The sequence below is a fragment of the Marinobacter salicampi genome (assembly GCF_011074795.1).
Taxonomy (GTDB): Bacteria; Pseudomonadota; Gammaproteobacteria; order Pseudomonadales; family Oleiphilaceae; genus Marinobacter; species Marinobacter salicampi.
In genome coordinates, this window is sequence record NZ_JAAMPF010000007.1 from 1 (window position 1) to 48,668 (window position 48,668).

Genomic DNA, 48,668 nt, shown 5'->3' on the forward strand with positions numbered 1-48,668 from the left:
CGAAGGAGATGCGCATTCTACAGACACCCACTCAGGTGTCAACGGGGATTTTGGAAAAAAACCCAAAACCTTCCAGATCGATTATTCGGTGATCAAAACCCGGGCAATCTTCTTCTTACCAGCCTGGACCACACAATCGTCGCCCTTGGTGAACACTCTATCCGCCGGAGCTTTGTCGCCATCAATGTAAACTGCCCCACGCCCGATCACATCTTTCGCAGCCGCACCGTTTTTCACCAGACCAGCCAGTCGCAACACTGATGCCATTGGCAATTGCTCCTGCCCCTCCAGGGGAACCTCCACTATCGGCACATTTTCTGGGATCTCGCCCAGCGCGACCCGATTACCAGCGGATTTGTGAGCGGAGCGCGCCGCTTCATCGTCATGAAAGCGCGCAATGATTTCTTCGGCCAGAATTTTCTTGAATTCCTGGGGATTGGCTCCACCCTCTACGGCAGCCCTATACTCCTGGACTTCCGCGAGAGGCCGGAAGCTAAGCAACTCAAAATAGCGCCACAACAATTGATCAGGCACAGACAGCAGTTTGGTGTACATTTCGCCAGGAGAATCATTGACACCTATATAGTTGCCCAAGGACTTCGACATTTTCTGGACCCCATCGAGGCCCTCCAATATAGGCATGGTAAGAATGATCTGAGGTTCCTGCCCATAGTGCTTTTGCAGGATCCTACCCATCAGGAGATTGAACTTCTGATCGGTACCGCCCAGTTCGATGTCCGCCTCCATGGCGACCGAGTCATAACCCTGAACCAGAGGATAGAGGAACTCATGGATAGCAATGGGCTGCTCGGCCCCGTAACGCTTGGTAAAATCATCCCGCTCCAGCATACGCGCAACCGTGTACTGACCCGCCAGCCTGATCATATCGGCGGCAGTCATTTTGCCCATCCACTCGGAGTTAAACATGACGCGAGTTCTTGCAGGGTCGAGAATCTTAAAGACCTGCTCTTTATAGGTCTGGGCGTTAGCTGCCACCTGCTCGTCGGTCAGAGGCGGGCGCGTGGCGCTCTTACCAGTTGGATCCCCGATCTTGCCGGTAAAGTCACCAATCAGGAACATTATGTCGTGACCCAGATCCTGGAGCTGACGCAATTTGTTGATCAGGACTGTATGACCAAGATGGAGATCCGGTGCGGTCGGGTCAAAGCCCGCCTTGACGCGAAGAGGCCTGCCCAGTTTGAGCTTAGTGATGAGCTCCTCTTCAGGAAGCAGCTCGTCTACCCCACGCTTGATGATGGCAAGCGCCTCGTCGATTGATGTCATAACAGCTAATTCCTTGATAACAGTTGCGGTAAAAGGTCGCGGTAGTTACAGAGCCCAACAAAATGACTCTGAGCGTTACTGCAAACGCTGCTACCATTCTTAATAACGACCGAATAGCCAGCAGCCAAGCGTAAGAGCAGCGCATTATAGCAAGGGTGACAGGAAAATCTGTGCCTGACACAGACGGCCGTCATCAGGTTGCCCCGGTATGACGCCCAAGTGCGTGCTTTTTATACTGCCGAGGTTGATCTATACTTGAACGCTGACCTTAATTGGGCTGTACAACCTACAGAAGTAACGACTAAAAACAGGTTAATCGCGTGCTTAAGACATTTCCAAAAACACATTTGGCGGCAGCATTTCTGACCGGAACGGTCATCGCTGTAAGTGCTGTCTTCAGCCCCAGCTCGGACGTGGAGGCCAATCGTCTGGTTGTCGCGTTGGATCTTGATTCTGGCGAAATCACCAAGACAACGAAAGAAGGCAACCGTACGCTTTCCGACGACGCCCTCTCTGCGGCGGCGATCATCTCTACACAAGACTCCTCTTCTTCAGAGCAAAGCGCTCCGGTTGCCACCAGTCAGCCAGTCTCTAACGATGCTCCTGTGGAACCTGCTGTTTTGACCGACTCAACATCGAGCGAGTCCGTCGAGCCCAGACTGAGCTGGACCGAGTTCAATATAAAAAACGGCGACAGCCTGTCGACTCTTTTCAAGAAAGCCGGCTTCTCTGATCGACTGATGCTTTCAGTGATCCACGGAAAAGGGAATGCCGACAAGCTTCAGCGACTCTATGCAGGCGAGTCGATTGCGTTTGCAACCGACGGCGAGGGCGAGCTCGCGGCCATCAGGCTTCAGCGTTCGCGTATGGAATCGCTAGAAATTGAGCGTACTGATTCCGGCTTTGTGGGTGAACAGGTAGTTCGTCAGCCTGAGATCAGAACAACATTCGCCGAGGCAGAAATCACCAGCTCTCTGTTTGGGGCAGGACAGGCTGCCGGCCTTACTGACAAGCTGACGATGGAGCTGGCCGGTATTTTTGGCTGGGATATCGACTTTGTCTTGGATATCCGTAAGGGCGACCGCTTCAGTGTGGTTTATGAAGAGCTGTTTCTGGACGGTGAGAAGATCGACAATGGCCGTATCCTGGCCGCCAATTTCAACAACCGAAGCCGGGAGCTGGCTGCGGTTCTCTATACAGACGAGAAAGGCAGTAGCGACTACTACACCCCAGACGGCCGAAGCATGCGCAAAGCGTTTCTTCGCACGCCGGTGGATTTTGCCCGCATATCGTCGAACTTCAACTTGAACCGTCGCCATCCGGTGCTGAACACTCTGCGAGCTCATAAAGGCACCGATTATGCTGCCCGTACCGGCACGCCGATCAAAGCTGCTGGCGATGGCAAGGTCATCCTGGCAGGCCGCAAAGGCGGCTACGGCAAGACAGTCGTTCTCCAGCACGGCAGCAGCATTACCACTCTTTATGCCCACATGAACAGCTATGCCAAGGGCGTTCGCTCCGGCACGTACGTCAAGCAGGGACAGGTTATCGGTTATGTCGGTGCTACCGGTCTTGCGACCGGCCCACATTTGCATTACGAGTTTCGAGTCAACGGCACCCATCGCAACCCTGTCACTGTCAAATTGCCGGATGCCGCCCCTATCCCGAAAGCGAAACTGGCTCATTTCAGATCAGCTACTGATCAGACTCTTGCCCAGCTCGATACCTACCGGGATCGGCGCCTGACCCTTGCAAGAGGCGATTAAGAGGTGGATGACGCCTCATTTGTCGGCCTGATGTCAGGCACCAGCATGGATGGCATTGACGCTGTGCTGGTGTCCTTCCCTGAAAACCGGATCCTACTTCACGCAACCTTTTGCCTGCCCTACCCCCACGAACTTCGAGAACGGTTAGAGCGCCTGAGCCAGAACCATGGCAGCCCTGATGACCTGGGCGAAATGGACCATCAGTTGGGCCAGCTTTTCGGCCAGGCCGCCTGCGAAGTTATCAAACGCGGCAAACTGTCGGCTCCTCCTTTGCGAGCCATTGGAAGTCACGGCCAGACAATACGGCACCAGCCCCATGGTCACTGCCCTTTCTCAATCCAGCTAGGTGACCCTAACCTTATTTCTGAGCTGACCGGTGTCACCACGATAGCGGACTTCCGGCGTCGGGATATGGCCGCTGGTGGCGAGGGAGCCCCTCTGGTGCCTGCTTTTCACCAGGCTTACTTCGGCAAAGAAGGCGAGGATCGCTACATCATCAATATAGGCGGTATTGCAAATATCAGCTGGCTACCCGGTCAGCATCCTGACCAGGCTTTCGGTTTTGATACCGGCCCGGGCAACGCCCTGCTGGATGCCTGGTGTCTCGACCAAACCGGGAGGCACTTTGATGAAGAGGGACGCTGGGCCAGGGGTGGCAAGGTCGACGAAGCATTACTGAATGACATGCTTACCGATGGCTACTTCAGGCAGAGCGCACCTAAAAGCACCGGTAAGGAGAAGTTCAATCTTGCCTGGATTAAGACGGTACTTAACCGTCATCCGGAAACGGCGCCTGTGGATGTCCAGCGAACCCTACTTGAGCTGACCGTGCGCACTCTGACTGATCAGCTGACTGCGCCTGCTTCCACCCTTTATGTGTGCGGAGGCGGAGTTAAAAACACGCTTCTGATGGAAACCCTGGCGTCCGCCAATCCCGAACGCACTCTGGTGGCCACCGATACCCTGGGTCTCGACCCCCAGTGGGTTGAGGCAACCGCTTTTGCATGGCTGGGCAAGCAGGCGATTGATGGCGCCTATGGCAATGTCCCCAAGGTCACCGGTGCCAAAGGCAGGCGAATACTCGGAGCTATCTACCAAGCCTGAGCGATCCGACAAAGTTCGTCGCTAGATTGTAAAGGAGGAGCCACAACCACAAGTGGAACTCGCATTCGGGTTCTGGACCATGAACTGGGAGCCCTGAAGACCCTCCTGATAGTCGATGGTTGCGCCCACCAGATACTGATAGCTCATGGGATCCACCAGCAATATGGCACCCCCTTTTTCGATGGCGGTATCATCCTCGTCCTGATTGTCGTCGAAGGAGAAACCATACTGGAAGCCCGAACATCCCCCTCCGGTGACAAACACCCTTAACTTAAGGGAGGGGTTCTCCTCCTCTTCCACCAGTTCCCGTACTTTTGCGACCGCGCTGTCACTGAAGAACAGCGGTGTCGGCATTTGTTCCTGTACTAGACTCAAGCTCGCCTCCAAAATATCACTGTTCGTTAATTGCCCAATTATCGTATTCCCGACCAAAACAATCAACTATTGTGGGCGCTCTTTTCCTGCGACTGGCTGTCCGCTCAGCAGACCGGTCTCTTCAGATAGCTCCGGTTCGCTTGCCAATGCCTCGTTTTGAGACAGTCCCTGGCCCAGCAGTCCAGCCGTTTCTTTCTGATGGACCAGGTTGCCGTTGACCTGGGCACCCATAGCCATCTCGATGAGGTTGTAGTAAACATTCCCATGTATGGCGGCTTTCGCCGCGAGCTCAAGGTGAGAACCTGAGTAGACGTTGCCATGGACTATACCGTTAATGATGACATGGGGCGCCATGATGTCACCCTCAATCTCGCCGGCTTCGGAAACCCGTAGGACAGCCTCGCTACCCTCCTCAGCAATGACTTTCCCCTGGACCTTCCCGTCCACATGGAGCCCGCCGGAAAAATAGACGTCTCCAGATATGGAGGTTTTACGGGACACCAGCGTATCGAAGTGCCCGGTAGGGCGACGCTGATTCTGCTTCTTGTTACCAAACATGCTTAATTCTCCCGCACTATGGGCCAGTCAAATGTACGTTCTGCCTTGGTGGCCTTGGCGCCCTGAGCCTGAGCCACAACCTGGACTTCAAGAGGCTCGAAGTCTTCAGGAAGCACCAGTTCACCTTCGACATCCTGGAAAAAGCGGAAGCGGAACTTCACGCCGAGATCATCAATGTCTTCTGACACATCCCGTAACGCAATCAGCTCGCGCTCTTCGTTTCGCATACCTACGACATTCACCGCGACAACACCTGAGATATAGCTATTGTTATTGCCCACCTGGGTCAGCACAAGTTTGAAATCATAGTGTCCGGGGGTGCGTTTTGAGATCAGCGTCAAACGGTCAACCTGCAGACCCTCGCTGGTTTCCGAAGGCGCCATGATGTTCTTGTAAAAGGTGAGGTCCGATTCGAGCTCTGACCTTCTCGTTTCCAGCGCCGTTATAGCGCGCCGGGCCTGATTCAGCGCCTGCTCGTCGATGCTCCGGCCACGCTCAAGATTGATTAGCCGCTGCTGGGTTTCGGTATGGGACTTCCTGAGTTCCGCTAGCTCCTGCTCAAGATAATCCCGGGTCTGGACCACATCACTAAAGCGGAAACCGTCCTCCGCCATACCCATCATGTATCCGATCACAGCGGAAATTACGGAGAAAACCAGCAGAATGAGTGTCCTGCGAAGACGATAACCTGGCCGATGCCGAATCACCACATACTGGTCTGTTTTCTTGTCGTCTGTCACAGACCCGGCCTATGGCAGCAAGGCTGGAAAATTGAGCGCCGTACTTTCGTCGAACCCGAACATAATGTTCATATTCTGTACTGCCTGGCCTGCGGCACCCTTTACCAGGTTATCGATTACTGATGTGACAATAACCATGGAGCTGTCTCCCTGACGGTGCAGCGCCATCCTACAGGTATTTGCTCCTTTTACACTGCGAGTTTCGGGGTGACTGCCAAACGGCATCACGTCAACAAAGGGCTCTGTCTGGAAGCGCTCTTCGTAGAGACGCTGCAAACGGTCGAAATCAGCCGGATCTTTCAGTTCAGCGTATAGCGTGGCCTCAATCCCCCGGATCATCGGCACCAGGTGAGGCACAAAGGTTACGCCCACTTCGCCCTGATCTTTAACCGCGCCCACCAGCCCCTGCCGGATTTCTGGCAAATGTCGGTGCCCGGACGCGCCATAAGCCTTGAAGCTCTCACCTATCTCGCCGTGGAGCGTGCCTACGCTGGCGCCCCGGCCTGCGCCACTGGCACCGGATTTGGCGTCGGCTATCAGCCGCCGTGTATCAACAAGTCCGGCCTCAAGAAGAGGCAGAAAACCCAGTTGCACCGCCGTGGGATAGCATCCTGGGTTGGCTACCAACTGGGCCTCACGAATGGCATCCCGGGCTATTTCAGGCAAGCCATAGACGGCTTTCTCGGCCCACTGGGGGCTCTCGTGGGGCATGCCATACCATGTTGCCCAGACATCAAGATCCTTGAGGCGAAAATCAGCTGACAAATCAACCACGCGGGTACCCCGGGCCATGAGCTCCGGCACCATACGCATGGCAACCCCATGGGGCGTCGCGAAAAATACCAGGTCACAGGCAGAGAGCGCATCGGCATCCGGCTCGCTGAAGGCTAGATCATAGTGGCCACGCAGGTTGGGGTACATATCAGACACAGCCAAGCCAGCTTCCGAGCGTGAGGTGATCGCCTGGACTCTGACGTCAGGATGCGCTGCCAGTATCCGCAGCAACTCGACGCCGGTATAACCGGTACCCCCTACGATGCCTACCTTTATCACTCGAAACTCCTGCTCTTGCGTTACGTTCTGAACCCCAGCCATTCGGCCGCCTATGCTCATTCAAAGACCTGCGTGCCGCCATAGTCTATCATGATACTGCAGTGACAGATTGCGGCCAGAACAACGACCATTACAATACCCTAAGTCTTTGAACCTTCAAGCCCAAAAGGCCCAGAAACCGATGTTCCATGCGCAACTTTAAACATAAATACACGGATGGTTTCATTCCCTTCTTCCGCAGGCGACTTGCGGACGTTGATGCATTGCCTCAGCTTGCATTGCTGGGTCTGCTTTCAGGCATCGTAACGGGGGCCGTGATTCTTGTGTTCCGCCTGGCAATTGAGTGGCCACTTACTTATTTTCTGCCAGGCTCCGGTTCGGAATCCTTTGAGCAGCTCGGCCTGATCACCCGGGGCGTACTGCCCTTTGCAGGCGCTGTGGCCCTTGGGCTACTGCTCCACCGGCTTGCGATTCAGGACCGCAAGGTGGGCATTGTGCATGTCATGGAACGCCTGAACTACCATCAGGGGTACATCAGCCTTCGCAGTGCCATCGTGCAGTTTATCGTGGGCGTGGGGACGGTTATCACCGGGCAGTCTGCAGGACGGGAGGGCCCGGCAGTCCACCTTGGGGCGTCTTTCTCAAGCCTGATGGGGCAATGGATGAGACTGCCCAACAACAGCATCCGCACGCTGGTGGCCTGTGGCAGCGCTGCGGCTATTTCAGCGTCGTTCAACACGCCCATCGCCGGCGTTATTTTTGCCATGGAAGTGGTGATGATGGAATACACCATCGCCGGGTTTACACCAATCATACTTTCATCTGTCAGTGCAGCAGTAATAACCCAGGCCGCCTATGGCCCGGCGCCTGCGTTCAGTGTGCCGCCGCTGACCATGAATTCACTGCTTGAGATCCCCTGGATACTGGCCATGGCGGTGGTCATTGGTGTGGCAGCGGCCGCCATGATCAGGCTGATGACCGCCAGCGGCCGCTTCCACCAACGGCCAGTGCTTTTGCGCCTGACCTGTGCCGGGCTTCTGATGGTCCCCTTCGCCATACTGATTCCCGAGGTCATGGGGATTGGCTACGACACCGTGGACCTGACCATTGGCGGGGAGCTGCCATTCTGGCTGCTGCTGGGCGCCGGCGTCGCCAAACTCATCATTACGGCGGTTACCATTGGCCTCGGCATGCCCAGCGGTGTCATTGGCCCGACGCTTTTTATCGGGGCAACCCTGGGCGGCGCCATGGGCCTTATTGGCTCGGCGTTCATGCCAGACACCGCTTCATCGGTAGGCTTTTATGCCATGCTGGGCATGGGCGCCATGATGGGTGCAGTCCTTCAGGCGCCCCTTGCAGCGCTCATGGCATTGATGGAACTGACCCGCAACCCCAACATCATTCTGCCCGGGATGCTGATTATTACTAGCGCGAGCCTGATCGCCAGCGAGGTGTTTGGTCAAAGGTCTATTTTCCTAACGATCCTGAAAAATCACGGCATGAGCTACCAGAATTCACCGATTACCCAGGCCCTTAGACGGGTGTCGGTGGGCGCCATCATGGACCGGAGCATCCTGCGCACCGAGCGCCACCTGTCCCGGGCACAGGCGACGGACATGCTCAGGTCAGAGCCAAAATGGCTGATTGTCGAGGGCAGCAGTGGCCCGACCGCGCTGCTGCCCTCAGTAGATCTGGCTCGCTTCCTGGAGAGCCTGGCGGAACAGGACCCAGAGGCCGAGGACAAAAAAAGTGACTTCGAAGAGGGTGAAAGTGAGACAGAGGAGACAATCGATCTGATGGAGATTCCGGCACATAGGCGGGACATTGCGCCGGTCCAGTATCAGGCCACGCTGGAAGAAGCCCTCGACGAATTCAATAATGGTCAAGCTGAAGCTCTGTACGTGCAAAGACACGTTGCCCCCATGATCCAGCGGATCTACGGTGTGGTGCTAAAGGCCGATATCGAAAACTACTACCAATATAAACGCGGCTAGGCCGACCAATGCCCGATACGGGCAGTGCAGAGGTTATCTATGCTTTGGGTTAAAGCGTTCCATATCATTGCCATGGTGTGCTGGTTTGCTGGGCTGTTCTATCTCCCCAGGCTCTTCGTGTATCACGCTGCGTGTGATGAGCAGCCCGGGCGGGACCGATTTAAGGTCATGGAGCGCAAGCTCTACCGGGGCATCACGACACCCTCGATGGTCGCGACTCTGATATTCGGATTCTGGCTGATCAGCTATAACCCGAGCGGGTATCTGAGCCAGGGCTGGCTACACGCCAAACTGTTTCTGGTACTGCTGCTTGTTGGTTACCATTTTTACTGCGGACACCTGGTCAAGGTATTTCAGCAGGACCAGAATCAACGCAGTCACGTATTCTACCGGTGGTTCAATGAAATGCCCGTTCTGGTGCTGGTAGCGGTGGTGGTACTCGCTTCCGTCAAACCTTTTTAATCCGATCCTCCGACCTGAAAGGGAGACCCTGCCATCAAATTACATCAACGCCCCCAGGTACTTATTCTTTCTGGCCTCGACCCTTCCGGGGGCGCCGGGATCCAGGCGGATATCCAGGCGGTCACCGCCCTGGGCTGCCATCCCCTGCCGGTTTTGACCTGCCTGACCGTGCAGGACACCCGCAACGTCTATGACAGCGTCGCCGTAGAATCTGATCTTATCCTGCGGCAATTAAAGTGCCTGGCCCAGGACACGCCTTTTCACGCCGTCAAGACCGGAGCGCTGGGTAATGCGTCAATTGTGGAGGCCCTGCTGGCATTTCTGGCAGACCATCCCGCCGTTCCCCTGATCGTCGACCCTGTCATCAAAGCCGCCGGTGGTGGCGATCTGGCGGATGAGGCTTTGATTGACCGAATGCGCAGGACCCTGTTTCAGCGTGCCGAGGTCATCACTCCCAATGGGGTGGAGCTGGCCCAGTTAAGCGGAGAGCAGGATCCGGCGAAAGCAGCCGACCAGCTCCTGTCCGAAGGGTGCGGCTCGGTTCTGGCCACTGGAGGCCATGGCCTGGGACAGTCGATCGTCAATGTGCTCTACCGTAGTGGGCAAGAACCCATGGAGTGGCGCCTGGACCGCATCGGAGGCGAGTATCATGGCACCGGCTGCACCCTGGCTGCAGCATTGGCCGCGGGTCGGGCACAGGGTCTGTCTCTGGAAGAGGCGATTGCCCAGGCACAGACATTTGTTTCCGGCGCCATCGGCAGCGCCCTGGCGGTAGGTCGGGGGCAGCCGGTACCCGACCGTCATTACAAGAGAAACATCTAGTGGCTGAACGGAACATCTCCCCCGGACTTTACGCCATTACCGACACCCGGCTGTTGCCAGGGGAGCGGCTGTTCACTGAAGTTGCTGCAGCCATACGGGGTGGCGCAGTCGTGATCCAGTACCGGGATAAAGTCAGCAGCCCTCGCGAGCGCCTGTACCAGGCCGGCAAACTTCAGGTGCTGTGCGCCGGCGCTGGCGTGCCGCTACTGATCAATGATGACCCCAAGCTTGCGTTGGAGGTAGGCGCTGCCGGTGTGCATCTTGGCCAGTCCGATTTCAGCCTGGAACGCGCTCGTGCCATGCTTGGTAGCGAGGCCATTATCGGTGCCACCTGCCACGGCAGCCTTAGCCTGGCCCGGCAGGCCGTTGAGGCTTCCGCCGATTACCTGGCCTTTGGCCGTTTCTTCGGCTCCCAAACCAAACCCGAGGCTGTTCCGGCTGAGCCTGGAGTGCTGGCCGAAGCGAAGCAACTGGACAGGCCATTGGTTGCCATCGGCGGCATCACTGCGGAGAATGGTGCCCAACTGATCCGGGCTGGGGCGGACTGCCTGGCGGTCATCGGGGGTCTGTTTGCCAGCCCCGACACTGAGCAGGCCGCCCGCGAACTGAGCCGGCTAATCAGCGCTCATCACCCTGCAGCCCCGGGGCGTTAGTACGCCCCCAAGCCGAACCTGCTTCTACATCCTACAGAGCCGACATAAGCGGAGCCCGAAACCATGACCCAATCCGAAACCCTTTTTGAACAGGCACAAAAGTACATTCCCGGCGGCGTCAACTCACCGGTGCGAGCATTCAAGGGCGTCGGCGGCACGCCGCTTTTCTTCAAGCATGCCAAGGGAGCCTATCTTTACGACGAGGACGATCGGCGCTACATCGATTACATAGGCTCCTGGGGACCGATGATCCTCGGCCACGGGGACAGACGCATCATTGACGCGCTCCATGCCCAGATCGACCTGGGGCTTGGCTACGGCGCGCCCACGTCTATCGAAACAGCCATGGCCAAGAAAGTGTGCGAATTGGTGCCCTCCATCGATCTTGTGCGCATGGTTAACTCCGGCACTGAAGCCACCATGAGCGCTATCCGCCTGGCCCGCGGCTATACCGGGCGGGACAAAATCGTCAAATTCGAAGGTTGCTACCATGGCCATGTCGACTCACTGCTGGTGAAGGCGGGCTCCGGCGCCCTGACCCTGGGCGTGCCCAACTCACCCGGCATCCCGGCAAGCCTGGCCGAACACACCCTGACCCTGCCTTTCAATGATATTGAAAGCGTGCGCCAGGCCTTTGCTTCGGTGGGCGACCAGGTGGCGGCGATCATTGTTGAGCCAGTGGCCGGCAATATGAACTGCATCCCCCCCGTACCAGGCTTCCTGGAAGGCTTGCGGGAAATCTGTGATGACTACGGCACGGTACTCATCTTCGACGAGGTCATGACCGGCTTTCGGGTCGCCCTCGGTGGTGCCCAGGGACACTATGGGGTTACTCCAGACCTCACGGCTCTGGGCAAGGTGATTGGCGGCGGCTTGCCAGTAGGCGCGTTCGGCGGCAAACGCAAAATCATGGAACACATCTCCCCGCTCGGTCCCGTGTATCAGGCGGGAACCCTGTCTGGCAACCCGTTGGCGATGACCGCTGGCCTGACCACCCTCAATGCCATTTCCGAGCCGGGATTCCACGACAGGCTTACTGCCAAGACCACGGCGGTGCGCAATGGCCTCAAGGCCGCTGCGGACAAGCACGGTATTCCGCTGGCGGTCCAGGGTGTTGGGGGTATGTTCGGCTTTTTCTTTACTGAAGAGGACAGCGTGACCAGTTTTGATCAGGTCATGGGCTGTAACGTTGAGCGCTTTAAAGCCTTCTTCCAGGGCATGCTCCGGGAAGGCGTCTATCTGGCCCCCTCCGCCTTTGAGGCGGGTTTCGTCTGTGCCGTACTATCGGACGAGGACGTGGAACATACCACCGAGGCGGCGGGCCGGGTCATGGCCCAGCTCTGATTCATGGCCTGGCGACCGGCAGCGTGGCGGTCGGCAAAGGGAGTTGAAAGCTGGCGCCGGGCCTGACCGGCGTCAGAACAGGTAGTCGAGACTGACCTGGTAACTCTGGTTATCATAGCTGTATTGCTTCAGGGAGCTTTCACTTTTCTGGTGCGAAACCTCCCCTATGATCGACCATGACCTTGAAAGGAGATACTCCGCGGTCGCCCCCAGCGAGTAACGATGGTCTGCCCGCCGGCCTGACTCCCGATCGGGACCGGATATGAGCCGGTACGGGTCAGGGTAGTCGCTGTAGCGGTAGGCCACCTCCGAACCGAGCGTCAGGACTCCGAAGCCGAGATACTCCAGAGTCAGGGCCAGGCCCTGGCGTCGCGGGGATACGCTGACAAACTGCTCGCCCACTGTCAGGTCTTCCCGGTCGTTAACTTCCAGCTCAAGCTCCGCAATTCCCCGCCAGGCATCCCAGCGCGAACTCAGACCGGCGCTGGCCTCATACCGCCAGCCTTCATAGGCTTCGTAGCCGTTAAAAGGGAAAACCCTCGAGACGGATGCATCCAGATCACAACGGACTGACTGACCGCTGCCAAAACATCCCAGGTCCCGATACCGACCCTCAAAGGATGTCTGGTGCTCCCTGGACTCGTCAGCAATGCGGAAGTAAGCCTGTTTGAGCGCCAGGCTTCGGGTATCGGAATCGCCTCGGGACACCCAGGCCACACTCACTTGAGCTGCATCGTTGGTGAAGTCGTCTTCGGAGTGGAAGTGGCGACGGTAATAGCTGCCCGAGGCCTCGACCGACCGGCTCCTGCTGTCGGAACCTGCCAATGACCAAAGGGGCCCCTGGCCGGCAAGGATAACTTCATTGAAACTGTCAGAAAGTTCGGTCCCCGCCGTATCCGGCAACAGGGCAAGGTTGCTCTCATAGCCAGCGCCAAGCGACGCAAACCCAAGCCAGGGCTGGCTCTCTTCAACGGTGGGTTCGAGTTGGCGCCGGGCCAGTGTCCGGAGCTTCTGCTGGGACGCGTCTTCGGCTACCTGGGCGAAGTAGTCCCGGGCCAGCTCTGGCTGACCATCCGCCTGGGCCACCAAGCCTAGATTATAGCGGGCCAGATCCTGATGACTGGTATCGAGCAGTTCATTGAAATGCTCTCGGGACAACTCATACAGCTGCATACGGTAGTAGAGCACACCGAGATTGTAATTCAGGGCAGAGTTCTCGAAACCTGAAGCATGGGCGCGCTCGAGCAGTTCCCGTGCCTGATCGAGATCGCCGCTTTCAAAAGCCGATACCCCCGCCCGGAACAGCGCTTGCGGGTCAGCATCGTCCACGGCCGGCAACGCATTTCCGATCGCCATTGACGGGACCAGACACGCGCCCAGCAACAGAATCAGTATCCCTCTAATGGACGAGCGGGCCAAAAAACACTCCTGCCAGACGTTCCTTCGACTGAAGGCAACCATGGAATAGGAAGTATAGCAGGGTCGGACTCTATCCAAACGGGGGAATCAGGAGATTCGGGCAGAAAATGCCATGCTGGCATAAATTGTCAGGGGAAGTCAGGGCTTGAAATTAAAACCAGGCTTTACGGGAAAAAGGGTCAGGGTCTTCCGTTTCCACCGCCGGGCCTGGGCAGGTCATCCGGCCGGCCACCGCCGCCCTGGTTTCCACGGCCCTGATTGGGAAGGTCGTCAGGCCGCCCGCCGACGTCCTGGTTGCCCCGACCGGGGTTGCCGACGTCGTCAGGGCGACCGCCGCCCTGGCCATCACGTCCTGGCCTGGGCAGATCGTCGGGGCGGCCACCGCCGCGCCCGATGTCAGGCTTTCCCCGCGGGATGCCAATAGCTTCGCCCGGCCTGCCCCTTGGGATTTCATCGCGCTTGTTTCTGGATTCCTCCGACATTTCGCGACCCAGGGCCCTGCCCTGCTCGCGAGCTTCCGTGGCCTGCTCACGGCTCGCCGCTCCAGCACCAGGCCCGGGTTCATCGGGAGGAAGCAGGGCTGATTCTGGTAACTGCAGCTCCTGCACAACTCGATCGGACAAATCCTCGTCATCAATTACCATCCGCATGGTGACATCGAGATCGTCGCGACTCTGGGCCGCTACCGAGGTAGCGGAGGCCAAAACCAGCACCAGAAGAACCCTGAGGCACCCCCGAATACCGTTACTGATCGTCGCTGATTCATTCACGAGGAAGGCTCCCCATCCTTAATTTCTATGCCAGGGATAGGCGCATGGAAAGTCTTGCGCTTGTCACCAGCGTCCAAATGAGCCACAAGTTCTCCTGCCTGTGGGTACGCGATGCGAAGAGGTAACGCGATGACGTTCTCACCTGGCTCCAGATCCACCTGCCAGCTTAGCTGCCGATGGCCGGGAAAGTTGGCCAGCTCCACATTGGCCGGAAGTTCGATGGTCAGATTCACATCATCAAGCCGCGAGCCCGAATTGAATGCCAGCCGTACGGTTTGCTCACGTCCCCAGGGTTCAACTTCCGCCACGGACTGCACCGGGCCCTCGGTTGCGGTCCGGGCCATTTCGGTCTCTGACTGAGTCAGGCCATCATTACCCGAGCCCAGGAATAACCCCAGGGCCAGAGACGCCGCAAGCGCACCGCCAACCACAGGAACCGCCCACCAGGATGAAGCAGAAACCGGGCGTTTACCGGTAGCCGCAGCCAATACCCGGGTCTCAAAGTCAATACTTGGTTCGGGAATGGTGTAGGCCTGCAGCTCGGCATTGATCTGACGTTCCCAATGCAGGCGCAGAGCACAAGCAGAGCACTGCTCGGTATGGTTCTCCAGAGCACGCAATTTCTCCGGCGCGAGTCCGGCAGCAACATACTGCTCAATAAAGTCCTGGGCCTGATGGCACGTCATCATTTTCATCACCTCAGTCATCCAAACGCAACCTGGCCAGAAAGGGTTCCAACTCTTCGCCAAGAGTTTGCTTCAGGCCGGCCCGACATCGGTGCAACCGCGACTTGACCGTTCCCACAGCCACATTCAGCACTTCAGCAATGTCTTCCTGGCGCCAGCCATCCACGTCGTGCATCAAAAGCAGCGTGCGCTGGTCCGGGGGCAGGCTTTGCAGGGCGTGGCCGACCGCCCGTCGCAACTGCTCCCGGCCCAACTGGCGATCCGGCTCGTTGGTGCTGTCCACCAGGCCATCCAGAAAGTTCTGGCCTACATCGTCCGCCATGATGCTGCTCACCGGTCGGTCCGCCCGACGCGCACGCTTTCGGGTGAGGTCGATAAAGTGCCGGTAAAGCACCCGGTTAAGCCAGGGCCCTGGCTGGTCCACTGCCAGCAAATCGTCGGCCTTGGGAAACAGCTTGGTCAATACATCCTGCACAAGGTCCTCGGCATCATCCCTTTGTCCGGTAAGTCGAAAGGCAAACCGGTACATGCCAGCCAGATGCGGCTGCACGCAGGCTTCGAATCGTTTCGCACGCGAAGGTTTAAAGGGAATCAGTGCCACAACGCAACCTGAGGTTCATGGTTAAAGCGCCTTATACCAGATAACCGCCCGTCTTGTCCCGATTCGCCCACAGGCAAAGCCAAAACAGTTCGGACCAACAATTTGAAACGTTCCATAGACATACAGTAACTGACAAAAAGGGAACGGTTTATGCGACCACTACGTTCTAATTTCAGACGCTGCCGATGACTCAACAGGTGACGTCGCAATCATTATAAATCCGGCCATAAGCAAGAGAGCCGGTAGACTTTTCCCGGAGGCTTTCCATGAAGTACGCATTAGTTAAAGGTTTGAGTGTAGCCGCGTTGGCAGCGGCGATTTCCGCCTGCGGTGGCAGTGGCAGCGACAGTGGTTCGACGGGCACCCTTTCTCTGGGGCTGACGGATGCTCCGGTAACCAGTTTGAGCCAGGCGAATCTGAACATTACATCGGTAGAGGTCAAGCCTTCAGAAGGTGAGAGCGTGACTATCGAACTGGCACAGCCACTGGACATCAATCTTCTGGACTTCCAGGGCGGCAAGGTTGCGCAGCTGTTCGAGGGTCAGGAATTTCCTGCCGGCCAGTATCAATGGATCAGGCTGCATTTGGGCGAAGATCCTTATGTCGTAGAAGCGTCAGATGTGAATGAGACACCCGTTTTTCTATTCCTGCCTTCCGGGCGGCAGACCGGCCTCAAGCTGAACGGTGGTTTCGTGATACCTGCAGGCGGTTCGGCAGATTTCACCATCGATTTCGATGTCAAGAAATCCATTTTCAATGCTGGCGCAAATGCTCCGGCGGGCCAAGATAAGTACATGCTGAAGCCCTCTCATAGGTTGATCAACAACGTGGAGGCTGGCTCTATTGTCGGCGATGTTGATGTGATCGGTATCACCGATCCCAAATCACCCTACAACTGTAACTACGACGGATCCGTCTATGTCTACGAGGGAAGCGACGTAACGCCTACTGATCTCGACCTTACGAATACTGAAGTGGAAGGCCCTGTGGTAGCGGTACCCGTAACCAACGAGGAACAAGCAAGCCTGTTCAGCTTCAAGGCCGCCTTCCTACCTGCAGGCGAATATACAATCGCTTACTCGTGCCAAACTGACGATAATGAGACCTCAGAGCCTCTAGAATTTATTGGCACTCAAAACGTCTCTCTTGCCATAACTGAAGACGATGCAGAGGCAACGGCTGAAATTATCCAGTAAAACCGGCCCAGATAAGATACAGCAACAGTCAAGCCCCCGTTCGCGGGGGCTTTTTATTTAAAGCTTCGCCGCCCGGGCCTCAGCCTGGTCAGCACCCGCCGTATTGCCATTCGCCCGCCTGATATCTGCCAGCAGCTGCCAGCCTGAGCGCTGGAGCCTGGTGTTATTACCAGCCAGGGACAGGCCCTTGAGGGTGAACTGCTCTGCAGGCTCCAGCCGGTTCATGGCCACATAGGCTTCAGACAGCTTGTAGTAGACCTCGGCTGACCGCGGTGATATTCGCTGGGCCCGCTCCAGCTGGCTCACGGCAGCCCTGGGGTTGTCCTGACGCAACAGGGTATCCGCTTGCTTCATGAGGCTGGCTGCGGCCGGTGACAGGGGTTCCCCCTGTTCCTGATAGCTCGGGGAGCCTGATTCCTCGCGCCCGTCCTCGTCTTCGACTTCCGGCACCGATTGCGGCGGTTGCTCTGACTTGCGGATGGGGGAATCCTTCGGGCGCACTTCGGGAGGGATCGGGGCGTCTTTCCGGCTCTCTGGTTTTTGCTCGGGAGGCACATAGATGTTGCCGTCAGGGCCGGTGGCGCAACCGGAAATGAACAGGGCCGCCGCGATGGTCCATGCCAGGTGAGCGTGTCTAGTTTTCATTGAAACAGTCCTTCAAACCAACCTCTTAATCGCTTCGTCATATTACCGGAACAGCTGATCCGATCTTTTGGCTCGCTGCCGGCAATAAAAGGCATGAAGCGTGCGTTTTCACAGTGCTCGTCCGTCAGGGCACCTTGTTCCGTGTTCACCCAGTGATACTGCACGCCATCGGGCACAACCGGCGAAAAGCCCCTCTGGGGTACCTGCGACATAAAACGCGACCACACCGGCAAAGCCCCACTGGCCCCCGTCAGGGTCGTGGTCGTATTATCATCGCGCCCGATCCAGGCCACCGCAAGCAGGTCGCCGCTGAAGCCGGCAAACCAGCTGTCGCGCCCATCATCCGTGGTTCCGGTTTTGCCCGCAAGGGCCAGGTCTGAAGGCAGAAATCGGTATGCGGAACGTCCGGTGCCCTCGCGCATGGTTTCCTGCATGGCATACTGGATCAGGTGCACGACGGCAGGATCGACCACCTGGTCCACCGCCAGGCTGTAACGGCTGAGAGAGACGCCCGCTGCGTCGGTCACCTCACGTATGGTGCGCAGGGGCATATTGAAGCCAGAGGTGGCCAGACCCTGATAAAGCGAGGCCACTTCCACCGGCGTCATGGCCACCGAGCCAAGCAACATGGACGGATAGCCCGATACCGGACTGGTAACCCCCAGTGTTTGCAGGGTTTCTGTCACTGCATCAATCCCCACATCCAGCCCGACTCTCACTGCTGCCAGATTGTACGAGCGCGCCAGGGCCCGGTGCAAAGGCACCTGACCGTGCTCTTCGCCATCGTAGTTCTTTGGCTCCCAGCGGCGGCCGTCATCAAACACCAGTGCGAAGCGGCGATCCTCCACAGGGGTCATCAGGGTATACCGATCCGGTTTGCCCAGTGCTGTTAGATAGGTGAAGGGCTTGATCAGAGAACCTATGGGTCTGCGGGCGTCCAGCGCGCGGTTGAAACCCGCAAACTGGGAATCCCGTCCACCCACCAGCGCAAGTACCTCGCCCGTGTCCCGGGACGAGACCACCATGGCGGATTCCAGCGGTGATGGGGTTTTGGCGGGCTCCAGTCCTTTCAGGGTTTCCGTGACCGAGTACTCCGCGGCATACTGGATGGCCGGGTCTAGGGTGGTGAAGATTCGAAGCCCTTCACTCTGCAGGTCTTCCTGCTTGTAATCCCGGGCCAGATGGCGCTGAACCAGATCAATATAGGCCGGGTAGCGGTTTTCCGTGTACGACGGCTTCTGGGTCACTTCCAGTGGTTGTGCCAGGGCCTGCCGTGCCTTTGACTCATCCACGGCGCCATGCTTTGCCAGTGTATTGATGACCAGGTTGCGCCGCGCCAGCGCCCGTTTGGGGTGACGCCGGGGATCATAGTAGCTTGGCCCCTTTACCAGCCCCACCAGCAGGGCGAACTGGTGCAGATCCAAGTCCTCTATGGATTCGCCGAAGTAGAACTGGCTGCCCAGACCAAAGCCGTGAATACTGCGGTTGCCTGCCTGCCCGAGATACACTTCGTTCAGGTAGGTTTCCAGTATTTCCGGCTTGTCGTAGTGGAGTTCCAGCAGCAGGGCCATCATGGCTTCGTTGCCCTTGCGCACCAGCGTCTGATCTCTGGAAAGAAACAGGTTTTTTACCAGTTGCTGGGTCAGGGTACTGCCGCCCTGGACCACCCGGCCCGCCTGCAGGTTCACCCAGAAGGCGCGGCCAATGGATAGTGGCGAGACCCCATGGTGGTCATAGAAATCCCGGTCCTCGGTCATCAGAAGGGTTTCAGCAAAGTGCTCGGGCAGGTCTTCCAGGCGGATCAGGACCCGGTCTTCCCGGTGGGCCGGGTAAATACCGCCGATCTGTGCCGGCTGCAAGCGGACAATGGGCGAGGCCGGTCCGCTCAGAACCCGCAGCCGGCTGACCTGGGCATTGGTGATGGTCACTTCCAGCCGTCGGCGTGGCTCCTCCCCGTCGGCAAACCGGAAACCCCGCGTGCTGATCACAAAACGGGGGCCGGACTGACTGAAGCTGCCAGGCCGAACCCCATCGCCTTTGCGGAACCCTGCCAGTCCCAGCTCCCGCTGGAGGTTGCTGGAGGTAACGCTGGCACCCTCATAGAGCTCCAGAGGGCGGGCGTAGACCCGCGAAGGCACCTCGAACCGCTTGCCCTCGAACCGTTTCGTGACCACCGCGTCCAGGTAGACCGCCCAGCCCGCCAAGACCACGAAGCCTAACAGGGCCACACGCCAGACAATCCGCCAGAACCAAGGGGCTCTGCGGGAGCCGGGGGCTTTGCTGGCGGGCTTGCGCGACGATTTTCTGGGACTGCTGGTTTTTTTCATGGCGCGGATTATAGCGAACCGGACCCGGGCTCGCGCAGCCCTTCTCTGTGTTATTTATGTAATGCGGTGGTTATGATAGGCCGCTGACGCATAAAGCAAATGACGAGGAGAGGCCTGTGAGTGACGCACAACCCGGAGATCTGATTCTAGCGCTGCAGGATCCTGCGCTTTACGACCACCCAGTATCGGAGTTCCAGGTACTCGAAACTCACATCTCCTGGGTCATACTTACCGGCCCCTTTGCGTACAAGATCAAGAAGCCCATGGACTTCGGGTTCCTCGATTTCTCAACACTGGAACACCGCCAGCGCTTCTGCGAAGAAGAGCTTCGTCTCAACAGCAGGCTGGCAGATAAATTGTACCTCGATGTGCTGCCCATCACCGGCAGCCCCGAGAGCCCGGTGATCGGCGGCGATGGCGAAGCCTTTGAGTACGCCATCCGCATGCGCCAGTTTGACCAGTCCGATCTGTTCGATGCCCGCCAGGAGCGGGGTCAGCTTGAGCCGGAGCTGCTGGTGACACTGGCGCGCCAGACCGCTGACTTTCATGACACGGTGCCTCGGGTACCGGAAGAAAAACCCCTGGGTACACCGGAGGCGGTCTACGCCGGCATGCAGGAAAATTTTGATCAGATCCGCCCGATGATCGATGACCCGGCGCTCCTTGAGCAGCTCGACCAGCTGGAGGGCTGGACCCAGTGCACCTTCGACCGACTTCGTGAGTTGGTCCAGAAACGGCGGGACGGCGGTTTCGTGAGGGAATGCCATGGTGACCTTCACCTGGCAAACATCACAGTCTACGACGGCGAGGTCACGGTTTTCGACTGCATCGAGTTCAGCGAACCCTTCCGCTGGATTGATGTCATGAACGACCTTGCCTTCCTCCTGATGGATCTCGAGTCGCGCCGGGAATACGCCCTGTCCAGCCTTGTCCTGAATACCTATCTCGAGTTCCGGGGCGATTTTGACGGGCTGGCGCTGCTGCCACTTTATAAAGCCTATCGGGCCCTCGTGCGGGCGAAAATCGCATTGTTCACCATGAACAACCCGTCCCTTGGCGAGGCCGAGAAGCAGGGCCTGATGCAGCGTTATCGCGACTATGCGTCGCTGGCTGAAACCTACAGCGAGATCCCAAGCCGTTTTCTGCTGGCCACGACCGGCCTTTCCGGTAGCGGTAAATCGGTGGTCAGCCGGGCCCTTGCACTGAATCTGGGCCTGATCCGCCTGCGCTCAGATGTCGAACGTAAGCGCCTGTTTGGCCTTGGCCCCCTCGATAAAAGCAAATCCGGCCTGAACACGAATATCTACACCCCGGAGGCTACCCGCCAGACCTATGACATGCTCGCAAGCCGGGCAGAACAGTTGCTGGCGACCGGACTTTCGGCAATCGTGGATGCAGCCTGCCTGAAGGTCAGCGAACGGGAGCAGCTCGAAGCTGTTGCCGAGAATCAGGGGGTACCCTTTGTGCTGATCGACTGCGAGGCACCGGATGCCCTACGCAGGAAATGGGTGAGCGCCCGCGCCAATGATGCGTCCGAAGCCGACACCAGCCTGCTGGATAAGCAAAAGACCTGGCTGGAACCCATAACCATGCGTGAGCGCAGCCATACGGTGCATGTCCATACCGAAGAAGACCGGGTCGCGGAAGCGCTGGCAGACAGGATTCGCCAGCACATCGGTTTGCCTTCGCGCTGATTGGACTAGACTCAGGGAAGCACATCGGGGCAAATCACAGATGGAAATAGCACCATGGAAAACATACGAACAATAAATGATCCGCTTTACCAGACCCTGAAGAACGAGAACGTTGATGCGTTCAATGCAGCCAAGGCCGGGATGGACAGTCTACCGAGCTTTTCCCACGGAGATTTCCGCGGCCTGGACCTACGCTCCATGGATGCCGACGGGCTGGACCTCAGCCACGCCTATTTCCGTGGTGCTGACATTCGCGGCATTGACTTCAGTGGTGCCAACCTCGAGGGCGCCAGCATCGCCGGCGCCAAAATCTCAGGCTGCCTGTTTCCGCGGGAGCTTCACGCTGATGAAATCATCATGTCCCTGAACCACGGCACCCGCATGCGCTACAACATGTACAAGTGAGCCTGGGCCAGCGGTGGTGCGCAAACTGGAAGATACCCGGCCTTGCACAGTGGCCTTTTAACTCTCTCGCCTGTGTGGCGGCATCACCACCCACTCGGGCTCCTCAAACTCACCGATCGGCGTAATCTCGCAGAAGGGCGCCGCACTGCGAATAATGCTGGCGACCTCCGGGTTGTGCTGCCCTTCCATCGCGTCACGGTCCGCCTTGCTGTCCCAGCTGGCTATAGCGATCAGTTCATTCGGGTCATCCATTTTCCGGTGCAGCTCTGTGCCCCGTGCACCAGGAGCCTGCTGGATGATCTCGCTGGCGCGGACCCAGGCATCCGCATATTCCTCAGCCGTATGTCCTTCCCGGATGCGGACCTTGAAAATATACTTCATCCTTCAACTCCTTTTGATTGGGATTTGGCATTGGTCAAAACCAGTGTCCGCAATGAACAGGCTCCAGGCAACCAGCGAATCCTGTCCCGAGTGGAAATACACCAACTGAGCAGAACTCCATGATCCGACACCAGAACCCAGAGCAGTCCGCACAGGAGCACCGTGAATGGCAACTGGTGGGTCCCACTCATGCACTGGGTGACAAACAGTGCCTGGAGTTCACATTGGGCACGACAACCGGTTTTGTGGTTCGCGCGAACGGTCGGCTCCGGGGGTTTGTCAACCGCTGCCCGCACCTTGGCATCGAGCTCAACTGGATGCCGGAGCGTTTCCTGGATTCCGGCGGCAGTTTCATCCAGTGCGCCACCCATGGTGCCCTTTTTACCCTGGACACCGGCGAATGCATCGCCGGTCCCTGTGCCGGCGGCGCCCTGACCCCGCTCGAAACCCGGGAGAACGACGGGCAGATAGAAGTCCGGTTCAGTCCAGAATAACCGGCAGGGGGCGCACCAGCGCGAGTGAGCCTGAGGGTCCGCCGGCCCGGAATAGATCTGCCTGCCAGGCCATCAGTTCAACCCCTGCCCTTGCTGCCTCCCGCAGCATTTTGCCGTACACCGGGTCAATATGGTCGGCCGGTCGCACTTCGGAAATTCCGGTATGGTTCACACAGAAAACCAACACCCCCCGATCACCGGCCGCCACCTGAACCATGAGCTCGCGCAGGTGTTTCTGGCCACGCGTGCTGACCGCATCCGGAAAGTAGCCAATGCCCGCCTCTCCCTCGCACAGAGTGACGTTCTTGACTTCCACCCAGGCGTCCGGCAATCGGTCATGACCGGAAAGAAAAAGGTCGATCCGACTTTTTTCAGTACCGTAATTTTTTTCAGGCTGGATGCTGGCATAACCCGCCAGTCCCGCAATGCGCTCCTGCTCGATCGCTGCCCGTACCTGATGGTTGGGTCGTGCCGTATTGACGCAGGCCAGGACGCCGGCACTGGTCTCCACCAGTTCCCAGGTGTAAGGCAGTTTACGCTTCGGATTATCGCTGAGGCTCAGCCAGACCCTTGCATCCGCCGGCTGGCACCCCAACATTGAACCGGTATTGGGGCAATGAGCGGTAACCTCGGTGCCGTCAGCCAGCTTTATGTCGGCCAGGAAGCGTTTATAACGTCGAATAAGGCGACCTTCGATCAGGTCCGGTGTTGCAAACATTCAAGACTCCTGACAGCTTATAGGCATAACGCTGCCATGATACGGAAAGCAGGATTTTGCGCCAGAACATAAACCTCTGACACAGGGCTGGCGCGGCTTCGGTATATCTGCTATTTTCCGCAAAATCTTAGCAGCTCCCGTATTCGTACGGACACGCCCGACTCCAAGGATGGCGTGTTCAGTTGAAGTACAAGCAAGAGGCCGGGTTCAATGGCAAAAACTGAACAGACACCACGTGAGCGTTTTACCAATTTCACGCCCTATGAAATGAAAAAGGGCGAGGAATACATGAGTGCGGATATGCTTGAGCACTTCCGCCAGCTGTTGCTGCAGTGGAAGCAGGAACTCATGGAAGAAGTCGACCGCACGATGCATCACATGCAGGAAGATGCAGCCAACTACGCGGACCCGAGCGATCGCGCTACCCAGGAAGAAGAGTTCAGCCTGGAACTCCGGACCCGTGACCGCGAACGGAAGCTGATCAAGAAAATTGACCAGACCATGGATCGCATCGACAAAGACGATTATGGGTTCTGCGATCAGTGCGGCGTCGAGATCGGCACCCGCCGGCTGGAAGCGCGCCCGACCGCCACTCTGTGCATCGACTGCAAGACCCTGGCGGAAATCCGCGAGCGTCAAACCGGAATCTGATGACAAACCGGCTGCCTCACCGGCGGTCGGATTCCCGACTATTCGGGTCCCCAGGGGCCCCGGTTAGTATTACCCCTGCTCCTCTTGTTCACCCTTTTTGCTCTAGCCGTGTAACCCATCAGCAATGAGTACCGCCAACGCCGTCCTCTACCGGGGCAGATTTGCCCCATCGCCCACCGGGCCACTGCATTTCGGCTCACTGGTGGCGGCCCTGGCCAGCTATCTTGAAGCCCGATCCCACGATGGTGAGTGGCTGGTAAGAATGGAAGACCTTGACCCTCTCAGGGAGCCGGCTGGTGCTGCCGAGGCCATACTCGCCAGTCTTGACGCCCATGGCCTTCACAGCGACGAACCTGTTCGCTACCAGTCCCGCCGCAACGCGGCCTACAGTGAAACCGTCCGTTTTCTCCTCGACGAGGGGCTGGCCTATCGCTGCACCTGCTCACGCCGATTGCTGAAACAGAACCGGGGCTACCATGCCAGGGGCTGCCGTGAGGGGCACAGTCTCTGCGGGAACAAGCCCTTTGCCATCCGCTTCAAGATGCGAGACCAGGTAGCCTGCTGGCGAGACCAGTTGTTGGGCGACCAGCAACACCACATTCAGGCCGAGGTTGACGATCCGGTCATTGTTCGCAAAGAGGGCTTCTATGCCTATCAACTGGCCGTTGTTGTGGACGACATCGACCAGCGGATCAGTCATGTGGTGCGTGGCTCCGACCTGCTGGACCTGACCGCCCAACAGGCGCAGCTCTACGCCGCCCTGGACACGCCGCCGCCGGCCTGGCTTCACATTCCGGTGGTTCTGAACCCGGAGGGACAGAAGCTCAGCAAACAGACCCATGCCGCGGCACTGGATGACAACCTGGCTAGGGCTAACCTCTACCAGGCGCTGGTGGCGCTAGGCCAGCGACCTCCTCCCATGCTGAAATCTGCTGAAACCGACGTCATCCTTGAATGGGCCATAGCAAACTATGCCCGGGCCGGTTTGCCCCGAACGTCCCTGACCATGACTGACCAAAGATTCCGGGACTGAAGGCAGTCAGCCTCCCAGGCCGCTTAGCCGGCCCATTAAGCATGCGCACTTCAACAAGACCCCAGAGCCATCTTTTGGAAACTGACAGTGGGTGGCAGTCATGGTATAAACGTCGCACACGTTGTCCATCAGGAAGCCCCGTCAGATGTACATCTATCGCCTGGTCTTTCTACTGGTGCTGGCCATTTACATTTTTTCGCCTAACATCCTGGACTGGTGGATTGAACCGGGTAATGCCTGGTATTCGCCTTTCCTGATCTGGGGCGTGCTCATTGCCATGGGTTTCTGGCTGGAGTGGCGACGGGATCCCAATGAGTTTTAGCCTCACCACACTGCTGCTGGTCAGCCTGCTTTATCTGAGCCTCCTGTTCGCCCTTGCCCACTTTACCGAGCGCGGTCGGATTCCCCGGCACTGGGTTAGACATCCCCTGGTTTACGTACTGAGCCTTGGGGTCTACGCCGGTATCTGGGCAGTTTACGGTGCCGTGGGCATGGCCGCGGAGTCCGGTTTCGGCTTCCTGGCCTACTACCTGGGCATCAGCGGTGCGTTCCTGCTGGCGCCGGTTCTGCTGAACCCCATCATGCGCATTGGACGGGCCTACCAGCTCACATCGCTTGCGGATCTGTTTGCGTTCCGCTACCGGAGCCAATGGGCGGGCACGCTCGTGACCTTATGTACCGGTGCCTCCATCCTTGCACTTCTGAGCATGCAGATAAACGCGGTCACAACCTCCGTCAGCCTGCTCTCTCCGGGCGCCTCGCCGCAGCTGATCAGTGTTCTGTTCAGCCTGATCGTCGTGCTTTTCGCGATACTCTTCGGCACACGCCGGAACCAGGATTCACAAAGCCACCAGGGTCTGGTAGTTGCCATTGCGTTTGACTCGGTGATCAAGCTTGGCTCACTGATGCTGCTGGGTTTTATCATCCTGGTGACGGTGTTTGGCGGTCTTGGCGGACTGGACCAATGGCTGGAGAATCAGGCGTCCAGTGTACGGGCCCTGGAGCTCAGCATTAATGATGGCAGCTGGCGCGCCCTGATGCTGATGTCCTTTGCGGGCGCCCTTGTGCTGCCCCACATGTACCATATGACCTTCGCCGAGAACCCAAGCCCCAGGGCACTGGCCCGTGCCAGCTGGGGGCTGCCTCTCTATCTTCTTCTGCTGGGCCTGCCGGTTCCCGTCATCCTTTGGGGAGGTCTGGAGTTGGGCGCCATAACGCCACCAGGGTTCTATGCCCTGGGCACCGCCATGGCCCTGGATAGCCCTGCGCTCACGCTCCTTATGTATATCGCCGGCATGTCGGCCGCCAGCGGACTGATGATTGTCAGCACGCTGGCGATCGCTGGCATGGTGCTCAACCACGTGGTTTTGCCGCTGCGACCGCCACGGGACCAGGGTGACATCTATAAATGGCTGCGCTGGGTGAAACGCCTGCTGATCGCCGTAACGATCCTGGCAGCCCTGGCCTTTCACGAGACCATGGGCAAGAACCTTGATCTTTCTATTCTTGGTGCGCTGGCCCTGAGTGGGGTTTTGCAGTTGTTACCTGGCGCCCTGGGCGTCATCTACTGGCCCGAGGGCAACTGGCGCGGCCTGATTGCAGGCCTGCTTGCGGGCATGGCTGTGTGGGTACTGACCATGGTGCTGCCGTTTTCCCATACCCTGGATATTATGCTGTTGCTTGGGCTGCCGCTGACTCCGACGCCGGATAACTGGTATATCTTCACCTTTACCAGCCTGGCCCTGAACGTCACTGTTTTCGCGATGGTATCGGTACTCACCACCACTTCCCAGGAAGAAGCCAGTGCGGCCCAGTCATGCTCGCTCGGAGCACTGTCCCGACCCCAGCGCCGGGAGCTTTTGGCCGCCTCGTCCGATGATTTCACCCAGCAGCTCTCGGCGCCCCTGGGCGAGCGGGTGGCGCAACGGGAAGTTGGACGGGCGCTGGCGCAACTAAAGTTGCCAGCTCTGGAATACCGGCCCTACCAGCTGCGGCGGCTTCGGGATCAGGTAGAGGCCAACCTTTCCGGCTTGCTGGGCCCGGCTGTGGCCAGGGACATCGTCAAGCATCGCCTGGGGTTCAAGCCTATGGCTAACAGCCGTACCGCGCAGGATATCCAGTACGTGGAACGCGCGCTTGGGGATTATCAGAGCCAGCTGACCGGACTTGCGGGCGAGCTCGACAACCTGCGTCGCCACTACCGCCAGACCCTGCAGAACCTGCCCATTCCCGCCTGCTCCCTCGGTGACGATGGTGAGATCCTGATGTGGAACAACGCCATGGAGCAGCTGACAGAAATAGCGGCAGACGATGTCGTCGGCGCCCGCCTGCAGGCACTGCCCGAACACTGGCAACTCATGCTCGAAGACTTCATCAGCGGCAACGAAATGCACCGCTACAAACACCGGCTGGATCTGCGTGGTCGACCCCACTGGCTGAACCTGCACAAGTCCACACTCAGCGGTCCAGACCACAACGAGGGCGGCAACGTCATTCTGGTGGAAGACCAGACCGAAACCCGACTGCTGGAAGACGAGCTTATGCACAGTGAACGGCTGGCGTCTGTTGGCCGCCTTGCCGCCGGTGTGGCCCATGAAGTAGGCAATCCGGTGACCGGCATCTCCTCCCTTGCCCAGAACCTCAAACTGGAAACAGACGACAAAGATATTCTGGCGACTGCTGATCAGATCCAGCAGCAGACCCGACGCATCAGCGCCATACTGCAATCGCTTATGAACTTTGCAAGAAGTGGCAACCACGCCCAGGCGAACCGGTATGAGCCGGCCGTGATCCGTCGTTGTGTGGACGAGTCAATCAACCTGTTATCACTGAGCAACACCGGGCGCGGCATTCACTACCGCAACGACTGCCCCGCGGATCTTATTGTCCTGGGGGACGAACAGCGCCTGGTGCAGGTGTTTGTGAATCTGCTGGCCAATGCCCGGGATGCGTCACCCGAAAACGGCCAGATAAGCATCAGTGGAAACCGTGAGGGTTACTCCGCTATCATCGAGGTCACCGACGAGGGCTCGGGCATACCCGCCGACCAGCTCGACCATATTTTCGAACCATTCTATACCACCAAAGGCCCCAACCAGGGCACCGGCCTGGGGCTTTCGCTGGTGTACAGCATTGTTGAAGAGCACTACGGCAACATCCAGGTGGAAAGCCCGGCCATCCCCGATACCAGCCGGGGTACCTGTGTCCGCTTGAAGCTACCCGCGTACGAACCCGGCATCGATGAACCCGGCGCCGCTCCGAACGAAAGGTCCTGAAATAACTATGCGTCGCATTCTGATCGTAGAAGATGAAGAGATCATCCGCTCCGCCTTGCGAAAGCTGCTTCAACACGCAGGTTATGAGGTTTCAGATGCAGGCTCGGTCGACGACGCCGAGCAGCGGTTTGACCTGCAGCAGTTCGACCTGATCATTTCCGATCTGCGGCTTCCCGGCGCGCCGGGCACCGAGCTAATAACCCGGGCGCCTCGCACACCGGTGCTCATCATGACCAGCTACGCCAGTCTTCGCTCTGCGGTGGACTCCATGAAAATGGGCGCGGTGGAATACATTGCCAAGCCCTTCGACCACGACGAGATGCTGGCCGCGGTTGAAACCATACTGAATCAGGCCGGAACACCGGCGGAGCCCGGCTCTGTCGTGGGCATCAACGAGCACGACCAGCGCGAAAGCGATCCTTCGCGGGTCATGTTCGGTGACTGCTCTGCCATGCAGAAAGTCTTCACCCTGATCCGCAAGGTGGCCCCGACCGAAACCACGGTTCTGGTCCAGGGCGAATCGGGCACCGGTAAAGAGCTTGCTGCCCAGGCCCTGCACAAGCTCAGCCCCCGGGCAAGCAGGCCTCTCATTTCGGTCAACTGCGCTGCGATTCCCGAAAGTCTCATCGAATCCGAACTCTTCGGCCATGAAAAAGGCGCCTTTACCGGAGCTGTGTCGGCACGCACGGGCCTGATCGAAGCAGCCGATGGCGGTAGTCTGTTTCTTGATGAGATCGGAGAGCTTCCGGCAGAAGCCCAGGCACGACTCCTGCGGGTCTTGCAGGAAGGGGAAATCCGTAAGGTAGGTTCGACCCAGAGCCGCAAGGTCAGCGTCCGGATGATTGCAGCAACTCACCGGGATCTGAAGGCCATGACGCGCACCGGGGAATTCAGGGAAGACCTGTTTTATCGCCTGAATGTCATGCAGATCCGGATCCCGCCGCTACGTGAGCGTGAGAGCGATATTCTTGTACTGGCACGACATTTCATTTCACGTCAGGGTGAACGCATGAAAAAACCGGGGCTCAAGCTCAGCCCCGAGGCCATGCGCAGTATGGAAAAACATCGTTGGCCCGGAAACGTAAGGGAACTGGAAAACGCCATTGAACGGGCGACCATACTCTGTGACGACGACCTTATTACCCCATCGTTACTCGACCTCGACAGCACCGGGGGTGAGATTGTGATCCCCGAATCCCTCGTGGAAGGAGACCCGGTCTCGAGTCGAGAGGCTGACGGGTCCAATGACCTCTCCCTGGAGGACTATTTTCAACACTTCGTGCTTGAGAACCAGGATCGCATGAGCGAAACCGAGCTGGCACAGAAACTCGGCATCAGCCGCAAGTCGCTCTGGGAACGGCGCCAGCGCCTGGGTATCCCGCGAAAAAAAATATCGAACAACTGAAATGTTACCCCAACAAATGAACCGCGCCTCATATGTTACCTGGTGTTACCTCAAGGAACACATTTCCCTGAGAAGTGAGACCTGGGTAACACTTTGGCGAACTCCAGAACCCTGCCCTCAGGTTAAATATAATTAAACCTCTGTTAATAAAGGGTTTTTAAAAACTGGCACAGGCAGTGCAGTCTATAGGGGGCACGACAACAAAAACAATGTGACAAAGCAGCGCTTAAACAAAAACAAAAAGCTGCAGGAAAACGTTCAGCAACAAAAACAAAAACAGAGCGAGAGCGAACTGAGTGTTTTGGGTACTGAGCTTTTTAGGGGTGCCTTGGCTTGTATGAGTTGTAGATGTAGAGAAGAATCGTCCTCCAGACGCCACTATATCCGCTTAGATCTCATACCTGGTCATTACCACTCTCTGTATTCAAAGCGTTCCGCTTGCCTAACTAGCTTCTTGACGGAAGCATAATAAGGGGTAAAACCCCAGTAAGAACAAAAACAACGCAGATCGTCTACTCTTGGAGGCGGGGCCGTGAAAGCGGGTCCGCCTTTTGATTTATTGGCTCCGGCATTTACGAAAATCGGTGCTATCTGCCCAGCTTTTATGCTCCCACCTTCTTCAAAGCGCCACTAACGTGGGCAAATCGCCCCCAAACCGTTAAACTCTCGGCTTTGCTCATCGCAGATACGGATTCAATGCTTAAAAAACTAATAACATTCATGTCAGGTAACGGCAAAAAGAAGCCTCGCGTCTATTCGAGACAGGTGATCCCTCGTGATCAGCATACGGTTTCACGATCCATCATCAGTGAACAGGCGAAGAAGGTGCTGAACCGACTCAATAATGCCGGCTTCGAGGCCTATCTGGTGGGTGGTGGCGTTCGGGATATCATGCTGGGCCAGAAGCCCAAAGATTTCGATATTGCCACCGATGCGACCCCCGAAGAGGTTCACGAGTTGTTCCGGAACTCCCGATTGATCGGGCGGCGGTTTCGCATTGTCCACGTGCTGTTCGGACGCGAAGTCATTGAAGTGACCACTTTCCGTGGCAATGCGTCTGATCCAGACGACGACCAGGATGATGACCGCAAGACCAGTGAACACGGGCTGCTGCTGCGGGACAACGTCTACGGCAATATGGAAGAAGACGCCCTTCGTCGTGATTTCACTGTTAACGCCCTGTATTACTGTATTAAAGACTTCAGTGTTATCGATTTCGCAAACGGTATTGAGGACCTCCGGAACCGGCAATTGCGGTTGATCGGCGATCCCGAGACCCGGTATCGGGAAGATCCCGTTCGAATGCTGCGAGCGGTGCGGTTTGCTGCCAAGCTGGATTTCGAGATCGAGCCGGCCACTGAAGCGCCGATTCTTACTCTCGCGCCTCTGCTTTCCCATATCCCTTCAGCACGCCTGTTTGAAGAGGTGCTGAAACTGTTTTCCGCCGGCTACGGCGCCGCCAGCTTCGAACGCCTGACCCATTACGGTCTGCTGGAGCCCCTGTTTCCGGAAACCGCCCGCGCCATCGCTGCCGGTGAGCCTGATGCACTGATTCGCCAGGCACTGGACAACACGGACAGGCGTATTCACCAGGGCAAGTCCGTCACCCCCTACTTCCTTTACGCTGCCATGCTCTGGCCGGCATTGCAGGTAGAGTGGCGCAGGCGCCAGGATGAGGGCGAACCCATACAGCCGGCACTTCATGGCGCCATTGGAAAAGTCATTGGTCGCCAGGTTCAGGCTACAGCAATCCCTAAACGCTTTTCTGGCCCCATGAAAGAGATCTGGGAACTGCAGATGCGGTTGCCCCGTCGCCAGGGTAAGCGGGCTTTCGTAACCCTTGAGCATCCCCGCTTTCGGGCGGCCTATGATTTCCTTCTGGTCCGCGAGGATGCCGGAGAAATTGAGCCCGGCCTGGGGCAGTGGTGGACTGAGTTCCAGGAAGCCGATGACAGGGGCAGGGAAAAGATGCTGACCGAACTGGACAGTGACGGCCCGCGCAAACGCAAGCGCAGACGCAAGCCGGCCAGTAATGGCTGAATCGGTAGCCGCGTACGTTGGCCTCGGCAGCAATCTGGCGGATCCTCTTCGCCAGCTTGCCCTGGCCCTGGCCGCCCTGTCCGCTCTGCCCGATACCACCCTGCAGGCCCAGTCCCCGTTTTACCGCAGTCGCCCTGTTGGCCCCCAGGACCAGCCCGACTTTATCAACGGGGCCGTCGAGCTTCGCACCGAACTGCCCCCCCTTGAACTGCTGGATCACCTACAGTCCATTGAGGCACGGCACGGTCGCGAAAGGACCCGCCACTGGGGGCCACGGACACTGGATCTCGACCTACTACTGTACGGGCAGGAAGTAATCGACCACCCACGTCTGACGACTCCCCATCGGGAGCTCCCCAATCGGGATTTCGCGCTACAGCCATTGCTTGACCTGAACCCTGCCCTGCACCTGCCGGATGGCCGGGCCCTGACGGATCTACGTCTACAGTGCCCGGACAATGGCCTTGAGCGTCTTGACCCTGAACCGGCAAAACCTTTCAGCCGACGTCTGGAGTGACATCCGGGCTATTGGCGATGCTCCTGGCCTTGCCTCCAGGTTGGGCCGGGATTAACCTTAGGGCCTGAGCATGGGTCAGCGTTCCCGTGCCCCAGCCCATCGACGCAAAAGGCATTCATGCTATGGCTGTAACCATCAATACCCTGCGCGACTTCAAAAGCAAGGGCGAAGCCTTTTCCGCCCTGACTGCTTACGACGCTACCTTCTCACACGTGGTCAGTGAAGCTGGCGTCGATGTGATCCTCATTGGCGACTCACTGGGTATGGTCCTGCAGGGCCACGACAGCACCCTGCCAGTCACCATGGAACATATGTGCTACCACGTTCGTGCAGTTGCCAAAGGCAACCAGGGCGCACTGATCATGGCTGACATGCCATTCATGAGTTATGGCACTACCGGCCAGGCTCTGGACAATGCAGCCGAACTGATGCGCGCCGGCGCCCATATGGTCAAGCTGGAAGGCACCGACTGGATGTCAGACACCATCAAGGCATTGAGTGACCGCGGCATTCCTGTTTGCGCCCATCTGGGTCTTACGCCCCAGTTTGTCAACAAATTCGGTGGCTATAAGGTCCAGGGCCGGGATGAGAAGCAGGCTGACCAGATGGTCGACCATGCCTGTCAGCTGGAAGCCGCAGGCGCCGACGTTATCCTGCTTGAGTGCGTACCGGCACCTCTGGCGACGCGGATTACACAGACCGTTGCTGCGCCTGTCATCGGCATAGGTGCTGGTTCAGATACTGATGGTCAGGTACTGGTGCTGCACGACATGCTGGGCATTACCCCGGGTCGCAAGCCGCGCTTTGTGAAGAACTTTCTGGCTGAAGCAGACTCCGTCCAGGGTGCTATTGCGGCCTACGTGGATGCTGTCAAGAAACGCACATTTCCCAGTGAAGAGCACACCTTTAAAGCATGAGAACCGTCCATACACTGAAAGAGCTCCGGGCAATCCTGAACGGCTACCGGAACCAGGGCAAGCGCATCGGCCTGGTGCCCACCATGGGCAACCTTCACGAAGGCCATCTGGCCTTGGTGGAGAAGGCGCTTCAGGCGGCCGATGTGGTGGTAACCAGCGTGTTCGTCAACCCCATGCAATTCGGGGCCAATGAAGATCTGGATACCTACCCCCGCACGCTGACGGAGGATCAGGACAAGCTCCGGGCAGCCGGCAACACGCTGATCTTCGCTCCGGCGGCCAGCGAGGTATACCCCCATGGGCTTGCCTGCCACACCCGCATTACTGTTCCTGAGGTGAGTGAGGGCCATTGTGGCGCTACCCGGCCTGGTCATTTTGAAGGAGTGGCCACGGTGGTTACCATGCTGTTCAACATGGTTCAGCCAGATGTGGCGGTTTTCGGGGAAAAGGATTATCAGCAACTTGCGGTTATTCGCAAACTGGTCAGCGACCTGCTGATTCCGGTAGAGGTAATCGGCGCACCGACGGTTCGGGATGATGACGGCGTTGCAAAGAGCTCCCGCAACAGCTTCCTTTCCGAAGAGGACCGCCGCCGAGCCCCGGCAATTTTCACACTTCTTAATTTGACCGCCGAGCAGCTGGCCACGGGTGAGACCGATTATGCCCGGCTCGAGCGCGAGGCCAGGGAGACTTTGACGAAAGAGGGCTTCCGCCCCGACTACTTCACCATCGTGAACAGCTACACCCTCAAACCCGCTCGCACGGACGAGACCGAACTCACCATCCTGGCGGCCGCTTTCATCGGCCCCACCCGGCTGATTGACAACCTGTCGGTCAGCCGGGCATCCCACTGACGAACCAGACATGGAAGGAACCAACATTGACACAGGCCCGCAGCAAGTCACTTACCGAACGTCCGGAATGGAAAGCACTGGTCGATCACCAGGGCGCCATGGCGAATACTCACATGCGCGACCTGTTCCAGGAGGACCCCGAGCGTTTCAAACGTTACTTTGTGGAGGCTTCGGGCCTGGCGCTGGATTACTCCAAAAATCTCGTTGTGGACGAAACCATTGAGCGCCTGATGGCCCTGGCCCGCAGCTGCGGGTTGCCCGAACGGATTGAGGCCATGTTCCGCGGCGAAAAGGTCAATGTCAGTGAGAATCGGCCTGCGCTGCATACGGCCCTGCGCAATATGAACGACGAGCCGGTGATGGTGGACGGTAAGGACATAATGCCCGAAGTCCGGGACACGCTGGCCCGCATGGAAGAGTTCGTCTGGCGCATACGCAGCACCCAGTGGCGCGGGTTCACCAACAAGCCCTTTACCGATGTGGTGAGCATTGGCATCGGCGGCTCCTTCCTAGGACCCAAGCTGGTTTCAGCTTCGCTCAAACCCTACTGGCACGGCCGCCTCAACTGCCACTATGTAGCCAATATCGATGGCAGCCACATCACCGAAGTGCTGCGACACATCAATCCCGAAACCACCCTCTTCCTGATCCAGTCGAAATCGTTCAAGACCCAGGAAACCCTGGAGAATACCAAGGTTGCCCGTGAGTGGTTCCTTCATAACGGTGGCTCGGAAGAACGCATCAGCAAGCACTTCGTAGGTGTCACCGCCAACAAGCCGGAAGCGGTGAAGTTTGGCATTGCGGAAGAGAACATTTTCCCCATGTGGGACTGGGTGGGTGGACGGTACTCACTCTGGTCCGCTATCGGGCTGCCCACGGCCCTGACCATTGGCATGGATAATTTCCGGGCCCTGCTTTCTGGTGCCCAGGCAATGGACAAGCACTTCCGGTCCGCACCACTGGAACAGAATCTGCCCGTCATAATGGCCCTGCTGGGGGTCTGGTATGGCAACTTCTGGGGTGCCGATGCCCACGCCATCCTGCCCTACGACCACTATCTGCGAGGGCTACCCGCCCATCTTCAACAGGTCGACATGGAAAGTAACGGCAAGTGTGTCACCCAGCACGGCGACCCGGTTGCCTACCAGACCGGGCCCATAATCTGGGGCGGTGCCGGCGCTAACGGCCAACATGCCTACCACCAGTTGCTACACCAGGGCACCAAGCTGTCACCGGCGGATTTTATTATTCCGCTGCATACCCACAACCCGGTGGGCAACCACCACGCCATCCTGTTCGCCAACTGCCTGAGCCAGACCCAGGCCCTGATGCAGGGCAAGACCGAGGCTGAGGCCCGTGCCGAACTGGCGGATCAGGGCCTATCGGCGGAGGCCGTTGAAACCCTGGCCCGGCACAAGGTCATCCCGGGCAACAAGCCCAGCAATACGTTGTTCTTCGAGCGCGCCACCCCACGCACCGTCGGAGCACTGATCGCCCTGTACGAGCACAAGACCTATGCCCAGGGCGTCATCTGGGACGTGGATTCGTTTGACCAGTGGGGCGTGGAGCTAGGGAAACAGCTGGGCAAAGACATTCTCGACCGGCTCCTGGACGGTGAACGGAAGAGCGAAACCACCGACAGCTCAACTGAAGGTCTTATCCGCATCTTCCGCAATCGACACATGAACGGCCTCTGACCAGATGGCCGGTTTTCATTCCTGTGGCGGGCGAGGTGAAATCTGCCTGCCCTGCCATCGGAATGGCACCGGCCACAGTCGCTGATCCCGCGTGTACTCCTGCCAGAGCCTGGCATAGCTTTTACCGGCCACAGGGTGTTTCTGATCAGGGGCGACCTCAGACAGCGGAAGCAGCACAAAGGCATTGCGCAGTATTTCGCCACGGGGGAGTTCAACCCCGTCAAAGGTTCCTACCAGGCTGTCGACGGTCAGGATATCGAGATCAAGGGTACGGGCACTGAACCTGGGCGCACCCGGATGTCTGCCGTTGTCCGCCTCCCACTGTTTGAGCAGCACTGATAGCTCAGCCACAGGCAAGGCACTTTGAATACCCACCACCAGATTGAGGAAAGGCTCGCCGTCAAAGCCGACCGCTTCACTTTCATAAACCGACGACATGACGAGTTCGCCGAACTCGTTTGCCAGGGCATCAAGGGCCGCGGTTATATGCTGCTCGCGATAAACATTGCTTCCCAGGCTGAGAAACACCGAGGCTTCGGTCATGGCTTACGACCCCGTTCGATACTCACCCCTACACTTCTTGCCTGCGGGACAGCGCCGGGCTTTCGAATCACCAGACGTAGCCAGACCACACCGAATCGCTCCTGTAGCTGCTCGGCGAGGCTTTCGGCCGCGGTCTCGAGCAACCGGGGCTGAAAGCCCGCAAAGAAAGCGCTTACGCATTCGCACACCGTGCCGTAATCCAGCGCTTTGGTGATGTCGTCCTGCCGTGCCGGAGCCCGGTTATCCCAGGCCAGCTCAAGATCCACCAGCAGTTGCTGACAGATTTCACGCTCCCACTCATAAACTCCGACGACAGCTTCGACAGCCAGGCCTTCGATCAATACGGTATCCGTCACTATGGTCATCTCCAGGGCCATCCGACCCAGGGCACGGACAACCGACTGATGGCTGATTGATTGCGATCCGTTGACCCTATAACGTTGGTATCAGTTGTTCACCCGCCCGGACCCAGTCTCGCCGGGCGATTTTCGCATACAACACCGGTTCACGTCTGCGCCCAAGGATGCCATGAACGACGCCCTGCTGCTGGTCCTGCTTTGTGCCCTTGCCTACTTGGGTGGCTCGGTCCTGTTCGCGCTGCCGGTATGCCGTATCTGGCGCCTTCCCGACCCGCGCGCCCAGGGTTCGGGCAACCCGGGTGCCACGAATGTCTACCGCACCGGAGGCTGGACGCCGGCGCTCATAACACTCGCACTGGATGCCAGCAAAGGCTGGCTGCCGGTGTGGCTGGCATCCCAGATGGATCTGTCGGTCTACGCCCAGGCCATGGTGGCGGTGAGCGCTGTGACCGGACATATGGTGCCTGTGTTTTATCGCTTTCAGGGCGGCAAGGGCGTGGCCACCGCATTGGGTGCAGGGCTGGCGTTGGCGCCTGTCACGACAGCCTTGTTATGTGCAGTCTGGGGGCTGGTGCTCTGGCGCTGGCGCATGTCGGCACTGGCCTCGGTGACAGCCATGTTAGCGGGCCCGCTTATCAGTGCCTTGATCGAGCCTGAAACCCTGCCACTGTTCGGCCTGCTCGCCATTCTGATTGTGGTCCGCCACCGGGCCAATCTGATTCGTCTGGCCCAGGGCCGCGAGAACCGTTTCTGAAGGGGGCTTAACCCTTTAATCCACCAGACCTTAGGCGCCTTAATCCACCAGACCTTCGGCCCTGGGCTCGCCAATCGGCGGCAGCTTATCCATTGGCCAGCGCGGTACTGCCAGGATGCGGTCGCCGTCCCGCTGGCCCGCTTTGAGCCGCTGGCAACCGGCATAGGCGATCATGGCGCCATTGTCGGTACAGAACTCCGGCCGGGCATAGAACACCCCGGCCCTGAGCTTAGCTGCCATAGCGTCAAGCGCTGACCGTAGGCGGCGGTTGGCGCTGACGCCCCCTGCCACCACAAGACGTTGGCTGCCGGTTTGCTCAAGGGCACGCCGGCACTTGATGACCAGGGTATCCACCGCTGCTGATTCGAACGCCAGGGCGATATCGGCACGGGTCTGATCATCGAGGCCGCCGCTCTGCTTCGCCTGGTTAACCGTGTTGAGGGTATAGGTCTTGAGACCACTGAAGCTGAAGTCCAGCCCGGGCCGGTCCGTCATCGGGCGGGGAAAGCGATAGCGCCCGGGCGTGCCTTTTTCTGCCAAGGCCGCGACCCGGGGACCGCCGGGATAGTCGAGCCCCAGCATCTTGGCGGTCTTGTCGAACGCCTCACCGGCGGCATCATCAACAGACTCGCCCAGAAGGCTGTATTCCCCGATCCCTTTCACCAGCACCAGCTGGGTATGGCCCCCGGAGACAAGTAGAGCCACAAACGGAAAGGCTGGCGGCTCAGGTTCCAGCATAGGTGCCAGAAGATGACCTTCCATGTGGTGTACGCCCAGAACCGGTATGCCCAGAGCGAAGCCAAGGGCGTGAGCCACCGAGCCACCCACCATAAGGGCGCCCACTAACCCAGGGCCTGCGGTGTAGGCTATGCCCTCAATGTCGGCCCGGGTTTTGCCCGCCGACAACAGTATGTCGTCACACAGGGGTAGCAGCTTTCTGACGTGGTCCCGGGACGCCAGTTCAGGCACCACACCGCCATAATCGGCATGCATGTCGACCTGGCTGAACAGGGCATGGGCCAACAGGCCCTGTTCGCTGTGGTATAGCGCCACACCAGTTTCATCACAAGAGGTTTCGATTCCGAGAATCAGCATATAAAACTACCGTTGGGTTACGGTTGGGTTTCCACTCTGGTCCGGCGCCGGATTTTAGCAGAACCGGCACAATCTCCGCAGATTAATCTGGAAGACGTTGACCCGGACCAAACCAAGGCGCTATCATTGCCGGCCTTAAATAGGCACTGGTCGAGTTTTGTTCAACGCCGCCAGGCCCAGAGTCGAAGAGAATGCAGCGTGCGCCCGGCAACAAGAGCCTTGCAGCCCTGTAAAACGGTCGCTTTAGTACTGACCCGCTCTTCCAAACTAGAATCGATTCTACCAGGTAGGTGATTTCCGAATGCCAGAAGTTAAAGTGAAAGAGAATGAACCGTTTGACGTAGCCCTGCGTCGCTTCAAGCGCTCCTGCGAAAAAGCAGGCGTTCTGTCCGAAGTCCGTCGCCGTGAGCATTACGAGAAGCCCACTGCAGTGCGCAAGCGTAAAGCTGCAGCAGCCGTCAAGCGCCATCTCAAGAAGCTTCAACGGGAACAGCGCAAGTTCGAGCGTCTGTACTAAGTCGCCACTTGCTGAATGTAGTTTTTTTCGCTTCGCTTCGCCTAACGAAGCGCTTGTGAACCCAAAATGCCGCCGGGGCCTGGCTTCGGCGGCATTTTTGGCTTTGGCGGTTTTACCGGCATGGTACTGGCGTACTCTCTCTAAAGGGAGATCTCATGAGCGGACTGATCCCTCAACGTTTTGTTGAAGACCTTCTGGATCGGGTGGATCTGGCAGAGCTGATCGGATCCCGCATTACGCTGAAAAAAGCCGGCGGAAACTACAAAGCACGCTGCCCCTTCCACGATGAAAAAACGCCGTCGTTCAATGTGCGCCCGGACAAAGGTTTTTACCACTGCTTCGGCTGTGGTGCCCACGGTGACGCCATCAGTTTCGTGCGGGAATACGACGGCCTTGGCTTTACCGACGCGGTGGAAGAGCTAGCAAGACGTACCGGCCTTGAGGTGCCCTATGACGAAGGCGCCAAGCAGGAGATGCAGCAGGCACGCACGCTGACCGATGCGCTGGACTTCGCCACCGGCTTCTATCGTTCAGCATTGAAGCGCCCGGATGCTGCATTTGCCCGGGACTACCTGAACCAGCGGGGACTGGACGAGGGCATTTCTGAGCAGTACATGCTGGGCTACGCCCCCGGCATGGGTACAGCACTTTACGAGGCCGCGGGCGACGATCTCCGCGGCCCCTTGATTGAAACCGGCACTGTATCGGACCGGTACGGGCGGCCAAGGGACTTGTTTCGCAACCGGATCATGTTCCCGATCCGCAACTCCCGGGGCAAAACCATTGCTTTTGGCGGTCGTACCCTGGGGGACGACAAGGCCAAATACATTAACTCCCCCGAGTCTGATGTGTTCCATAAGAGCCGTGAGATTTACGGCTTGTACGAGGCAAAACAGGCCGTTCGCCAGCTCGACAAACTGCTGGTGGTAGAAGGCTACATGGACGTTATAGCCCTGGCACAGCACGGCATTCACTACGCTGTAGCAACGCTGGGTACGGCGACCAATCAAGACAGTCTGAGTGCGCTTCTACGACAGGTGCGGCACCTGGTGTTCTGTTTCGACGGTGACAACGCCGGCTTTCGGGCCGCAGACCGCGCGATGGAGAACGCCCTTGAGCTGCTGACTGACGGCCTGCATCTGCAGTTTCTGATGCTGCCGGACGGGGAAGACCCGGATACCCTGGTGCGCAAGGAAGGTGCTGATGCGTTTCAGCAACGGATTGATGGCGCCACGCCATTGTCGCGCTACCTGTTCAATCGGCAAAGTGAAGGTCTGGACCTGTCACTGCCGGAAAACCGGGGTGAACTGAGGGCCCGGGTCGAGCCTATGCTCAGTAAAATGCCACGCAGCACCCTCAGGGATGCCATGTGGCATGAAATGCTGCGCCTGTGTGGCAACCGACGTGAGTGGCAGGCCAGCCCGAGCGCGACCTCCGGTGGTCGCTTTCCCCGCAAGGGAGAGCGCCAGAACCGGCCTCCCGAGGCCCGGGTGGATGTTCGCCTGAGCAAGGATAGTCTGTTGTGCGTGGCGCTGCTGGAAGCACCGGAAATGGCATCAGAGCTGCTGCCATTGTGCCGGGATGATCGCCAGCTCCACCAGGCTCGGACCTTTGCAGAATGGATTCTGGCCCAGAACCTGGGCACCAAGAAGCATGTAATGAAGGCGCTGGCACTGGATCCCGAGGCCCATGGCCGTTTCTATCGCCTGTTCGACGGCATAGAACACCTACCCTCACGGCAACATGCCATGGCCGGCGCCCGGGAGATGCTGACGCCGAACAGGGAGGCGGCCCATAAACAAAGGCTAGCAGCGCTGCTAACAGAAAAGCGCAGCATCCGGGATCTTACCGATGCTGAGCGCAAGGAACTGCAGCAACTGAGTCGACAGAATCAGGACTAGGGGTTCCGAGGCTATCCGATGCAATCAAAGGCCTGCCTGCAAGAGTATGGGGGCACTTGAAAGTCTGCGGATTGACCACCATCTAACCATCTGGTGGCGGACCCATAACACGACAGCTATAATGGCTGTTTAACTTTTTTCTCTTTATTAGCGAGTCCACAGGGTGTCTATGTCAGGCAATTCGCAAAAATCACGTTTGAAAGACCTCATTGCCCGAGGCAAAGAACAAGGTTACCTGACTTACGCCGAGGTAAATGACCACCTCCCGGAAGACATAGCCGATCCGGACCAGGTGGAAGACATCATCCGGATGATCAACGACATGGGCATTCAGGTCACTGAAGTTGCGCCTGATGCCGACACACTGCTGATGACCGATGGCGACTCCACTGCTGACGAGGCCGCCGCGGCGGAAGCAGCAGCGGCTCTGGCTGCCGTTGAGTCTGATGCCGGGCGTACAACCGACCCGGTGCGCATGTATATGCGTGAGATGGGCACCGTCGAACTGCTGACCCGTGAAGGCGAGATCGTTATTGCCAAGCGGATCGAAGAAGGCGTGCGCGACGTGATGGCGGCAATCGCCCACTTTCCCGGCACTGCTGGCACGGTCATCCAGGCATACGAGCGCATCATCGAGAACGAAGGCCGCATCAGCGACATCGTAACCGGCTTTCTGGACCCGGATGATGCCGAGCCGTTCATGGGCGAAGAGGTTCCGGCAGATACCAGCGCCGACACCAGCTCTGACGATGACGACGATGGCGAAGAGGAAGAAACCGAAAGCGGCCCGGATCCCGAAGAGACCCGCCTGCGCTTCGAGCTGCTGAAGGAAAAACTGGACGCCGCCAATACTGCCCTGGAGAAGCATGGCCGTAGTCACAAGGCAACCCAGGAAGCCCTGAACGAACTGGGCCAGGTATTCGCGCCGTTCAAGCTTGGCAACAAGGCCTTTGATGAGCTGGTTAACGTTATCCGTTCCACCAACGAGCTGGTTCGTGAGAACGAACGTACCGTGATGCGCATCTGTGTCCGCGAAAGCAAGATGCCCCGCAAGGATTTCATCAAGTCCTTCCCCGGCAACGAGACCAATCTCGACTGGGCCCCCAAGATCGCCAAGAGCAAGAAACCCTATGCCGCGGCGATCAGTGAGCGGCTGGATGAAATCGTCCGGATGCAGAAGCGGATTGCTAACATCCAGACCGAAGTCGACCTGGACATTCCTGACATCAAGGAAATCAACCGTCGCGTCTCCATCGGCGAAGCCAAGGCCCGCCGGGCCAAGAAAGAGATGGTCGAGGCCAACCTGCGCCTGGTTATTTCCATCGCCAAGAAATACACCAACCGTGGCCTGCAGTTCCTGGACCTGATCCAGGAAGGCAACATCGGCCTTATGAAGGCCGTGGACAAGTTTGAATACCGTCGTGGCTACAAGTTTTCGACCTATGCCACCTGGTGGATACGCCAGGCCATCACCCGCTCCATTGCGGACCAGGCCAGGACCATCCGGATTCCGGTACACATGATCGAGACCATCAACAAGCTGAACCGCATCTCCCGTCAGATGCTTCAGGAGATGGGCCGCGAGCCGACCCCGGAAGAGCTGGGCGAGCGCATGGAAATGCCGGAAGACAAGATCCGCAAGGTGCTGAAGATCGCAAAAGAGCCGATCTCCATGGAAACACCCATAGGTGACGACGAAGACAGCCATCTTGGGGATTTCATTGAAGACATCCAGGCCCTGTCGCCGGTGGATTCCGCCACCGCCGAAGGTCTTCGTGAAGCCACGCGTTCTGTATTGGCCGGCCTCACGGCGAGGGAGTCGAAGGTGCTACGGATGCGGTTCGGCATCGAGATGAACACCGACCACACCCTGGAAGAAGTCGGCAAGCAGTTCGACGTGACCCGCGAGCGGATCCGTCAGATCGAAGCCAAGGCCCTGCGCAAACTGCGCCACCCTTCCCGCTCCGATCACCTGCGCGGCTTTATCGACGATCAGGGTTAACCTACCGGTAGCGGGCGCCTGTACTCATGGGTATAATGGCGCCCGCTGCACTCCTGTACAGCGCTGTTTCGGGCCTATAGCTCAGTTGGTTAGAGCAGGGGACTCATAATCCCTTGGTCGCAAGTTCGAGTCTTGCTGGGCCCACCACTATCTCCCGCCGAACAACTTTCATGGTAGTTAAACCATAAATTGTCCGTTTTGGCCAAGTTATGGTTGACTAGTTAACCAAAAATGTCCGCTTTGAGTGTGTAGGGGCGCTGAGGTCGCAAAGCGAACATTCAGATTAGGGAAAATTTTAAGCTGCGATGGTGGCCGAATTCATGACCCTGCCCCTTGCATGCCAAGGCGTTATAGTAATCAGCTCAGCCCGACTATATGGTGCGCCGCTAGAGTGCCGAAACCCATGTTAGCGGCGCGGCCAGAATGGCCAGACGGCCAACACGCCGGAATTCGCCGAACGTCAGGTCCATGCCGCCTTCGAACAGGATGATGGCAACGCACGTTGACACCTCGAGGGCGGTTAATGGTCGAGCCATTTGGTATCCACGACCGTGGCCCATTTACTGAATATTCCCTTGAGCGGGCTTCCCAGGAAATCGAGATAGGCTTCGCAGCAGGCCTGCAAACGGTTTTCATCCGCAGCTAAGCGTTCAACTTCAACCCGGTCGTTCCAGGCCACATGAAGTCCCCAGTCGGGCTCGTCGACTTTGCAATCCGGCAGTCGGTAATGGAAGGTAGGCCGGGCCTTGATCAACGTGTCATTCGTTGCGGCGCGGACCCGCTCCTCATCCAGGAACATGAAAAGTGGCAACATGTCGAGCGCACGGTTGCGGGTTGGATTGTCGGCGAGAGAAATCGACGTCGGCACGCACTAACAGCCAGTCGTAAAGACACATAAATGCTTTGAGGCAAGCGGTGATCATTCTAGCCTCGTGGCTCGGTAATTCAGGATTGAATTGCATGCCGAAGGCATTAAAAATGCTTTGCGAGGTACCCTTTGCGCCGGTTTCACGTAGATAGCTGATCAGCGCTTCAACCTCAGACTTGCTTACGCGCTTCCAGCATCAGTGTTGTGCGCTGATCGCAAATGCCCTCGCGTCTAACGAAATCAGGAGCTATTTCACTGGGTGATTGCTTCGACGTTCGCCTAAACGGGTTTTTATTTTCCAGTAAGCGAATCCGAGCAAGCCGAATAGAAATAGCAAGAAAACCACATTAAAGATCGGGAACGGCTCGGATCTTGTGCTGGTTTTTTCTATGCTGACTAGATTGGGAAAGGCTGAAATCAGCCGGATACGCCAGCCATAGTATTGAATCAGGGCAAGCTGGTTGCTGTCTTTACTCAACTGCTGGGCCTTTGCCTGGACATCCGCCGAATCGAATTTAAAATACCAGGGAAATCCGAACCCGGTATCAGCATTGCGAAATACGCTTACATCAACAGAGTTATCGGGTTCGCCCGCGTTGATGAAGTACACATCACGGGTAGGACCATCAGCGACGTTATCTGAATTGATCACACCTTGAGCATCCATGCGCTTTACTTCCACCCCGTTAATCACGACCACAGCATGTTTAGGCAAGAAGTAATGTAACGTTGCTCCAATCCCCAGCAGTACCACCACCAGAAAACCTATCCCGATTGCTTTTAATTTCTTCATTAAAAAAGGCTCTTCACAGGCAAGCTCAGTCTCTGCTTACGCAGCATAAGACACTAACAATCGGCCCATCCTGGCGCCGATTGTTAGCAATCTAGGTTTCTCGGGAAACTTATTTGAAGCGAGAGGTAGCAGAACTGAACGCGCTGCTTACCGAATCCCAGGCGCTATCAACGCCAGCTTTAAGATCTTCCCAGGCATCGTCGCCAGCTTCACTCATTTCGTCGAGTTTCTTGCTAACGTCGTTTTTCATCGATTTCAGTTCATCGATCTGCTTGTAGTATTCCTGCTGGGCATCCGCTTCTTTGGTATCGGCTTTGGCTTTCAGCTTATCAATCTCCGCATTCCACTCGTCGAGCTTGGCCTGAAGTTTTTTTACGTATGTATCTTTCATGCTCATTATCTTAACCCTGTAAGCGCACACTCTAGTAGGTGCAGTGACTCTGCATCATCATCTATCCATGGCAAGCCACTGGCTGAATTGAATTTACTCCCGGCCCCCAGACTAATCAACGTTTATTACAGCTCAGCCAGAGGCACCTCGGAAACTACTCATCAGCCACCTTTTTGAGCCATTCCACGCCAAAGCGCACACCAAAACCCTGCAAGTCTGTCGGTATCTGCGCGAGCCCACCCGGATGAGTGCCGGAAGAGGCCATGTCTACGTGCACCCAACCGATTTCTTTGTCCACAAAACGGCCAAGCAACCGTGCTGCATAGATATGATCACCGGGGCCTTTGGTTCTGCATTGCAGGGTATCGGCCACTTTCGACTCGAGATCTTCATCGTAATCATCCTCGTAAGGGAAGGGCCAGACCCTTTCACCGCAACGTTCGCCCGCCTGGATTAGTGGCTCGACCCATTCCCGGCGATTGGTTACCACACCAGCCATCCTTTGCCCCAGTGCGGCTCCAACGGTGCCCGTGAGCGTTGCATAATCAACGATTACGCGCGGTTTTCCACGGGACACCAGCCCGAGAGTATCCGATAGAACCATTCGGCCTTCAGCATCGGTATTGATGAGCTCGATCGTAGTACCGTCCATGGCAGTAATAACATCGTTACATTTCACTGCGCGCGAACCGATATGGTTCTCCGCCAGTGCCAGCCAGCAATCCACCGGCTGATCAAAGTTCATACGAGTTACGGCGAGGAAAGCACCCAGCGCCACGGCACTGCCCTGCATATCGCCATGCATGCCCAGCATACTGCCGCCCACTTTCAGGTTGCTGCCACCGGTGTCGAAACAGATACCTTTACCGACCAGTGCGAGCGGTTTGCCCTCAGCCCCCGGCGGGCGGTATTGAAGATGCAGTATGCCTGCGTCCCTGACCGGGCTGGCCTCAACAACGGAAAGAAAGGCGCCGGCGCCCAGCTCCTCCAGTTTATCCCGGTCATAGAACTCCGATTTCCAGCCTTCCTGGCGGGCTAGGGATTCGGCGAAATCACGGTAAATGCCCGGAGTCAGGTAATTGCCCGGCAAATGGGTTAACCAGCGAGCCAGGTTATTGCCTTCAGCCGTTGCTTCAGCGTATCCAAAATCAGCGTTACCAAGGCCCCCGAAATAGCTCATGGCTTTGAGGCTATTTGGCTCGGAGGCTTTGCCCGTAATTTTCGGCAACTGGAAAAGCGCTGCATGGGCCGCTGCCAGGAGGGCCTCAGCCATCGCACCTGCGGCCACCTCATCATCAAGCAGGCAAAGGACGTTTATTTCCTCCACCCGGTCAGCAATCAGAGGCCCGATAGCCTTGCGCGCCAGAGTCAGTGCCTTGAATGTCTGAAGTTGATCCGCCACGAACACAACCGCCGCTCTCTCACCTCCGGGCATGGAGAGAACCACCGGGTTGGCCGTTTTCGGATGGGCTGAAAGACGCTCTCCCAGAGCGTCGGACCAGGGCGTATTATCGATCACTTTCCGATCCGCATCAGGCACAAGGAGGACCACGCCGGATCCGGGCTTGAAGTCCCAGGCAGCGGGAATCGGTTGGTCTTTCTGGATCGACAATGGCGATAATCCGGGGAATTCTGGCTTCATTTTTGAAGCTCCTTTGGGGGCTGAAAATATAGGTATAACTATAGTTGGTTTTCCGGTGCAGACAGGTCTATAAATCAGCTTTCATTACAAGAATTTTGCTGCATGTCGCAGCAGGAAAGGAGCTCTCTCAAGATATGAAGGCATTCACTAATCCGGTTGGTTCCGGCACCCTTTGGTTTCATAACCTTACTACCGCCGAAGGCACTCCCGTTGCCTACGACCCACAAGCGCGGGCTTTCGTGCCCATGCCTCCGTTCTGTGCGAATCGCGAGGTCATTGGCTGCAACTGGATCGCGCCTGAGGAAGGCGCCTTCTGCCGATCCTGTGCCATGACGGCACTGGCACCGGCCCCGGAAATTCCCAATGCCATTCCCAATTGGGCAGAAACAGAAGCAGCAAAGCGTTGGGTAATCGATAACCTGGGCCGCTGGCACTGGTTCAGGCCGGAAGATCCGGGAACCAGACCGGTTTTCCATATGCTCGCTGACGGTCACACGATTGCTGGCATGGGACATGGCGACGGCGTGGTCACCATCAGCGTTTCCGAGGCCGATCCCGTTGTCAGGGTCACTCGCAGGGAAGCCCTGGACGAGCCTTACCGAACCATGATCGGGCATATGCGCCATGAGATTGCTCACATGCTCTGGTGGCGGCTGAGTTTGCGTGAGGACTTTTTAACCGCTTTCCGCGAGATGTTTGGAGATGAACGTGCCGACTATCAGGCTGCCCTCAAGAAGCATTACGATCAGGGTCCGTCCCAGGACTGGGAGCTGTTTTACCTGACGTCATACGCCTCTGCGCATCCCCATGAGGATTTTGCAGAGACAGCGGCACACCTTCTGCATCTGACCGACATTACGGACAGCTTCGTAGCAACTGGCCTGACTTCGCCTGAAATGCCAAGCCACAACTGGGATCCGTACTCAGAGCCGGACACGGCCAAGTTGGTTCATGTAGCCGCGACGCTCGCCACACGAATCAATCATGTGAACCGCTCCATGGGCCTGGCAGATATCTATCCGTTCGTACTCTCGGAAGCCGCCCACCGTAAACTTGCCTTTGTACATGACTGGTTACGCCGCGGGGCCCAAGGGCTTTGAGTAGACGATAAGTGAAAGACCTTAGGTACAATCCACCTTCGAATTTAGTTTGCAAATGCAATAGTTGCACATATATTTCGAGCGAAGGCCGGGATCGTGATTAGCCAAGAAAAATGTCAACGTTTCCGATGCCTTATTGCAAATAAAAAGGAGTTATAACATGGCGATTACACCTGAATCAGAAATGTCGCCGGAAGTGCTGGCCTGGCGCGACCCGGAAATGCCCTCAGTCAAGGGCACCGAAAAGTCGAAAGACCCAAACAAGGGCTACATCGCCCTGCTCGGCTGGAGCGTTAACGCCATCAAGGCGGCACAGAACTTTGACCGTCGCTACATTGTCGTTGCGCCTGAGTGGGCCACGGATTTCTGTAAAGCGAACAACATCCCTTTCATAGCATGGGATTTTATTCGCCTTAATGATCGCTCCATGGAGATCGCCACAAGGCTGAAAGAAGAAGGCGTGGATGTTGCCATCCCGCTGTTTGAAGAAACCGTTGAGTGGTCCGGTGCGATTAACTCTGTGCTGATGGACAGCCCGCGCATGTACGGACAGTCCATTCTGTTCCGCGACAAGGCCTTGATGAAGCGCCGCGCCCAGCTTGGCGGCATCCGCGTGGGCATCTTCGAGGAAGCTCACGAAAAAGAAGACATCGTCCGCTTCATGAAGCGCGTCAACCAGACCCTGCTCAAACTCGACGGCGACCCGGATGACCCGATTCACGTCAAGGCATTCGACAAGGCGGGCTGCCTGGGCCACCGTATGATCCGTACGCTGGAAGAAATTGACCAGATACCGAACGAGGAATATCCACTGCTGATGGAA

The 48,668-nt window shown here is 57.7% G+C and carries 46 protein-coding genes, 1 tRNA gene and 2 pseudogenes; 28 read left to right on the top strand and 21 right to left on the bottom strand.

The window, feature by feature from the left end; translation table 11 throughout:
* Window positions 1-81 precede the first annotated feature (81 nt).
* Complete coding sequence (tyrS, locus tag G7W63_RS02445) at window positions 82-1,284, bottom strand: tyrosine--tRNA ligase (RefSeq protein ID WP_166252657.1); 1,203 nt, start codon at window positions 1,282-1,284, stop codon at window positions 82-84.
* A gap of 320 nt (window positions 1,285-1,604) precedes the next feature.
* Between tyrS and G7W63_RS02450 the strand changes: the two genes are divergently transcribed.
* Window positions 1,605-3,050, top strand: coding sequence for an OapA family protein (locus G7W63_RS02450; protein WP_166252660.1), 1,446 nt, complete (start codon window positions 1,605-1,607; stop codon window positions 3,048-3,050).
* Between the two features lie 3 nt (window positions 3,051-3,053).
* On the top strand, window positions 3,054-4,154 hold the full coding sequence (locus tag G7W63_RS02455; RefSeq protein ID WP_166252663.1) for an anhydro-N-acetylmuramic acid kinase: 1,101 nt from the start codon (window positions 3,054-3,056) through the stop codon (window positions 4,152-4,154).
* 21 nt (window positions 4,155-4,175) lie between these two features.
* Here G7W63_RS02455 and erpA read toward each other — a convergent pair whose 3' ends face one another.
* From erpA to argC, 4 genes are all read right to left on the bottom strand, one after another.
* Complete coding sequence (gene erpA, locus G7W63_RS02460; protein ID WP_242634286.1) at window positions 4,176-4,508, bottom strand: iron-sulfur cluster insertion protein ErpA; 333 nt, start codon at window positions 4,506-4,508, stop codon at window positions 4,176-4,178.
* Window positions 4,509-4,595: 87 nt separating this feature from the next.
* Window positions 4,596-5,087, bottom strand: coding sequence for a bactofilin family protein (locus tag G7W63_RS02465; protein WP_166252669.1), 492 nt, complete (start codon window positions 5,085-5,087; stop codon window positions 4,596-4,598).
* A 2-nt stretch (window positions 5,088-5,089) separates the two neighbouring features.
* On the bottom strand, window positions 5,090-5,827 hold the full coding sequence (locus G7W63_RS02470) for a DUF6776 family protein (RefSeq protein ID WP_166252672.1): 738 nt from the start codon (window positions 5,825-5,827) through the stop codon (window positions 5,090-5,092).
* Window positions 5,828-5,836: 9 nt separating this feature from the next.
* Window positions 5,837-6,880 carry an N-acetyl-gamma-glutamyl-phosphate reductase gene (gene argC, locus G7W63_RS02475; protein WP_166252675.1) on the bottom strand — a complete coding sequence of 348 codons (1,044 nt, stop codon included), beginning with the start codon at window positions 6,878-6,880 and terminating at the stop codon, window positions 5,837-5,839.
* Window positions 6,881-7,068: 188 nt separating this feature from the next.
* Between argC and G7W63_RS02480 the strand changes: the two genes are divergently transcribed.
* The 5 genes from G7W63_RS02480 (at window position 7,069) to hemL (ending at window position 12,155) form a co-directional block, all read left to right on the top strand.
* Complete coding sequence (locus G7W63_RS02480) at window positions 7,069-8,874, top strand: chloride channel protein (protein ID WP_166252678.1); 1,806 nt, start codon at window positions 7,069-7,071, stop codon at window positions 8,872-8,874.
* A gap of 39 nt (window positions 8,875-8,913) precedes the next feature.
* Window positions 8,914-9,336: a protoporphyrinogen oxidase HemJ gene (hemJ, locus tag G7W63_RS02485; RefSeq protein WP_166252681.1), complete on the top strand. Its 423-nt coding sequence runs from the start codon at window positions 8,914-8,916 to the stop codon at window positions 9,334-9,336.
* Between the two features lie 63 nt (window positions 9,337-9,399).
* Window positions 9,400-10,158 (top strand): bifunctional hydroxymethylpyrimidine kinase/phosphomethylpyrimidine kinase, encoded by a 759-nt coding sequence (gene thiD / locus G7W63_RS02490; RefSeq protein ID WP_166252787.1) that lies wholly within the window; start codon window positions 9,400-9,402, stop codon window positions 10,156-10,158.
* Window positions 10,158-10,811, top strand: a complete 654-nt coding sequence (gene thiE / locus G7W63_RS02495; RefSeq protein WP_207308862.1) for a thiamine phosphate synthase — start codon at window positions 10,158-10,160, stop codon at window positions 10,809-10,811. Before thiD ends, thiE begins: the two co-directional genes overlap by 1 nt.
* 63 nt (window positions 10,812-10,874) lie before the next feature.
* Window positions 10,875-12,155 carry a glutamate-1-semialdehyde 2,1-aminomutase gene (gene hemL, locus G7W63_RS02500; RefSeq protein WP_166252684.1) on the top strand — a complete coding sequence of 427 codons (1,281 nt, stop codon included), beginning with the start codon at window positions 10,875-10,877 and terminating at the stop codon, window positions 12,153-12,155.
* A 72-nt stretch (window positions 12,156-12,227) separates the two neighbouring features.
* On the opposite strand, the gene G7W63_RS02505 is transcribed toward hemL, so the two are convergent.
* From G7W63_RS02505 to G7W63_RS02520, 4 genes are all read right to left on the bottom strand, one after another.
* Window positions 12,228-13,574: a tetratricopeptide repeat protein gene (locus G7W63_RS02505; protein ID WP_166252687.1), complete on the bottom strand. Its 1,347-nt coding sequence runs from the start codon at window positions 13,572-13,574 to the stop codon at window positions 12,228-12,230.
* Window positions 13,575-13,753: 179 nt separating this feature from the next.
* A complete protein-coding gene (locus G7W63_RS02510) occupies window positions 13,754-14,344 on the bottom strand; it encodes a hypothetical protein (RefSeq protein ID WP_166252690.1) in 591 nt (196 codons plus the stop codon).
* The gene (locus G7W63_RS02515; RefSeq protein ID WP_166252693.1) at window positions 14,341-15,033 is read right to left on the bottom strand and encodes an anti-sigma factor family protein; all 693 of its coding nucleotides are present in this window, start codon (window positions 15,031-15,033) and stop codon (window positions 14,341-14,343) included. Before G7W63_RS02515 ends, G7W63_RS02510 begins: the two co-directional genes overlap by 4 nt.
* 10 nt (window positions 15,034-15,043) lie before the next feature.
* Window positions 15,044-15,580, bottom strand: coding sequence for an RNA polymerase sigma factor (locus tag G7W63_RS02520; protein WP_242634282.1), 537 nt, complete (start codon window positions 15,578-15,580; stop codon window positions 15,044-15,046).
* A gap of 317 nt (window positions 15,581-15,897) precedes the next feature.
* On the opposite strand from G7W63_RS02520, the gene G7W63_RS02525 reads away from it, so the two are divergent.
* The gene (locus G7W63_RS02525; RefSeq protein ID WP_166252699.1) at window positions 15,898-16,827 is read left to right on the top strand and encodes a DUF4382 domain-containing protein; all 930 of its coding nucleotides are present in this window, start codon (window positions 15,898-15,900) and stop codon (window positions 16,825-16,827) included.
* A 57-nt stretch (window positions 16,828-16,884) separates the two neighbouring features.
* Here the strand turns inward: G7W63_RS02525 and G7W63_RS02530 are convergent, their stop codons facing one another.
* Window positions 16,885-17,472 carry a tetratricopeptide repeat protein gene (locus tag G7W63_RS02530; protein WP_166252702.1) on the bottom strand — a complete coding sequence of 196 codons (588 nt, stop codon included), beginning with the start codon at window positions 17,470-17,472 and terminating at the stop codon, window positions 16,885-16,887.
* On the bottom strand, window positions 17,469-19,799 hold the full coding sequence (gene mrcB / locus G7W63_RS02535) for a penicillin-binding protein 1B (RefSeq protein WP_166252705.1): 2,331 nt from the start codon (window positions 19,797-19,799) through the stop codon (window positions 17,469-17,471). Before mrcB ends, G7W63_RS02530 begins: the two co-directional genes overlap by 4 nt.
* 116 nt (window positions 19,800-19,915) lie before the next feature.
* Here mrcB and G7W63_RS02540 point away from each other — a divergent pair, with 116 nt between their 5' ends.
* Both G7W63_RS02540 and G7W63_RS02545 read left to right on the top strand, forming a co-directional pair.
* Window positions 19,916-21,493, top strand: coding sequence for a bifunctional aminoglycoside phosphotransferase/ATP-binding protein (locus G7W63_RS02540; protein WP_166252708.1), 1,578 nt, complete (start codon window positions 19,916-19,918; stop codon window positions 21,491-21,493).
* 54 nt (window positions 21,494-21,547) lie between these two features.
* Window positions 21,548-21,898 carry a pentapeptide repeat-containing protein gene (locus tag G7W63_RS02545; RefSeq protein WP_166252711.1) on the top strand — a complete coding sequence of 117 codons (351 nt, stop codon included), beginning with the start codon at window positions 21,548-21,550 and terminating at the stop codon, window positions 21,896-21,898.
* Between the two features lie 57 nt (window positions 21,899-21,955).
* Here the strand turns inward: G7W63_RS02545 and G7W63_RS02550 are convergent, their stop codons facing one another.
* Window positions 21,956-22,279 (bottom strand): antibiotic biosynthesis monooxygenase family protein, encoded by a 324-nt coding sequence (locus G7W63_RS02550; protein ID WP_166252714.1) that lies wholly within the window; start codon window positions 22,277-22,279, stop codon window positions 21,956-21,958.
* A 119-nt stretch (window positions 22,280-22,398) separates the two neighbouring features.
* On the opposite strand from G7W63_RS02550, the gene G7W63_RS02555 reads away from it, so the two are divergent.
* The gene (locus G7W63_RS02555; RefSeq protein WP_166252717.1) at window positions 22,399-22,773 is read left to right on the top strand and encodes a Rieske (2Fe-2S) protein; all 375 of its coding nucleotides are present in this window, start codon (window positions 22,399-22,401) and stop codon (window positions 22,771-22,773) included.
* Here the strand turns inward: G7W63_RS02555 and sfsA are convergent.
* Window positions 22,760-23,491, bottom strand: coding sequence for a DNA/RNA nuclease SfsA (gene sfsA, locus G7W63_RS02560; RefSeq protein ID WP_166252720.1), 732 nt, complete (start codon window positions 23,489-23,491; stop codon window positions 22,760-22,762). The two genes, G7W63_RS02555 and sfsA, sit on opposite strands and share 14 nt — an antisense overlap.
* Window positions 23,492-23,701: 210 nt before the next feature.
* On the opposite strand from sfsA, the gene dksA reads away from it, so the two are divergent.
* From dksA to pgi, 10 genes are all read left to right on the top strand, one after another.
* Complete coding sequence (gene dksA, locus G7W63_RS02565; protein WP_166252723.1) at window positions 23,702-24,142, top strand: RNA polymerase-binding protein DksA; 441 nt, start codon at window positions 23,702-23,704, stop codon at window positions 24,140-24,142.
* 124 nt (window positions 24,143-24,266) lie between these two features.
* On the top strand, window positions 24,267-25,175 hold the full coding sequence (gene gluQRS, locus G7W63_RS02570) for a tRNA glutamyl-Q(34) synthetase GluQRS (RefSeq protein WP_166252726.1): 909 nt from the start codon (window positions 24,267-24,269) through the stop codon (window positions 25,173-25,175).
* Window positions 25,176-25,320: 145 nt separating this feature from the next.
* Complete coding sequence (locus tag G7W63_RS02575; protein ID WP_166252729.1) at window positions 25,321-25,497, top strand: hypothetical protein; 177 nt, start codon at window positions 25,321-25,323, stop codon at window positions 25,495-25,497.
* The gene (locus tag G7W63_RS02580; protein WP_166252732.1) at window positions 25,487-28,450 is read left to right on the top strand and encodes an ATP-binding protein; all 2,964 of its coding nucleotides are present in this window, start codon (window positions 25,487-25,489) and stop codon (window positions 28,448-28,450) included. The genes G7W63_RS02575 and G7W63_RS02580 overlap by 11 nt, the downstream gene beginning before the upstream one ends.
* Before the next feature lie 7 nt (window positions 28,451-28,457).
* Window positions 28,458-29,855, top strand: a complete 1,398-nt coding sequence (locus G7W63_RS02585) for a sigma-54-dependent transcriptional regulator (RefSeq protein ID WP_166252735.1) — start codon at window positions 28,458-28,460, stop codon at window positions 29,853-29,855.
* A 720-nt stretch (window positions 29,856-30,575) separates the two neighbouring features.
* A complete protein-coding gene (gene pcnB, locus G7W63_RS02590; RefSeq protein ID WP_207308866.1) occupies window positions 30,576-31,895 on the top strand; it encodes a polynucleotide adenylyltransferase PcnB in 1,320 nt (439 codons plus the stop codon).
* On the top strand, window positions 31,888-32,412 hold the full coding sequence (gene folK / locus G7W63_RS02595) for a 2-amino-4-hydroxy-6-hydroxymethyldihydropteridine diphosphokinase (protein ID WP_166252740.1): 525 nt from the start codon (window positions 31,888-31,890) through the stop codon (window positions 32,410-32,412). Before pcnB ends, folK (G7W63_RS02595) begins: the two co-directional genes overlap by 8 nt.
* Window positions 32,413-32,534: 122 nt before the next feature.
* Entirely contained in the window at window positions 32,535-33,329 is a 795-nt protein-coding gene (gene panB / locus G7W63_RS02600) for a 3-methyl-2-oxobutanoate hydroxymethyltransferase (protein ID WP_166252743.1), read from the top strand.
* Window positions 33,326-34,183, top strand: a complete 858-nt coding sequence (gene panC / locus G7W63_RS02605; RefSeq protein ID WP_166252746.1) for a pantoate--beta-alanine ligase — start codon at window positions 33,326-33,328, stop codon at window positions 34,181-34,183. The genes panB and panC overlap by 4 nt, the downstream gene beginning before the upstream one ends.
* A gap of 26 nt (window positions 34,184-34,209) precedes the next feature.
* Entirely contained in the window at window positions 34,210-35,880 is a 1,671-nt protein-coding gene (gene pgi / locus G7W63_RS02610; RefSeq protein ID WP_166252749.1) for a glucose-6-phosphate isomerase, read from the top strand.
* Between the two features lie 15 nt (window positions 35,881-35,895).
* Here the strand turns inward: pgi and folK (G7W63_RS02615) are convergent, their stop codons facing one another.
* Both folK (G7W63_RS02615) and folB read right to left on the bottom strand, forming a co-directional pair.
* Window positions 35,896-36,423, bottom strand: a complete 528-nt coding sequence (gene folK / locus G7W63_RS02615; RefSeq protein WP_166252752.1) for a 2-amino-4-hydroxy-6-hydroxymethyldihydropteridine diphosphokinase — start codon at window positions 36,421-36,423, stop codon at window positions 35,896-35,898.
* Window positions 36,420-36,788, bottom strand: coding sequence for a dihydroneopterin aldolase (gene folB, locus G7W63_RS02620; protein WP_166252755.1), 369 nt, complete (start codon window positions 36,786-36,788; stop codon window positions 36,420-36,422). Before folB ends, folK (G7W63_RS02615) begins: the two co-directional genes overlap by 4 nt.
* 163 nt (window positions 36,789-36,951) lie before the next feature.
* On the opposite strand from folB, the gene plsY reads away from it, so the two are divergent.
* Window positions 36,952-37,536 carry a glycerol-3-phosphate 1-O-acyltransferase PlsY gene (gene plsY / locus G7W63_RS02625; protein WP_166252758.1) on the top strand — a complete coding sequence of 195 codons (585 nt, stop codon included), beginning with the start codon at window positions 36,952-36,954 and terminating at the stop codon, window positions 37,534-37,536.
* A gap of 39 nt (window positions 37,537-37,575) precedes the next feature.
* Here the strand turns inward: plsY and tsaD are convergent, their stop codons facing one another.
* Window positions 37,576-38,631: a tRNA (adenosine(37)-N6)-threonylcarbamoyltransferase complex transferase subunit TsaD gene (gene tsaD, locus G7W63_RS02630; RefSeq protein WP_166252761.1), complete on the bottom strand. Its 1,056-nt coding sequence runs from the start codon at window positions 38,629-38,631 to the stop codon at window positions 37,576-37,578.
* 301 nt (window positions 38,632-38,932) lie between these two features.
* Here tsaD and rpsU point away from each other — a divergent pair, with 301 nt between their 5' ends.
* The 4 genes from rpsU (at window position 38,933) to G7W63_RS02650 (ending at window position 43,198) form a co-directional block, all read left to right on the top strand.
* Complete coding sequence (rpsU, locus tag G7W63_RS02635; protein ID WP_166252764.1) at window positions 38,933-39,148, top strand: 30S ribosomal protein S21; 216 nt, start codon at window positions 38,933-38,935, stop codon at window positions 39,146-39,148.
* Window positions 39,149-39,303: 155 nt separating this feature from the next.
* Window positions 39,304-41,049, top strand: coding sequence for a DNA primase (dnaG, locus tag G7W63_RS02640; protein WP_166252767.1), 1,746 nt, complete (start codon window positions 39,304-39,306; stop codon window positions 41,047-41,049).
* 169 nt (window positions 41,050-41,218) lie between these two features.
* The gene (rpoD, locus tag G7W63_RS02645; RefSeq protein ID WP_166252770.1) at window positions 41,219-43,051 is read left to right on the top strand and encodes an RNA polymerase sigma factor RpoD; all 1,833 of its coding nucleotides are present in this window, start codon (window positions 41,219-41,221) and stop codon (window positions 43,049-43,051) included.
* Between the two features lie 70 nt (window positions 43,052-43,121).
* Window positions 43,122-43,198 (top strand) — tRNA-Ile (locus G7W63_RS02650).
* 239 nt (window positions 43,199-43,437) lie between these two features.
* Here the strand turns inward: G7W63_RS02650 and G7W63_RS02655 are convergent.
* The 5 genes and pseudogenes from G7W63_RS02655 to G7W63_RS02675 all read right to left on the bottom strand — a co-directional run bounded on the left by G7W63_RS02655 (window position 43,438) and on the right by G7W63_RS02675 (window position 46,745).
* Window positions 43,438-43,587 carry a hypothetical protein gene (locus tag G7W63_RS02655; RefSeq protein ID WP_166252773.1) on the bottom strand — a complete coding sequence of 50 codons (150 nt, stop codon included), beginning with the start codon at window positions 43,585-43,587 and terminating at the stop codon, window positions 43,438-43,440.
* Window positions 43,572-44,079 (bottom strand): annotated as a pseudogene (locus tag G7W63_RS02660) (amidoligase family protein). Before G7W63_RS02660 ends, G7W63_RS02655 begins: the two are co-directional and overlap by 16 nt.
* A gap of 87 nt (window positions 44,080-44,166) precedes the next feature.
* Window positions 44,167-44,712 carry a DUF1523 family protein gene (locus G7W63_RS02665; RefSeq protein WP_166252776.1) on the bottom strand — a complete coding sequence of 182 codons (546 nt, stop codon included), beginning with the start codon at window positions 44,710-44,712 and terminating at the stop codon, window positions 44,167-44,169.
* A 109-nt stretch (window positions 44,713-44,821) separates the two neighbouring features.
* Entirely contained in the window at window positions 44,822-45,103 is a 282-nt protein-coding gene (locus tag G7W63_RS02670) for a sll1863 family stress response protein (protein WP_242634284.1), read from the bottom strand.
* A gap of 154 nt (window positions 45,104-45,257) precedes the next feature.
* Window positions 45,258-46,745: a M17 family metallopeptidase gene (locus tag G7W63_RS02675; RefSeq protein ID WP_166252781.1), complete on the bottom strand. Its 1,488-nt coding sequence runs from the start codon at window positions 46,743-46,745 to the stop codon at window positions 45,258-45,260.
* Window positions 46,746-46,879: 134 nt separating this feature from the next.
* On the opposite strand from G7W63_RS02675, the gene G7W63_RS02680 reads away from it, so the two are divergent.
* Entirely contained in the window at window positions 46,880-47,845 is a 966-nt protein-coding gene (locus G7W63_RS02680) for a zinc-binding metallopeptidase family protein (protein ID WP_166252784.1), read from the top strand.
* Between the two features lie 160 nt (window positions 47,846-48,005).
* Window positions 48,006-48,668: pseudogene (locus G7W63_RS02685) on the top strand (carboxylate--amine ligase); the annotation flags it as partial.

Bases quoted from the DNA above. Each gene is read 5' to 3' on its own strand.
- tyrS (WP_166252657.1), bottom strand. From the start codon at position 1,284: ATGACATCAATCGACGAGGCGCTTGCCATCATCAAGCGTGGGGTAGAC.
- erpA (WP_242634286.1), bottom strand. From the start codon at position 4,508: ATGCCGACACCGCTGTTCTTCAGTGACAGCGCGGTCGCAAAAGTACGG.
- G7W63_RS02465 (WP_166252669.1), bottom strand. From the start codon at position 5,087: ATGTTTGGTAACAAGAAGCAGAATCAGCGTCGCCCTACCGGGCACTTC.
- G7W63_RS02480 (WP_166252678.1), top strand. From the start codon at position 7,069: ATGCGCAACTTTAAACATAAATACACGGATGGTTTCATTCCCTTCTTC.
- hemJ (WP_166252681.1), top strand. From the start codon at position 8,914: ATGCTTTGGGTTAAAGCGTTCCATATCATTGCCATGGTGTGCTGGTTT.
- hemL (WP_166252684.1), top strand. From the start codon at position 10,875: ATGACCCAATCCGAAACCCTTTTTGAACAGGCACAAAAGTACATTCCC.
- G7W63_RS02515 (WP_166252693.1), bottom strand. From the start codon at position 15,033: ATGATGACGTGCCATCAGGCCCAGGACTTTATTGAGCAGTATGTTGCT.
- G7W63_RS02525 (WP_166252699.1), top strand. From the start codon at position 15,898: ATGAAGTACGCATTAGTTAAAGGTTTGAGTGTAGCCGCGTTGGCAGCG.
- G7W63_RS02530 (WP_166252702.1), bottom strand. From the start codon at position 17,472: ATGAAAACTAGACACGCTCACCTGGCATGGACCATCGCGGCGGCCCTG.
- mrcB (WP_166252705.1), bottom strand. From the start codon at position 19,799: ATGAAAAAAACCAGCAGTCCCAGAAAATCGTCGCGCAAGCCCGCCAGC.
- G7W63_RS02545 (WP_166252711.1), top strand. From the start codon at position 21,548: ATGGAAAACATACGAACAATAAATGATCCGCTTTACCAGACCCTGAAG.
- G7W63_RS02550 (WP_166252714.1), bottom strand. From the start codon at position 22,279: ATGAAGTATATTTTCAAGGTCCGCATCCGGGAAGGACATACGGCTGAG.
- G7W63_RS02555 (WP_166252717.1), top strand. From the start codon at position 22,399: ATGATCCGACACCAGAACCCAGAGCAGTCCGCACAGGAGCACCGTGAA.
- sfsA (WP_166252720.1), bottom strand. From the start codon at position 23,491: ATGTTTGCAACACCGGACCTGATCGAAGGTCGCCTTATTCGACGTTAT.
- dksA (WP_166252723.1), top strand. From the start codon at position 23,702: ATGGCAAAAACTGAACAGACACCACGTGAGCGTTTTACCAATTTCACG.
- gluQRS (WP_166252726.1), top strand. From the start codon at position 24,267: ATGAGTACCGCCAACGCCGTCCTCTACCGGGGCAGATTTGCCCCATCG.
- G7W63_RS02575 (WP_166252729.1), top strand. From the start codon at position 25,321: ATGTACATCTATCGCCTGGTCTTTCTACTGGTGCTGGCCATTTACATT.
- G7W63_RS02580 (WP_166252732.1), top strand. From the start codon at position 25,487: ATGAGTTTTAGCCTCACCACACTGCTGCTGGTCAGCCTGCTTTATCTG.
- G7W63_RS02585 (WP_166252735.1), top strand. From the start codon at position 28,458: ATGCGTCGCATTCTGATCGTAGAAGATGAAGAGATCATCCGCTCCGCC.
- pcnB (WP_207308866.1), top strand. From the start codon at position 30,576: ATGTCAGGTAACGGCAAAAAGAAGCCTCGCGTCTATTCGAGACAGGTG.
- folK (WP_166252740.1), top strand. From the start codon at position 31,888: ATGGCTGAATCGGTAGCCGCGTACGTTGGCCTCGGCAGCAATCTGGCG.
- panB (WP_166252743.1), top strand. From the start codon at position 32,535: ATGGCTGTAACCATCAATACCCTGCGCGACTTCAAAAGCAAGGGCGAA.
- panC (WP_166252746.1), top strand. From the start codon at position 33,326: ATGAGAACCGTCCATACACTGAAAGAGCTCCGGGCAATCCTGAACGGC.
- folK (WP_166252752.1), bottom strand. From the start codon at position 36,423: ATGACCGAAGCCTCGGTGTTTCTCAGCCTGGGAAGCAATGTTTATCGC.
- folB (WP_166252755.1), bottom strand. From the start codon at position 36,788: ATGACCATAGTGACGGATACCGTATTGATCGAAGGCCTGGCTGTCGAA.
- plsY (WP_166252758.1), top strand. From the start codon at position 36,952: ATGAACGACGCCCTGCTGCTGGTCCTGCTTTGTGCCCTTGCCTACTTG.
- tsaD (WP_166252761.1), bottom strand. From the start codon at position 38,631: ATGCTGATTCTCGGAATCGAAACCTCTTGTGATGAAACTGGTGTGGCG.
- rpsU (WP_166252764.1), top strand. From the start codon at position 38,933: ATGCCAGAAGTTAAAGTGAAAGAGAATGAACCGTTTGACGTAGCCCTG.
- dnaG (WP_166252767.1), top strand. From the start codon at position 39,304: ATGAGCGGACTGATCCCTCAACGTTTTGTTGAAGACCTTCTGGATCGG.
- rpoD (WP_166252770.1), top strand. From the start codon at position 41,219: ATGTCAGGCAATTCGCAAAAATCACGTTTGAAAGACCTCATTGCCCGA.
- G7W63_RS02655 (WP_166252773.1), bottom strand. From the start codon at position 43,587: ATGGCTCGACCATTAACCGCCCTCGAGGTGTCAACGTGCGTTGCCATC.
- G7W63_RS02665 (WP_166252776.1), bottom strand. From the start codon at position 44,712: ATGAAGAAATTAAAAGCAATCGGGATAGGTTTTCTGGTGGTGGTACTG.
- G7W63_RS02670 (WP_242634284.1), bottom strand. From the start codon at position 45,103: ATGAAAGATACATACGTAAAAAAACTTCAGGCCAAGCTCGACGAGTGG.
- G7W63_RS02675 (WP_166252781.1), bottom strand. From the start codon at position 46,745: ATGAAGCCAGAATTCCCCGGATTATCGCCATTGTCGATCCAGAAAGAC.
- G7W63_RS02680 (WP_166252784.1), top strand. From the start codon at position 46,880: ATGAAGGCATTCACTAATCCGGTTGGTTCCGGCACCCTTTGGTTTCAT.